At 32.1% G+C, this 57671-nt stretch carries 53 protein-coding genes, 1 tRNA gene and 1 pseudogene (1 of these 55 running past the window's edge); 36 read left to right on the top strand and 19 right to left on the bottom strand.

The window, feature by feature from the left end; all coding sequences use genetic code 11:
* The 11 genes and pseudogenes from cas1 to cas10 form a co-directional block, all read right to left on the bottom strand.
* Positions 1–549, bottom strand: the 5' portion of a protein-coding gene (gene cas1, locus EV697_RS03230; protein ID WP_132022574.1) for a CRISPR-associated endonuclease Cas1. 525 nt of this gene lie to the left of the window's left edge; 549 of the gene's 1074 nt are visible here — the first part of the coding sequence; it begins with the start codon at positions 547–549; the stop codon falls past the left edge of the window.
* A gap of 9 nt (positions 550–558) precedes the next feature.
* Positions 559–840, bottom strand: coding sequence for a CRISPR-associated endonuclease Cas2 (gene cas2, locus EV697_RS03235; protein ID WP_132022576.1), 282 nt, complete (start codon positions 838–840; stop codon positions 559–561).
* Between the two features lie 185 nt (positions 841–1025).
* Entirely contained in the window at positions 1026–2216 is a 1191-nt protein-coding gene (locus tag EV697_RS03240; protein WP_132022578.1) for a Card1-like endonuclease domain-containing protein, read from the bottom strand.
* Positions 2217–2232: 16 nt separating this feature from the next.
* The gene (gene csx16, locus EV697_RS03245) at positions 2233–2430 is read right to left on the bottom strand and encodes a CRISPR-associated protein Csx16 (protein WP_424945010.1); all 198 of its coding nucleotides are present in this window, start codon (positions 2428–2430) and stop codon (positions 2233–2235) included.
* Positions 2427–2522, bottom strand: a complete 96-nt coding sequence (locus EV697_RS10060) for a CRISPR-associated protein Csx16 (RefSeq protein WP_250645947.1) — start codon at positions 2520–2522, stop codon at positions 2427–2429. Before EV697_RS10060 ends, csx16 begins: the two co-directional genes overlap by 4 nt.
* A gap of 59 nt (positions 2523–2581) precedes the next feature.
* Positions 2582–3505, bottom strand: a complete 924-nt coding sequence (cas6, locus tag EV697_RS03250) for a CRISPR system precrRNA processing endoribonuclease RAMP protein Cas6 (protein WP_132022581.1) — start codon at positions 3503–3505, stop codon at positions 2582–2584.
* A complete protein-coding gene (locus EV697_RS03255) occupies positions 3505–5142 on the bottom strand; it encodes an RAMP superfamily CRISPR-associated protein (RefSeq protein WP_132022583.1) in 1638 nt (545 codons plus the stop codon). The genes cas6 and EV697_RS03255 overlap by 1 nt, the downstream gene beginning before the upstream one ends.
* A gap of 8 nt (positions 5143–5150) precedes the next feature.
* Complete coding sequence (gene csm4, locus EV697_RS03260) at positions 5151–6077, bottom strand: type III-A CRISPR-associated RAMP protein Csm4 (RefSeq protein WP_132022586.1); 927 nt, start codon at positions 6075–6077, stop codon at positions 5151–5153.
* Positions 6078–6089: 12 nt separating this feature from the next.
* Positions 6090–6788, bottom strand: coding sequence for a type III-A CRISPR-associated RAMP protein Csm3 (gene csm3 / locus EV697_RS03265; RefSeq protein ID WP_132022589.1), 699 nt, complete (start codon positions 6786–6788; stop codon positions 6090–6092).
* Positions 6789–6806: 18 nt separating this feature from the next.
* Positions 6807–7214 (bottom strand): type III-A CRISPR-associated protein Csm2, encoded by a 408-nt coding sequence (gene csm2 / locus EV697_RS03270; protein ID WP_132022592.1) that lies wholly within the window; start codon positions 7212–7214, stop codon positions 6807–6809.
* A 10-nt stretch (positions 7215–7224) separates the two neighbouring features.
* Positions 7225–9540 (bottom strand): annotated as a pseudogene (gene cas10, locus EV697_RS03275) (type III-A CRISPR-associated protein Cas10/Csm1); the annotation flags it as partial.
* Positions 9541–9810: 270 nt separating this feature from the next.
* Between cas10 and EV697_RS03280 the strand changes: the two are divergent.
* On the top strand, positions 9811–10116 hold the full coding sequence (locus EV697_RS03280) for a hypothetical protein (protein WP_132022598.1): 306 nt from the start codon (positions 9811–9813) through the stop codon (positions 10114–10116).
* A 167-nt stretch (positions 10117–10283) separates the two neighbouring features.
* Here the strand turns inward: EV697_RS03280 and EV697_RS03285 are convergent.
* Positions 10284–10360: transfer RNA gene (locus EV697_RS03285), tRNA-Val, on the bottom strand.
* Positions 10361–10702: 342 nt separating this feature from the next.
* On the opposite strand from EV697_RS03285, the gene pyk reads away from it, so the two are divergent.
* The gene (pyk, locus tag EV697_RS03290) at positions 10703–12142 is read left to right on the top strand and encodes a pyruvate kinase (RefSeq protein ID WP_132022601.1); all 1440 of its coding nucleotides are present in this window, start codon (positions 10703–10705) and stop codon (positions 12140–12142) included.
* A gap of 60 nt (positions 12143–12202) precedes the next feature.
* Here the strand turns inward: pyk and EV697_RS03295 are convergent, their stop codons facing one another.
* Positions 12203–12952, bottom strand: a complete 750-nt coding sequence (locus EV697_RS03295) for a YdcF family protein (RefSeq protein WP_132022604.1) — start codon at positions 12950–12952, stop codon at positions 12203–12205.
* A gap of 155 nt (positions 12953–13107) precedes the next feature.
* Here EV697_RS03295 and EV697_RS03300 point away from each other — a divergent pair, with 155 nt between their 5' ends.
* Genes EV697_RS03300 through EV697_RS03325 form a run of 6 tightly spaced genes read left to right on the top strand, consistent with a single transcriptional unit; the run spans position 13108 to position 18971 of the window.
* Positions 13108–14088, top strand: coding sequence for a polysaccharide pyruvyl transferase family protein (locus EV697_RS03300; RefSeq protein ID WP_132022607.1), 981 nt, complete (start codon positions 13108–13110; stop codon positions 14086–14088).
* Positions 14069–15265 carry a lipopolysaccharide biosynthesis protein gene (locus tag EV697_RS03305; RefSeq protein WP_418883940.1) on the top strand — a complete coding sequence of 399 codons (1197 nt, stop codon included), beginning with the start codon at positions 14069–14071 and terminating at the stop codon, positions 15263–15265. The genes EV697_RS03300 and EV697_RS03305 overlap by 20 nt, the downstream gene beginning before the upstream one ends.
* A 56-nt stretch (positions 15266–15321) precedes the next feature.
* On the top strand, positions 15322–16089 hold the full coding sequence (locus EV697_RS03310) for a glycosyltransferase family 25 protein (RefSeq protein WP_132022612.1): 768 nt from the start codon (positions 15322–15324) through the stop codon (positions 16087–16089).
* A 13-nt stretch (positions 16090–16102) separates the two neighbouring features.
* Positions 16103–17284 (top strand): hypothetical protein, encoded by a 1182-nt coding sequence (locus EV697_RS03315; protein ID WP_132022614.1) that lies wholly within the window; start codon positions 16103–16105, stop codon positions 17282–17284.
* Positions 17284–18168, top strand: a complete 885-nt coding sequence (locus tag EV697_RS03320; protein WP_132022617.1) for a glycosyltransferase family 2 protein — start codon at positions 17284–17286, stop codon at positions 18166–18168. Before EV697_RS03315 ends, EV697_RS03320 begins: the two co-directional genes overlap by 1 nt.
* A complete protein-coding gene (locus EV697_RS03325) occupies positions 18168–18971 on the top strand; it encodes a glycosyltransferase (protein WP_132022620.1) in 804 nt (267 codons plus the stop codon). Before EV697_RS03320 ends, EV697_RS03325 begins: the two co-directional genes overlap by 1 nt.
* A gap of 105 nt (positions 18972–19076) precedes the next feature.
* On the opposite strand, the gene EV697_RS03330 is transcribed toward EV697_RS03325, so the two are convergent.
* Positions 19077–20474 (bottom strand): cytochrome c peroxidase, encoded by a 1398-nt coding sequence (locus EV697_RS03330; protein ID WP_132022623.1) that lies wholly within the window; start codon positions 20472–20474, stop codon positions 19077–19079.
* A 274-nt stretch (positions 20475–20748) separates the two neighbouring features.
* Between EV697_RS03330 and EV697_RS03335 the strand changes: the two genes are divergently transcribed.
* A complete protein-coding gene (locus EV697_RS03335; protein WP_132022626.1) occupies positions 20749–21834 on the top strand; it encodes a lytic murein transglycosylase in 1086 nt (361 codons plus the stop codon).
* Positions 21835–21886: 52 nt separating this feature from the next.
* On the opposite strand, the gene EV697_RS03340 is transcribed toward EV697_RS03335, so the two are convergent.
* Entirely contained in the window at positions 21887–22702 is an 816-nt protein-coding gene (locus EV697_RS03340; protein WP_132022629.1) for a D-hexose-6-phosphate mutarotase, read from the bottom strand.
* Positions 22703–22878: 176 nt separating this feature from the next.
* On the opposite strand from EV697_RS03340, the gene yoaA reads away from it, so the two are divergent.
* The 5 genes from yoaA (at position 22879) to rnd (ending at position 29093) form a co-directional block, all read left to right on the top strand.
* Positions 22879–24819 (top strand): DNA repair helicase YoaA, encoded by a 1941-nt coding sequence (gene yoaA / locus EV697_RS03345; protein ID WP_132022632.1) that lies wholly within the window; start codon positions 22879–22881, stop codon positions 24817–24819.
* Between the two features lies 1 nt (position 24820).
* Positions 24821–25534: a tRNA (adenosine(37)-N6)-threonylcarbamoyltransferase complex dimerization subunit type 1 TsaB gene (gene tsaB / locus EV697_RS03350; RefSeq protein WP_132022634.1), complete on the top strand. Its 714-nt coding sequence runs from the start codon at positions 24821–24823 to the stop codon at positions 25532–25534.
* A gap of 31 nt (positions 25535–25565) precedes the next feature.
* Positions 25566–26111, top strand: coding sequence for a Slp family lipoprotein (locus EV697_RS03355; RefSeq protein ID WP_132022636.1), 546 nt, complete (start codon positions 25566–25568; stop codon positions 26109–26111).
* A gap of 57 nt (positions 26112–26168) precedes the next feature.
* Complete coding sequence (gene fadD / locus EV697_RS03360) at positions 26169–27863, top strand: long-chain-fatty-acid--CoA ligase FadD (protein WP_132022638.1); 1695 nt, start codon at positions 26169–26171, stop codon at positions 27861–27863.
* 78 nt (positions 27864–27941) lie between these two features.
* Entirely contained in the window at positions 27942–29093 is a 1152-nt protein-coding gene (gene rnd / locus EV697_RS03365; protein ID WP_132022640.1) for a ribonuclease D, read from the top strand.
* A gap of 55 nt (positions 29094–29148) precedes the next feature.
* Here the strand turns inward: rnd and pta are convergent, their stop codons facing one another.
* Together pta and EV697_RS03375 are read right to left on the bottom strand one after the other, a co-directional pair.
* Complete coding sequence (gene pta, locus EV697_RS03370; protein ID WP_132022642.1) at positions 29149–31287, bottom strand: phosphate acetyltransferase; 2139 nt, start codon at positions 31285–31287, stop codon at positions 29149–29151.
* A 63-nt stretch (positions 31288–31350) separates the two neighbouring features.
* A complete protein-coding gene (locus tag EV697_RS03375) occupies positions 31351–32547 on the bottom strand; it encodes an acetate kinase (protein WP_132022644.1) in 1197 nt (398 codons plus the stop codon).
* A 212-nt stretch (positions 32548–32759) separates the two neighbouring features.
* Between EV697_RS03375 and yfbV the strand changes: the two genes are divergently transcribed.
* From yfbV to EV697_RS03405, 6 genes are all read left to right on the top strand, one after another.
* Positions 32760–33194, top strand: coding sequence for a terminus macrodomain insulation protein YfbV (gene yfbV, locus EV697_RS03380; protein ID WP_132022646.1), 435 nt, complete (start codon positions 32760–32762; stop codon positions 33192–33194).
* Between the two features lie 212 nt (positions 33195–33406).
* A complete protein-coding gene (locus EV697_RS03385; RefSeq protein ID WP_132022648.1) occupies positions 33407–33904 on the top strand; it encodes a CvpA family protein in 498 nt (165 codons plus the stop codon).
* Positions 33905–33919: 15 nt separating this feature from the next.
* Positions 33920–35431 (top strand): amidophosphoribosyltransferase, encoded by a 1512-nt coding sequence (gene purF, locus EV697_RS03390; protein ID WP_132022650.1) that lies wholly within the window; start codon positions 33920–33922, stop codon positions 35429–35431.
* Positions 35431–36000, top strand: coding sequence for a UbiX family flavin prenyltransferase (locus EV697_RS03395; RefSeq protein WP_132022652.1), 570 nt, complete (start codon positions 35431–35433; stop codon positions 35998–36000). The genes purF and EV697_RS03395 overlap by 1 nt, the downstream gene beginning before the upstream one ends.
* Positions 36001–36212: 212 nt before the next feature.
* The gene (gene topA / locus EV697_RS03400; RefSeq protein ID WP_132022654.1) at positions 36213–38825 is read left to right on the top strand and encodes a type I DNA topoisomerase; all 2613 of its coding nucleotides are present in this window, start codon (positions 36213–36215) and stop codon (positions 38823–38825) included.
* A 166-nt stretch (positions 38826–38991) separates the two neighbouring features.
* The gene (locus EV697_RS03405) at positions 38992–40302 is read left to right on the top strand and encodes an NCS2 family permease (RefSeq protein WP_132022656.1); all 1311 of its coding nucleotides are present in this window, start codon (positions 38992–38994) and stop codon (positions 40300–40302) included.
* Positions 40303–40631: 329 nt separating this feature from the next.
* Here EV697_RS03405 and EV697_RS03410 read toward each other — a convergent pair whose 3' ends face one another.
* A complete protein-coding gene (locus tag EV697_RS03410; RefSeq protein WP_132022658.1) occupies positions 40632–41456 on the bottom strand; it encodes a glycerophosphodiester phosphodiesterase in 825 nt (274 codons plus the stop codon).
* Between the two features lie 232 nt (positions 41457–41688).
* Between EV697_RS03410 and EV697_RS03415 the strand changes: the two genes are divergently transcribed.
* The 10 genes from EV697_RS03415 (at position 41689) to cobB (ending at position 53251) form a co-directional block, all read left to right on the top strand.
* Positions 41689–42756, top strand: coding sequence for an ABC transporter ATP-binding protein (locus EV697_RS03415; RefSeq protein ID WP_132022660.1), 1068 nt, complete (start codon positions 41689–41691; stop codon positions 42754–42756).
* A complete protein-coding gene (locus EV697_RS03420; RefSeq protein WP_132022662.1) occupies positions 42753–43622 on the top strand; it encodes an ABC transporter permease in 870 nt (289 codons plus the stop codon). Before EV697_RS03415 ends, EV697_RS03420 begins: the two co-directional genes overlap by 4 nt.
* Positions 43619–44476, top strand: coding sequence for an ABC transporter permease (locus EV697_RS03425; protein WP_132022664.1), 858 nt, complete (start codon positions 43619–43621; stop codon positions 44474–44476). Before EV697_RS03420 ends, EV697_RS03425 begins: the two co-directional genes overlap by 4 nt.
* Positions 44477–44493: 17 nt before the next feature.
* Positions 44494–45582 carry an ABC transporter substrate-binding protein gene (locus EV697_RS03430; protein ID WP_176672810.1) on the top strand — a complete coding sequence of 363 codons (1089 nt, stop codon included), beginning with the start codon at positions 44494–44496 and terminating at the stop codon, positions 45580–45582.
* A 176-nt stretch (positions 45583–45758) separates the two neighbouring features.
* A complete protein-coding gene (locus tag EV697_RS10065; RefSeq protein WP_481748681.1) occupies positions 45759–45971 on the top strand; it encodes a DUF1016 N-terminal domain-containing protein in 213 nt (70 codons plus the stop codon).
* Between the two features lie 48 nt (positions 45972–46019).
* On the top strand, positions 46020–46322 hold the full coding sequence (locus EV697_RS10025) for a PDDEXK nuclease domain-containing protein (protein ID WP_207904087.1): 303 nt from the start codon (positions 46020–46022) through the stop codon (positions 46320–46322).
* A gap of 61 nt (positions 46323–46383) precedes the next feature.
* Positions 46384–46608, top strand: a complete 225-nt coding sequence (locus EV697_RS10030; protein ID WP_481748682.1) for a PDDEXK nuclease domain-containing protein — start codon at positions 46384–46386, stop codon at positions 46606–46608.
* Between the two features lie 193 nt (positions 46609–46801).
* On the top strand, positions 46802–50452 hold the full coding sequence (recB, locus tag EV697_RS03440; protein WP_236824052.1) for an exodeoxyribonuclease V subunit beta: 3651 nt from the start codon (positions 46802–46804) through the stop codon (positions 50450–50452).
* On the top strand, positions 50452–52494 hold the full coding sequence (recD, locus tag EV697_RS03445; protein ID WP_132022668.1) for an exodeoxyribonuclease V subunit alpha: 2043 nt from the start codon (positions 50452–50454) through the stop codon (positions 52492–52494). The genes recB and recD overlap by 1 nt, the downstream gene beginning before the upstream one ends.
* 34 nt (positions 52495–52528) lie before the next feature.
* On the top strand, positions 52529–53251 hold the full coding sequence (cobB, locus tag EV697_RS03450; protein ID WP_132022670.1) for a Sir2 family NAD+-dependent deacetylase: 723 nt from the start codon (positions 52529–52531) through the stop codon (positions 53249–53251).
* Between the two features lie 38 nt (positions 53252–53289).
* Here cobB and EV697_RS03455 read toward each other — a convergent pair whose 3' ends face one another.
* Complete coding sequence (locus tag EV697_RS03455; RefSeq protein WP_132022687.1) at positions 53290–54090, bottom strand: class II glutamine amidotransferase; 801 nt, start codon at positions 54088–54090, stop codon at positions 53290–53292.
* Between the two features lie 260 nt (positions 54091–54350).
* On the opposite strand from EV697_RS03455, the gene EV697_RS03460 reads away from it, so the two are divergent.
* From EV697_RS03460 to EV697_RS03485, 6 genes are all read left to right on the top strand, one after another.
* Positions 54351–54947, top strand: a complete 597-nt coding sequence (locus EV697_RS03460; RefSeq protein ID WP_132022689.1) for a class I SAM-dependent methyltransferase — start codon at positions 54351–54353, stop codon at positions 54945–54947.
* Positions 54948–55000: 53 nt separating this feature from the next.
* Positions 55001–55222: an excalibur calcium-binding domain-containing protein gene (locus EV697_RS03465; protein ID WP_132022691.1), complete on the top strand. Its 222-nt coding sequence runs from the start codon at positions 55001–55003 to the stop codon at positions 55220–55222.
* 256 nt (positions 55223–55478) lie between these two features.
* Positions 55479–55907 (top strand): 50S ribosomal protein L13, encoded by a 429-nt coding sequence (gene rplM / locus EV697_RS03470; RefSeq protein ID WP_132022693.1) that lies wholly within the window; start codon positions 55479–55481, stop codon positions 55905–55907.
* Positions 55908–55923: 16 nt separating this feature from the next.
* Complete coding sequence (rpsI, locus tag EV697_RS03475; RefSeq protein WP_132022695.1) at positions 55924–56316, top strand: 30S ribosomal protein S9; 393 nt, start codon at positions 55924–55926, stop codon at positions 56314–56316.
* A gap of 152 nt (positions 56317–56468) precedes the next feature.
* Positions 56469–57107, top strand: coding sequence for a stringent starvation protein SspA (gene sspA / locus EV697_RS03480; protein ID WP_132022697.1), 639 nt, complete (start codon positions 56469–56471; stop codon positions 57105–57107).
* Between the two features lie 9 nt (positions 57108–57116).
* The gene (locus EV697_RS03485; RefSeq protein ID WP_132022699.1) at positions 57117–57575 is read left to right on the top strand and encodes a ClpXP protease specificity-enhancing factor; all 459 of its coding nucleotides are present in this window, start codon (positions 57117–57119) and stop codon (positions 57573–57575) included.
* Positions 57576–57671: the final 96 nt, after the last annotated feature.

The following is a 57671-nucleotide window of genomic DNA, read 5'->3' on the forward strand; positions in this document are numbered from 1 at the left end:
TCCTTCAAATCCAAGAGATGGTGGCAAGTAGCTGCTTAACGCAGAAAAATAAACAGCTGCTGCTTTTCCTTCTATACCCCTTAACTCAGCAAGAGTATTTTGGGTGGCAATTTTTTCCATTAATGCTTTCAATTCAGTCGCTTTCATTGTGAGAATATATCTTTTTTCTGGTTTATGTTCTGCTGCTTGATATAACCAAATTTTTTGTGTGTTTATTTTTAGATTAATTAAACTTTTTGCAAAGTTTAAGCAAAATATTTCATTGTAAGCTAGATCATATTGAGTAAAGCGACGTATTACATCGTTGTGAGGCTGGCTTAAAAAAAGTGTCGGTGTATTTTTTCTACCTTTTAGAAAAATAATTCCGATATTTTTTTCACCCAATTTGGCTAGGAGTGAAGCTTTCAAGGTTACATCTCCCCTAAGATAAATATGATCAATTGGAGCTAAGGGGATCGTACCTACTCGCTCATTATTTTCGTAGCAAACTAAAGTTTCACCACTTAGTCTTAATTCTATTCCTTTGCGATCGATATATAAACTAGACATATTTTACCTCTAAATTATTAAAAAAGGTTGTGTTGATTGTAGTTTAGCCTTTCCATATAAAATGGGGGTTGTGTCCTTATTTAATTGAAAAATAAATATCTTATCATCGGCTTCTTCAATAAGTGCGGTAATATTTTCTTTAAGTTCTTTAAATTCTCGTTCATTTAACCAACATTCATAAAAGGATTTTTGTCCTCCTATTGCATAAGCATTCACTTTTTTATGTATTTTATATAGCCGTTTAGGATCGGATATATCGTATGTAATAAGGTAACGAGTTCTATATTTCATAAACATTATTGGAATATAAAGTGTGATTAAGTTTTTTATATTAGCTTTTTTAAGATAATTCGTATTAATATCTTATAGACTCTAATTTGTAGATATAAAAGATCACTATGAACTGTTCATAATTAAAATATATATTTATTTTATAAGCAGTGCTTAAGATAGAATGGAGAAAAATTTAATGTTGTTTATTTTAGTCCAATCCATTTCTGTAGTTCATTTTCTAAATTATTTATTTCATTTCCTTGGATAATTTTAATCCTTAAATGGTCAGCTTTATTTTTTACTACTTGTGATACTTCAGAATAGGTTACTAAACAAGTTTTAGTCATTAATCCCCCATAATTTTTTAGTGCATGTAGCTTATAAAGAATTTTATCTGCTGTATCTCCTTTAATCTTCCCCGTTTTACATTCAATAATATGTAGGCAGTTTTTGGTAATAAATACAATATCAAATTCATTTTTCTTTCCTAGATTATCTGAATGATCTTCTTCTTCGTCTTTGTTATATTCAGGGTATTTTATGGTGATATTACAATCAATGATTTTTTCTATTTCTTCTATGTTGTCACTATTTAAAAGACTTTTTGTTTTATCATAGATATAGAGCTCTAACCAACCACCTTTTATAAAGCTTATTATTTGGTCATTTTTAAAATTTATTATTTTATCTTGATTATATTCTATCAAATTATTTTTATTTAACTTTACTAGTAATTTTTCAATATCATTTATTTTTTCATCTTGTTCATTTATTTTTACTTTATATTTATTTTCTTTTTTATTATTTTTTACCTTAGAAGCATAAGAATTTAATTTGGGAATTAATTCCTTGTATTTTTTATATTCTTGAATAAAACATTCAATTTCAGGAATATTTATTTGTACTTTTTCCTTTGAAGTGCTTCTATTAATCTTAAAACCATAAGAGGAAAAATAAATTTCAAGATCATTTCTAGTTTGTAATTTTTCAGATCGATATTGGTTATTTTCTTTAGAAACAAAAATAATTTCATTATTACTTGTATTAAGATAAAAGATAGGTTTCTTTATGGCATCAAATATTTTAACACCTATAATAGACATTAATTTGGTACCACCAGTTGCATTTAAAGCAATATTTTTTTCCTTATATTTTTCTATTATTGTTAAAAAATTTTTTTCTAATAAGTCTAAGTTAAACTCATTCTCTAAATATTCAATAATGACCGTAATGCCTTTATCCTTAAAAGCACTTTTGAGATATTCAGCTTTTTTTTCTCTTGATTTAGAAACTAAAAAAATAGCTTCTTTAGGTTTAAAATTATTATCCAAAATAGGTAGTAAATTAGCAGCTGCTTGATCAGATACAAGGCAAAAGTGAATGTCAAATTTCATAATTCTCTCCTTGAGATTAAAGTTTTTGAATATAATATGGTTGAATACTACAACCTTGTTGTACAAGTTGTTCGCTCGTTAGCTCTTGACCACGTTGTTCTTGCGATACATTAACAGAGAGAAAATAAAATGTTGCTTTCTTGGCACAAACTTGTTCTGCAATATGAATAGGCAGTGTGCCTATGACAATATCTCCAGCTTGAATGTCATTTATATCAAGATGTTTTTCAAAAGATCTATTTGGATATTTTGTTGTTTTATCCAGTCGATAGCTCCTTGATGTCTTGATATAAACCACACAGTCATTTTTTTCTCCTATAAATAAGTGCGGTTATTTTACTAATGATTTTTTATATAAATTATTTTTACAAATTTGTAATTCTGTATTTTCCTAGCCCAAAGGTTGCATTTTTTCCACAATGTAGCCATTGACCGATATAGAGTAATGTTACCCATTGTGTTGGTACATTATCTAATTCCCATTGACCGACTACGCCACCAAGAGTCATTTTTTGATTTTGCCTTGAGGAATATCTTGTCCAATCTTGCCAGCTTAATGATTTTTTATCTTTAATTTCAGATATTGAAGCAATCAAATCCTCAAAATTGAGATTGAGTGGTTGATGATGAAATTCACTAACAAGCGAAATTCTTTTCGCTAAACTAATTAAAAAGCGTGGTAGTGTAATTGTATTTGGTCTTAAAGGCTTCCCATTTTCTTGTAATCGTAATGGTGTTTCAATGTTTAAAATAAGTTTTGTTGGTAATATTGTAGGTAATGTAATTTGTGATGAATGATCTTGTATATTGCCATTAATTAAAATACCTTGGTAAGTATTAGTATTTTGTAAATTCACTGCAATATCCATCAAATTCGCTTTTCCACCAGCTATGTTGTATTCAAAGGCACGTTTGAAAGCAAAGGCAATTAAAGGCAGTTGTTCGATTAATTTACCAAATAATACTAAATTAAATGATATCATCTCGTTTATTTGATATTGTTTATGTCCCCAATCTGGCGGTTCAATAATATAGCCATTAGGTACTTGGTTAAATTGCTGTATTTGATGTGTTTCAGGTGCAGGAGTTTCAAATATATTTGTATAAGGACAAGTGCGATATAATGCACATTCCTTACAATTATCTTCCTTTGTCATACAACTAATTTTACGCAATGCACGACCAAATACACCACGGATTGTAGAACCTGAATATTCAGGCAACTCAAATGGTTGAGTTACCTGAAATGTTAATTGATAACGAGCGATTGGTAATGATGAAATATTCATTAAATACTATCCAATTTTGTAAGTAGTTTTTCTAGTTCTTTTTTATTTACTTTTATAGTGATATCAATTTTAGATTTTAATAATTCCATTGTAATATTTTCTTTTAAATAAGATTTATCAGCATTAGACCAAGAATGAATAGCATCTTTCATAATATTTAAACTTTCTTGTAATAATGGGGAACCATTTCTATCTATTTGACGTTCTTTTACTTTTTCAATTTTTTCTTTAAGATGAATAACCGTTTTTTGATTTTCAGTCGCTGAGTTTAATCGATCTTGCTTTTGTTGTTCTTCAACTTGGCGTTGCTTTTCTAATTCTAGACGTTTTTGTTCTTCTTGTTTTTGTGTTATGTATTGTTTTTGTAATTTTGTTTTAGGTTGTTTATCGCACCATTCTTTTAAAAGAATATTATCAGATGAATTATCATTATTATCCAACTCAAGTATAGCCCAGCCGAAAGGTTGAATATTAGAATTTTGCTTTTGGGATTCTGAGGCAAGCCAATATGTATTTGATTCGGTCTTAATTTCATCAATTCTTTTACCATTTTTATTGCTTATCATTACTGATATTTTACGTAATTTTTTATTTTGATAAACTTTAGATTCAGCACCATTTTTACCTAATCGGATTAGTGCTATATCATTATTTGAAAGTAATAGTTTTATACGTTCCATGTAGTCTTTAGAAATAATATTATTCTTAATTAAATGATCACATTCACTTTCAAATATAGGTTTATAAAAACTATTTAATAAATTAAAAAGCTTTGATATTTCTAATGAATTTTTCTCATTACCTTTTAATAAGGTTATACTACTAGAAAAAGCTCTATATTGCCCAGGAATAATTACTTCATAACGATTAGAAAGATTTTGAAAGAGAGATTTTTTATTTTCTTTTAACTCTTTTCTTACATTAATAGAGTATAAAATTTTTGAGAAAACTTTATCTATAGGAATAAAATCAGATATTTTGATATTTTGAGTGAGTATTTTTTCTGAATTATTTTCGAGATTATTGAAATCACCTATATAACTCTTCCAAAGTTCAGTGGATAAATCAAAATTATTCTCTTTCTCTTTCTCTTTCTCTTTCTCTTTCTCTTTCTCTTTCTCTTTCTCTAGTAATTCGGTGATATCAATGAGATTTGAAATATTTATTTCATTCAGAATTGTTGTTATCAATGAACCTTTTACGCTACTACCTGGAATATAAGTTTGTTTTTGATAAGGTAAATAGGCATGTTTAGATAGGAACATTTTGTTGAATACATTTCTATCCTTTTTAAGTACTTTCTCAATCCATTCTTTAGTTAGTATATCGCTTGCTTCAATTTTTAAATGTGCAATTTTTTTTATTTTTTGTACGATGGTATGATTTTGTGAAAAAAAATCATTTATTTTAAAAAGAATTTCATTATTTTTATTATATAAACTCTCATTATTGAGGATATCTAGTAAATCATTATTTTCTTTTTCAGAAAGATTTAATTTACTAGGATCAAAGTGATATAGCATATTTTCACTTGAATCTATAATATAATTTGTGGGTTCAAAATCTTCGCCACAACCAATATGAATTGGACTGAGTGGTGTTAAGAAAATTTTATAAGTCTGCATAAATTTTTGCATAAATAATCCTATTTATTTTCAAATTCAATAGTTAATGGAAGCACTGGTGCATATCCTTGATGTACGGCATCATTTTGTGAATAGGAAATATTTTTTAAGCCATTCCCTAAAAAAGTCTTATTTTCCCATTGTTTAGGTGTAAATACTGCTCCCGTTTTTGCAAGTAGAATTGGTTTTTTAAACGGGTTATTACTTAATGCCTTAATATCACCGTGTCGTCCAAATCGAGTAGTAATTTGATAAAAACTAAATTCTTTATTCAAATTTAGATTGGCAGGACTACAGTTCGCAAGAGTGAGATAAGCATTTTCCGTATTTTGATGATACTCAAAAGATTCTGTGTTTGTTACACTAAATTTACCTAGCCCAATAGAGGCATCTCTTCCAAAACCATATTTCCCAATATTTTCTAATAATGAGTTAATTTCTTCCGAACTTATACGATTTTCGTCAAAAACAATGTAAAGATCGAGAGTAGTATTTGGCTTATACCAAATTTCATCTTGACTATATGGTGCAAACATTCCAGTTCCAGTGGTATTGTTTTGTCGATCTAACGTATTATGAAGATGACTATGTATTTCTTTTTGCATTATTTCATTTTCAGCTTTAGCATTTTGTTGCCATAGCTCAATAGATTGTTTAGTACATTCAATTTCAATCCATTGTTTCTTTTTTAGTTTTTTTCTATCTTGTTCTTCTCCAACTTTCCAATATTTAGAAGGTAAAGTTGGTAGAGGAAGATAATTATGTGGCATTGCATCGGACACCACCATAAATGGCTGATTTGTATCATAGCCATTTAATAAATTATTTAAATGGCTTTCTCCTTTGGTATGTACAATAGCCCAACATAGTTGTCCAAATAAACTATCTCCAACTAGTGGTGTTCCAAAGGCAGTTAATGTTTGAATAGTGAAACGATGGGTTTTCATTCCGCCTTCTCCTTATTCAAATGGTTTAATTGTACTAATATCTTTATTTTCACCATTTATTGTTAAATTTTGGAATTCAACTTTACCATAACCACGAGAACCACTTCCGCCCAAACTATCAAGTTCAAGTAAACGTAATCCTTTTAGTGTGAGATCAAGTAATTCTGGCTTATCATTTTCAAATTGTCGTAATGTAAGTTTAAAATCAAATTTAGTTCCAGCTGGCACTCGTTCTGTTTGTCTTGGGTTTCCTGCAGTCGAAGTGATGCGATCGATAGTATTTTCACTTTTGGCTTCTGTTGCGGAAAGATTTTCATCTTCCAGTTGTTTTTTCCAATCTTCTGATAATTCACAATCCCAAAATGCAAGGCGAGAAACACCAATTTCAGTAACCTCTTCATCCTGATTTTTAGTATCACCACTGATTCCAAATAAACGTAGAATATCTTTAACTGATTCTGGATCTCTTGCTGTTTTGGCTTGTGCTAAACTAAGTGGTTCTTTTTTGACTTCGCCTGTTCGCCATTCTAATAAAGTTCTAATTTTTCCTTTCAAACTTGATCCGGGTATATAAGGTTGTTGTGTAATAGGATTTTTTATTACGCCATTATCAATACCACCAATGTGCATTTCACTGTCGCCAGCACCAATATGTAAACCTGTTTTTAATACCAATGTTGCTTTAATTTCTACAATATTTGTTAATTTCATTTTAAATTCTCCTTTATTCTATTTATTAGCTTCATAAAGTTTGCAATAACCCATTACAGCTTCCATAAAGAGTTTGGCATCTCTCAGTGTTTCTGGTGAATTGATTTGATCGATACATTTATTAAAAATTTGACGAAATTGCTCATCAACGTATTCTCTGCTTTCAGCATAAGCTACCTTTGCTTTTAACATTTTTATAAATGGAATTAATTCATTGTATTTATTCTCTTTACCTTTTTTATCTTTACTTTGTTGTACTTTTTCATTCCACATGGAAAGCTCATCATAAAACTTGCGTAATTGAGTTGTTTTATTATATTTTCCTTTACGCATCTTAATTTTTTCAGCTGATTTTTCTGCAATATCTGAAAAAATATTTTCAGATTTATTTGAACCAAATTTTATTTTTTCTATTATGTTATACATAGTTTTCCCCTTAATATTCACGTTTTTGATAAAAATAATTAAATAATGGAATAGTGAATTTACCTTTATATTTTTCAATACCAAGGTCACCAAATGATTTTATGATTTGTGTAAGAGCAAGATCCTTTTTCTCCTTTGGTAATTTATCCAATACATAGCGAGCGGTACGATAATAAAAACGGCTACGCCACATTGTATTTTCAATATTGTTATTGGTATTCTCTGCTTGTTTAGATAACCGAATTAAAGAATATAGGTATGACGTTGAGATATTGTAGTCATTTGCTAATCGGTTGATTTCTAGCTCTAATTCATTAAGTTTATGCCAATCAGCCCATTTAATTGATTGTTGATAAATAGTAACGGCGTTTTTTCCTTCTACTTTTTTTGCTTTTTCTAAAGCGTCTTCTGCTTGTTGACCTAGACGAGGGATAGGAATCCCTACTTTCGTCATTACCATTCCAATAGAAAAATGAATATCTGTATTATGAGCAACATAACGAGTAAATTCTTTTTGCATATCCGTAGCCAGTTTTTGGATTGAGTACCAAGGACCAATTAAAAAGAAATCATCTCCACCTGCGAATACAGTGTAAGTATTCGGAAAATTCTCAGCACAATAGGCAGGAAGCCATAAACTAAAAAAGAAATTCATTTGACGAGAAAGTGCGGTCGTTTTTGCAAGATTATTTTTCATTAATCCCTTTTGGAAAATTGTACCTAAATTATCAATATCACCTTTTAGAGTCATTAATGCTATTTGACCGATATAATTTTGATTGTTATCAGGTTTTCTATCCTCACAGGCTAGGTAATCGAAGGTTTTTATTTGATTCTCATTATAATTTTTATTTTCTTCTTCAATATTTTTGTATTTATTATCATCTGTAATACCATTTTCTTTAAATTTTGGAATGTAGGCGTTAATATAGCGTTTTGCATAGCCATTCCAATTTGGTTTATTTAAATTTTGTGGTATTGAAATATCCCAAAAACGATGAATTTGTTGGTATTCTGTGACTTTTCCAAAATTACTGGCCGATTCTTTTTTGTCTTTATCTTTTTCTGAGAAAGAAATACCAAAACCAAAAATATTCATTTCAAGCGATTGAGTTTGGTTATTTTTATAAATTTCACTATCATAGTCTGAAACAATAATGTAATCGTTTTTAACTAATAATTCACCGATTTTAATTTGATCATTCGATATTGATGAGCGATTATTTTTTACAGAAGGAAAGTAATGATTTAATTCACAAATACCTTTTGAATAATCAACATTTAATACAGTTTGTTCATTTTCTGTAAGGTATAAGCGTTGTAATTTTGTTTCTTCTAATTTTTCATATAAGGTGTTTAATAATTGATTAAATTTATTGCCATTCGAAAGTTGATCGTTTTGTACTACTTGCGTTGCGATGTCAATACCTGCTAATCCATAGGTATTGGTAATAAACCATTGGTTTAATTCTTTTTGTACGCTAGTTAGTTGTGAATGTATAAAATCATTATTGGGTGCAATGATTAAAAATTTACCAGCAGCATTCATTATTTGGCTTGTACTCGGTAAATTACAGGCTTCCAAAAGTTTTAAAGCTGCAAGTTCAGTAAATAGGGATACTTGGAATGAGCGTCCTCTTAATAATTTAGCTGAATTTTTATTGGTTTGGCTCCCCCCTGAAAAAATAAAATTTTGTATTCCAAAGAAATCACCTTGTATTAATAATATCTCTTTTTTTTCATTAGGATATGCTAAAGCTATAGCAATAGCGGTAATCGTTTTATAATGATCATAGAGTGAAATATCTTCGGCAAATTCACTAGGGAGTTGACTTGTGAAACATTGTAATGCGGTATCAAAATGATCCAACCATACTAATAAATTAGAACGATGTGAAGTTGGAATATCTTTTAATCCTTCTAAGAATGCTTCCCATAGCTTTAATTTTTCTTCTTTTATGTCGATATTTTGATTATTTATTGGAAAGATTGCTGTTGGCGTTGTTTGGTTTATTGGATAAAAATAGGAAGGTTTAGTTACTGAAGGTGTTTGTTTTAAGTGAATATTTTCAAACAAAGAAAAAAGTTCTGAACTTGAATGATTATTGTGTTGATTATTACCTAAAGCAATTTGATTAGCTTCAGTCAATATATCTTCTATATTTTTAGGATGTAAGGCTGTGTTTAATTCAGATGGCAAATAGTCATTAATTTTTTCTAATTCTTCTTTATCTGGGGCGAATATTTCAAGTCCTTTATAAAAACAAGCGAAGGCGATTTGATGAATTTCTTTTGTTGAGAAATGTTGAGTCATTAATTGATACCTCTTTAAAAATTTTGAGAAAGTATATCAAGGCAGTAAAAAATAAATAAAAATTACAAATTTGTAATTTTATTAGTTTTTTGATTATATCAATTAAAGAAAAAAGATAAATTAGTAATTTAATCTATTAACTAATTGAGTAGTTTTATATTGAAAAATGTGATGAAAATCATAAAAATAGAAGTGAATAATTGCATTGTTTGGATATTGACTAATTATTATGATGTTATCTTTTGATTGATATTAGATATAATAAATCAATGAGGGCAAAATATGTTTAAATTTATTATTGATGTTTTTATTACGGGGATAAAAATTGATCTAATAATTCTATTGTTTTTCTTATTTATTATTGGTTTAGGTATTAGTTTTTTTCTTATTCTAACAAATAGAAATGGTATTTATTATGTTTTAATTTGGTTGGTTTCAATTATTATTTATTCTGTTTACCTCATTATAAAGAAATCAAAGAAAATAAATTATGAAAAGAAATCAATGACAGAAACAGAATTATGGGTTGAGAAGGAATTACAAAGACCGATCATTCAAAAAATTTTAAATAAAAAAGAAGATAAATAGGGCATATTTGTTTGGAATATTTAAGTTATTTCTTTAAAAGCAGATATATGAAAATTTAGTTTATTTAGTATGATACAAAATGGCATAAGCCGAATGTTAAGTAATATTTTAATTGTATGTAAAAAAAGGGATATTGAGGTAATTTAACAGTGTTTGAAAGGATTAAATGGTGCGACCGGGTGGACTCGAACCACTGACCCCCACCATGTCAAGGTGGTGCTCTAACCAACTGAGCTACGGTCGCTAAGTGCGGTGCATAATATCTATTTTTTTTTATCAAGACAAGTTATTTTTTCCTGTTAAAATCTGTTTGTTATAAATTTAGACAGTCTATTGAATAATTTATAGTATTTTTAATCTTTTTTTATCATTTGTGATATCGATCTAATCCTATTTTCAGGTATAATACGCAAGATTTTCAAGGTTTTGGCATTTCTTTATCTTTATCGGTTTATTTTATCGTGTTTAATTACTCCTTTTAGGGTATGTTGTTGTATTTTTTTGTTGTGGATGAAAGTGGATAAGGATAAGTAAGTTTGAATTTTGAATGTGTTTATATATTTAAGTAATTGACGGAGTAAAAATAATGTCTACAAGACTAAGAAGAACTAAAATCGTTTGTACTATGGGGCCTTCTACGGATCGTGGTGATAACTTAGAAAAAATTATTGCTGCTGGTGCAAACGTTGTTCGTATGAACTTCTCGCATGGTACGCCTGAAGATCATATTGGTCGAGCAGCTCGTGTACGTGAAATTTCAAAAAAATTAGGTAAAACCGTTGCAATTCTTGGTGATTTGCAAGGTCCTAAGATACGCGTTTCGACGTTTAAAGATGGTAAGATATTTTTAAATATTGGTGATAAATTTGTATTAGATGCTAACTTACCTAGAGGTGAAGGAACAGAAGAAGCTGTTGGTTTAGATTATAAAACATTGCCACAAGATGTGGTACCTGGCGATATTTTATTGTTAGATGATGGTCGTGTTCAATTAAAAGTTTTATCAACAGATGGTGCGAAAGTATTAACTGAAGTAACAGTTGGCGGTCCTTTATCTAATAATAAAGGTATTAATAAATTAGGTGGAGGTTTATCTGCTGATGCGTTAACAGAGAAAGATAAAGCAGATATTTTAACTGCGGCTAAAATTGGTGTGGATTATTTAGCGGTGTCTTTCCCTCGTTCAAGTGCTGATTTAAATTATGCACGTGAATTAGCAAAAGAAGCTGGCTTAAATGCAAAAATTGTTGCTAAAGTAGAGCGTGCTGAAACTGTGGTTGATGATAAAGCTATGGATGACATCATTTTAGCTTCTGATGTGATTATGGTTGCACGTGGTGATTTAGGGGTGGAAATTGGCGATCCCGAATTAGTTGGAGTTCAAAAGAAATTAATTCGCCGTTCACGCCAATTAAATCGTGTGGTGATTACTGCAACACAAATGATGGAATCAATGATCAGCAATCCTATGCCGACTCGTGCAGAAGTAATGGATGTGGCAAATGCTGTATTAGATGGTACTGATGCGGTAATGCTTTCTGCGGAAACGGCAGCTGGTCAATATCCAGAAGAAACAGTAGCCTCAATGGCTAAAGTTTGTTTAGGGGCTGAAAAAATGCCAAGCCTAAATGTTTCCCGTCATCGTAACGATATTACATTTGAGACTATTGAAGAAAGTGTAGCAATGTCGGCAATGTATGCTGCAAACCATATGAAAGGCATTTCAGCTATCGTTTCAATGACAAATAGTGGACGTACGCCATTATTAATGTCACGTATCAGTTCTGGCTTACCAATTTTTGCATTATCTCGTCATGAAAAAACATTGAGTTTATGTGCTTTATACCGTGGTGTTACGCCAGTTCATAGCGAAACACTTGAAAGTACAGCAGAAGGCGCGAGAGAGGCAATTCGTCTATTAAAAGATAAAGGTCATTTAGAAGCTGGTGATCTTGTATTGGTAACTCAAGGTGAAGCTCATCAGGCGGGCGGGACAAATATTTGTCGTATGCTAGTTGTTGAATAATTTGACTTAACAATGAATAACAAAACGGTAAACTTTAAAGGTTTACCGTTTTTTTATAGGTTAAAAATATTTAATTTTCCAATAAGCAAGCCATTCTTTTATTAATTGTGCATTTTTAGCGATAGCAGCTGATTGAGGAATAAAATGCATTAAATTTAATGGATAGTAATCAGGTGTAATACCACTTCCAATACTTGCTGGTAATACTGTAAACCCTTGTTTTTCAAAAAGCAATTTTGCTCTTTGCATATGCCATTGATTAGTCACTAGAATAATTTTTTCAATTTTTTCTTGAGAAAGTATTTTGTAGCTAAAAATAGCATTTTCAATAGTATTTTTAGATTGTTCTTCTTGCCATTTGGTTGGTGTATTGAAAAAATATTGCAGTTCATTTGCCATAATGTTTGCTTCGGAATTACCATTTGGGGTACTTCCAGAAAGTAGTATTGGTAATTGAGTTTCTTTGTATAAATAGCTAGCGTAACGCAAGCGTTCTAATGCTATTTGTGGTACGGCAAGGCTTGAATATAATTCTTTGTTATCTCGCAATCCGCCCCCTAAAACAACAATAGCTTGAGCAGACTGATAGTCATTTAAGGTTAGGTTGTCTTCAATAACCAAACTATCTTCCAATTTTTGTGCTGTATAAGGTAGGCTAAAGGTATAAAGTAATCCTAATGCAAGTGCGGTCAAAAAATAACTTAATTTTTTATAATTAAACCAGCCTAGTAATAATGCAATTATCCAAATAAATATAATACTAAAAGGTGGAAGTATAATTGTCGAAATTAGTTTTGTTACTTCAAACATTCTTATCTATTTTATTGATTAAAAGGATAGTAAGCATAAATCCGTTGTAATCTTTTGTAAAGATAATAAGTTTTATTGAATGGATTATTCTTTAGTCTTACAATGCACCATTATTTTTCTCTAATTGATATAAATTATATTGAGATATTTTATTTATGAATCAGGTATTAGTTTCCTTAAAAAAACAATTACAACAAATAGCAGAAATTATTGTTGATAGAAATGACGTGATGTATTTTGATTATCCTTTACATTTAAATGTAGGGGATTTGTTGATTTATGTTGGTACAGAAACTTTTTGGAAAGATTATGGCATTAATATACGATTAAGACGTTGTTGGCAAAATTTTGATGTTAAGGAAATTACGAAATATATAACACCAAATACCACATTAGTTTGTCATGGCGGGGGAAATTTTGGCGATATTTATGAGGAAGAGCAACGTTTAAGAGAAACATTGATCAAATCCTTTCCAAATAATCGGATTATTGTTTTACCACAAACGGCTTATTTTTCTGATGAAAAAGCATTAGAAAAATCGGCGTCAATTTTTTTACAACATAACGATTGTCATTTATTTGCTAGGGATCTTAATAGCTTAACTATTATGCAAGCCTTTTCTAATAAAGTGACGTTGTCACCAGATATGGCACATCAGTTGTATGGTATGTTACATCGTCAATCTAAAAGTGCGGTAGAAAATAAACAAATGTCTGAAAAAAATACGTTATACTTTTTACGAAAAGATATTGAAGCAAGCCATATTGAAAAAAATATTCAAGTAAAGTTATCAGCGAATGCTCATATAAAAGACTGGGAAGATTTATTAATAGTAGCAGATGATAAAGTTGCTCGATTATGCAGTAAATTATCAAAAATAGCGAATATATTACATTTATCTTTCCTTAAAAATTGGGTGAGCAAAATTTGGTATCATCGAGCCTTATCAATTATTAAGAGAGTAAATATTGAATTTTTACGTTATGATTTCGTGGTAACAAGTCGTTTGCATGGGCATATTTTTTCTTGCTTGTTGGAGTTGCCTCACGCAGTTTGTGATAATTCTTATGGTAAGAATTTAGCTTATTATGAACAATGGACAAAAGAGATTACTTTTGCAAAAAAATATGAATAAACATCGTTCTTTGATTTATTTAATTTTTGTAACTGTGTTGAGTACAGGACTTACAATGATAAGTGCTTTTCTGCTTGCACACTTATTAAATGTAGAAGATCGAGGTACTTTTCAGTTATTTGTTACCTCCGTAACTTACCTTGTTACTATTGGTGCAGGTGGGGTTGGCTTTGCATTTGCATTGAGTATGCGTCAACGTCAGTATTTAGGGTGGGCTTATTATTTTGTTAGCTTTCTTGTTGTTAGTGCATTGGTAGCAATTATTGCATTATGTTTTTTTAAATTAACCACATTTCCTGTGCTATTTATCATTAATGTTGTTTTAACTGCAGTTCTGACTATTACTTTAGAAAAAAGTAAAATTGATGCGAATTTAAGGTTTTATAAAGCCATATCATTGCAACAACCAATCCTTGCAGTATTACTCTATGGTATTTGTTATTGGGTTTTCGGAGAACAAAAATTACCGATAGTATTATATTTATTAACTGGGCTAACTTGTATTCAAGCATTATTGTGCCTTTATTATTTAAGATGTATTAATAAAAATTTTGTTACAGAGCAAAGTCAGGGATTATCGAAGATTGATCATCATTTTTTTAGAAAAACTTGGCTAAAACAAAATTTACTACAAACTTTTGGGGCGACAACAGTTAATTTAGATAAGTTTTTAATTGTTTCTTTAATGGGAAATTATACCTTAGGGCTTTATACCGTTTGTATCGCATTTGATGCGTTATTAACTAAATTTATTAATATGCTTGCAGATTATTATTATTCAGGGTTACTCAACAAGATGAACCGTATTAAGCCTGTTTTGGTGTTAGTGGGTATTATGGGTATAAGTGCGATTGTGATTGTGCCACTTTTATCTGAACCAATAGTGAGATTCTTTTTTACTGAAAAATACCTTGAAGTTGCACCAATATTAGTATGGTTTATTGTTAATTCAATTATTGCTGGGTTATCTTGGGTACTTTCTCAAAATATGTTGATTTTGGGAAAACAGATTTTACTATTTACTCGACAAGTGATTTCTATTTTAGTGTTAGTTGGATTATTTTATTATTTTAGTGAATTAGGGCTATATGGTGTCGCTTATGCGTTAATCGGTGCAAGTTTAACAAGATTAGTTATTTCGATTGTGTACTATTTTAAATACCCTATACTTAATTGAAATATTTTCTCTACAAAAATGCGTAATAATAAAATAAATAAAATGAAGTCAATAAAATGAAAAAATATTTAATTTCTTTAGCTAAAGATATTCAACGTCGAGAACTTTTTTTCCAACAGGCAGATACGCAAGATTTTCAGGTTTTTGATGCGATTAATACGATGCAAAAAACACCTGAAAATTTGACCGCACTTTTTGATTATAAAAAATTTGAAACACATTATTCTCGTCCTGTTACAACAGGTGAAATTGGTTGTACATTAAGCCATTTAGCCGTTTATCAGTTAATTAAAGACGATGATAATGTGGCAGATAATGAATATTGCTTGATTTGTGAAGATGACGCGTTGTTTAATGATAATTTCCAGTATCATTTAGATTGTCTTTTAAAACAAAAAAATAAAGCCGACATTATTTTAATTGGACAATCAAAAATTGACCGTTTTAATGATATTGAATTGGAAATAACTTATCCGAGTACGTTCTCTTTTTTACAAAATAAGATTAAAGGTTCACATTTCAAATATGCTTATACCTATCGACCTTATTTTGCTGGAACAGTGGCTTATTTGATTAAGAAATCCGCGGTAAATGTTTTTCTTGAAAAACAGCAAAAACGCCCATTTTGGTTGGCTGATGATTATATTTTATTTGAACGAGAATTTAAATTAGCGATTTGTACGGTTCGTCCATTAATGGTGATCGAGAATCCGAAGTTACAAAGTAATTTAGCAATGCTTCGAGGTGCTTTACAACATAAATTATGGCAAAAATTAATCAAGTATCCATTTAAAAAATTATTAGCCATCAAACGTAATTTATAACTTAGGAAAGTTTATGTCTGCTATTTTTAATTTATTTTATCTCTATGATCCTTGGTTATTCCATTTTTTCCGAATGGCATTTTTTGTTGGTTTTATAGCAATCAGTTATTTGACCTATAAATTATACAAAAAAGAGTATTCACAAGGCGTGATTATTCCTTTAGATAGTTTAGCGGTAATCGGTATTTTAATTGTATTTACCTTATTACCTTTGTTGATACATAGCAGTCGTGATTTTTCAGTATTATTTCAATATATTAAGACCTTGATTTTATTTGTTTTTGCTATTGGTATTTATAATCTATTTTATTTTCAACATAATGGAAAAGTACGTTTTATAAATGATTTGAAAATAGGGATTGGCATACAATTTGTTATTGGTTTTTTAGCGTTGCTCGGTATTACTTTTATCATCAATTTCGCACTATCAACACATATTGTATTACCGACTTTTTATGGTTCAGAACAAGAATATCGTTTATATAATTTTACCTCATCAGCATTTTTCCAGTTGAGTGCTTTCTATGTTGTGTTATTGCATTTTTTATTAGCTTATAACAAACAACATAATTCCATAAGTGCGGTTTATTTATTTTTAATTTTATGTATTGGATTAATTTCTGGGCGGACTTTTTTATTATTATCAATTATCAGTATTGCTGCCTATTTTAAACTTCGCTATTTACCTGCATTATTGTTATTTGCTGGGTTATGTTTAATGTTAGCTATGAATTTTGCGGATCATAAATACGTTGCTCATGCCCTAGAGCCATTAATTAATTTATTAGGGCATAAAGGCTTGGTTAGCTCTTCTACGGATACGTTAATCGAAAAGCATTTGTTTATTCCGACATTAAAACAAATAATGATTGGAGAAGGCTATTATATGACAGTTGATGGGCATTATTATGGTGGTACCGATAGTGGCTTTTTACGGCAAATTCTTTATGGCGGTATTGTAAATGTAATAGTTTGTTTATTATTTACAGCATATTTTGTACGAAAAATTGCATTACATTGGTTTCAAGGGAGTTGGTATTTTAGTTTATCAACCTTAGCTATTTTATCTATTTTAAATATTAAAGCGGATACTTATGCTTTTCCGGGATTGATGCTGATGTTACTAATGCTGTTATCTCTTTTTGGGGAAAAAGGTAATAATCTCATTTTATTCAAAAATATTAAGGACGAATAATGTTTAGTATTATTGTGCCATCCTATAATCGTAAGATAGAAATAATCAATTTATTAGAGAGTTTAGTTCAGCAAACTTGTTATGATTTTGAGGTGGTTATCGTTGATGATCATTCAATTGAACCAATACAATTAAATAAAGATTATCCATTTGTAGTACAACTGATTCGAAATGAAAAAAACAAAGGGGCGGCAGAAAGTCGTAATATAGGGGCATTATACGCTAAGTATGATTGGTTACTTTTTTTAGATGATGATGATCGCTTTATGAATAATAAGTGTGAAGTATTAATGCAATGTATTAAAAGTAAATCAGACATCAATTTTATTTATCATCCAGCAAAATGTTTGATGGTTAACGAAAAATTTACTTATGTTACTCACCCTTATAGTGATATCGCAAATTTAACTTTAGAAAATATTTTACTTGCTAATAAAATTGGTGGAATGCCGATGATTGCGATTAAAAAATCACTTTTTAAGCAAGTCGGAGGATTATCAACGGCATTAATGGCATTGGAAGATTATGAGTTTTTACTTAAACTTTTATCACATAATGAATTTAAACCAGCCTATATTTCTGAAGCATTAACGCAATGTACTTTTCATACTAAAAGGCAAAGTGTCTCCACCAATATACAACGTACAGAAGAGGCAATTACTAAAATCGAACAATCTTATGTCAAAACAGCGGTACAAAAGAAGAATTTTGATATTAATAAGCAATATATGTTGGCTTATCCCTATATTATGAATTTATCTCGTCAAGCCGCAAAATATTATTGGGCAATATTTAAATTAAATAAGCATTTTAAATCGTTACTGATTGCTTTAATTACATTTATATCGCCTCAATTAGCGATTAATTTAAAAAGGTTTATATAATGAAGTTTTCTGTATTAATGTCTTTATATATTAAAGAAAATCCAGATTTTTTAATTGAGTGTTTGGAAAGTTTAAAACAACAAACTTATCCTGCTGATGAAATCGTTTTAGTTTTTGATGGAGCTATTACCGAAGAATTAGAAAGTGCGGTGCAAAAATACAAGGATTTTTTACCGATTAAAGCAGTACGTTTAGCGAATAATATTGGATTGGGTAAAGCATTAAATGAAGGTTTGAAACATTGTTCAAATAACTGGGTATTTCGTATGGATACTGATGATATTTGTGCGAAAGATCGTTTTGAAAAACAAATTAAATTTATAGAGCAAAACCCTGATACGATTATTTTCAGTGGGCAAATAGCTGAATTTGGTCAAAATATTGATGATATTATGAGCTACCGTAAAGTACCATTATCAGCAGAGGATATTGTTGAGTTTACTAAAAAACGTTGTCCTTTTAATCATATGGCGGTGGCATATCAAAAGCAAGCTGTACAATCAGTTGGTGGTTATCAAGACTTACAAGAAGATTATTATTTATGGATTAATTTAGTTGCCAAATACCCAAAACAAGTTGCTAATTTGGCAGATATTTTAGTCTATGCACGAGTTGGCAATGGAATGGTGAGTCGTCGTAGAGGATTGGCTCAAGCAAAATGTGAATGGCGATTATTTTTATTAAAACATCGTTTAGCTATGCAAAGTTTACCTAGTGGTTTTATGGTATTTATAATGCGAGTTATTCCTCGTTTATTGCCGTTATCTATGCTAAAAGTAATTTATTCTATATTAAGAAAGTAATGTATTTTGTTATTTTATTCTGATATATAAAATAATCTATCTAAAATAAATAAAGCTCAACATAGATAAGTTGAGCTTTAGTTTTTTAGTTAAGATAAAAGATTATTACTTTTCTAAAGTTAACGGCTTGCCGTCAAGTTCACCAGTTAGTGATTTTAAGAATGCTGTAATTTCATCTAATTCTTGTTCAGATAAATCTTTACCACTTTGATATACAGCCATAATACGAACGGCTTCTTTAAGATCTTTTACTGAACCATCATGCATATAAGGTGCGGTTAAAGCAACATTACGTAATGTTGGCACTTTAAAGCGGTGCATATCATAAGGATCTTTTGTTTGAGCAAAACGACCTTGGTCTGCATCAGTCATTGGGATACCACGATCTTTGAAGTAATCGCCATACAATCCCATATATTCAAAGGATTGACCGCCCATTGCAATACCTGTGTGGCAAGTATCACATTTTGCTGATTTGAAGTGTTGATAACCTCGTTTTTCTACTTCAGTTAAGGCATTTTCATCGCCTTTTAAGTATTTATCAAAAGGACTATTTGGGGTAATTAATGTTTTTTCAAATTCACCAATTGCGTGTGTTAATGTTTTTTCATTAAATTCTGGATACACTGCAAGGAATTCTTTCATAAATTCATCATCTGATTTAAATCTAGCAAGAATTTCTTCCCAGTTTTTTGAACCCATTTCAATTGGATTTAGAGGTGGTCCACCTGCTTGATCAGCAAGATCTTTTGCTCGTCCATCCCAGAATTGTAAAAAGTTAAATGCTGCGTTATATACCGTTGGGGCATTAATTCCGCCGACTTGCCCATCAATTCCTTTAGAGAATTGTAATCCATCAACGCCACCTTTTGCTAATTGGTGGCAAGTATGACATTGAATTGTGCCGTCGCCAGATAGACGTCCATCATGATAAAGTTTATTACCTAATGCTACTTGAGCCGGATTTGTTTCTAGTTTATCAGGAATCGGTTGAACTAAACGCGTTGCATCTACACCGTCAGTATTTTTTGGTAAAAAATATTGATTACGTTGTTGATGTATCCAATCAAGAATTGTTTTTCTCTCTTCATCATTAGGTTTTGTACCCCAATGCAAATGAGTAAATGAGGTAATTGGCATAGTTTGATTTTGAATAACATATTCTAATTTAGCTAAATCAGCTTCTGATAGGTTTTCTGGATGATCAATACTATCAACTAAGCGATCTAAACGAAATGCTCGAGTACCTTTTAGGATATCTTGTTCCATTATTGTACCTACAACTGGTAATTTTGCATAGAAAGGAAGATCTGCATTTGGGCTATGGCAGTATTGGCAACCATTATCAAAAAATGGTTTAGCAATCACTTTACCTGTATTAGATAAATTTGCTTGAGCAAGCCTTGTTTCCGCTCGCTCTTTGTCAAAGAAATGAACATAAGCTACTATCGCAAGAAAGCAACTTAAGCCTACAATAAATATTGTAGCTAATAGTTTTTTCATAGAACACTCCAAGTTATATTAGTGGGTAAGAATAAAATAATGGGGATTATCTATGATTGTCATAACAGATATATTGATCTAGATTAATAGTCTTAATTTATTAAATCTATCGATTTAATTTGTAAAACCGATGAAATTATCTTTAATATTAAAAATAATGTAATATAGATAAACAAAATGTTATTTAAATGATATAAATATTAATCAATTTTATTCAAATATAGAATAACTGTACTTACTTTTAAGCGTTATATTAAAACCAAAAGGAACCGAAATGTTAAAATTAAAATTATCGCTATTTATTGCGAGCTTTATTCTTGGTGCTTGTTCAAGTAATAGTTATTCCATTAAACCTATCGATAATGATACAACATATAATAAACCGAGAACTTTACTAAACTTTGATGATTATGTTGTATTTTTAAAACAAAAGGCGGTTGCTCAAGGCGTATCGGCTAAATTATTAAATTCTCAAAATAATATTAATTATATCCAGAAAGCGGTTGATTTAGATCGTAAACAAGCTGGACGTTCGATAAAAAGCACGGCAACTAAGCCTATTGCTAATCCTCATGGTGTCAGTCGTTATTTAAAAAGAGTATTAACGGATAATAAAGTCAATGTAGCAGAACGTCGTTATTGGGAAAGATTACCTGAATTAACCAAAGCAAGTGAACGTTTTGGTGTTCAAAAAGAATATTTAATGGCGCTTTGGGGAATGGAAAGTAGTTTTGGTTATTATCAAGGGAATTATGATGTACTTTCTGTTCTTGCTACCTTAGCTTTTGATGGACGTCGAGAGGATCTATTTAGTAAAGAATTTATATCCGCAATGAAATTATTGGAAAGAGATCATATTGATCGTAATAAAATGTTAGGCTCTTGGGCTGGTGCAATGGGACAAACACAATTTATGCCTAGTTCTTATTTAAGCTATGCTGCCGATGGCGATAAAGATGGGAATAAAGATATTTGGAAAAACCATTATGATGTATTTTCTTCTATTGCTAACTATTTACATACAGTAGGGTGGAATAATGAGTTACCTTGGGGTGTAGAAGTAAATCTAACACAATATATGGATCTTGATTTATCTGGGATAGAAAATGAAAAAGCAGGTTCATTACAAGAATGGCAAAACAAAGGTGTGAGCTTAAAGTCATTTAGCACTGTTGAGCAAGATAAATTAAATTCACTTTCTCGCGAAAAACTTTGGTTAGTTCGACCTGATAAAGAACTTGGACGAGCATTTTTAGTTTCTAATAACTTTCGTACCTTATTAAATTGGAATCGTTCGAATTATTTTGCGGTAAGTATTGGTATGTTTGCAGATAGAATTAACCAAAGAGTTTCTAATTAAACTGATTGATAATAGCTAATCCCTCTGCATTACCAGAGGGATTTTTTTATTGTTATTTTACGCTAATAATAGTTGAGACTTTCTCACCTTGAGATAGTTTTTGTGAAATTCGAGCCGTTTCAACACAGACCATTGTTTTATAACTTTCTTTATTCATACTGCTAGTTTCTTTATGCCAAGGATTCCATAATACTGTTTCTGTTGCATTTTTATGCGTAATTTCAATACAACGATTTAAAATGGCGTCATTAATTTGATGTGTTTCTAAGGTGGCTATTTTATAAATACAATCTACATTCTCTGCAATTTTACGCGTAGAAGGAACGGTTTCTTGTTGTTGGATTAAAGAATTAAAACAGCTAGTAGGTAAACCTGATACCTCAATGTTTTCTATATCAGCAATATTGAAATAACTATGTAGTGCTATTTCTGCGGGATCTTGACCATAATGAGTAAAGGTTAATTTACAATCTTCATAAAATTCCATATTGATTTTGGCTTCAATAAGATGGTTCTCGGAAAATAAACAAAATTCTAACTGCACTTTTTGAGTTTCGATTTGGTAATCAGTGAGTTTCCATAAAGTATTGCGAGCATAGCCGTGAGCTGGATTTTGTTTGCCCCCAAACCAAGGATAGCAAAGAGGAACTCCACCACGAATAGGGTTACCTAGTGTAAAAGGTTCAATTTCACTGAGCCAAAGTACATCTTTTTGTTGTGCTTTAGGCTGCCAGCTAAATAAATGTGCACCTTGTAATGAAATGAATGCTTTACCAATATGGTGATCTAAAGCGATAACAGGAATTTCATTATATTGTTGCAGACTTAGCTCTGGTGTAATTTGTTTTAGAAAGGTAATAGTTGTCATTTTAATGCCCTCATTTTTTAGTATTAAGATATTTTATCACTAGAGATAAACAAAAGTCATATATTAAAATCATCTGTTAAAACTTAAGTTGAATACTATTTTGGACGATGGGGAATAAGCCTTTTTGATAGTTATCTGTTACAATAATATTAATTTAATACAACATAGATAGTTTAATGGATCAATCATCTAAAATTATTCACGTTTTTTCCGAAAAAGGTGAGTTAAGTCAGAATATTAAAGGATTTAAGCCTAGAGCAGAGCAACTAGAAATGGCTGTTTCAGTTGACAAGGCGATCACGTACAAAAAGCCATTAGTCGTTGAGGCGGGTACGGGTACGGGAAAAACTTTTGCTTATCTGGCACCAGCCCTATTAGCGAAGAAAAAAACAATTATCTCGACAGGATCGAAAAATTTACAAGATCAGTTGTTTAATCGAGATCTTCCCGCAATAAAAAAAGCACTAAATTACACAGGAAAAATCGCTTTATTAAAAGGTCGATCTAATTATCTTTGTTTGGAGCGTTTGGATCAAGTTATTGCACAAGGTGTATTAGGGGATCGAACGGTATTGGCGGATTTATCCAAAGTTAGAAAATGGCATACTTCCACAAAAACAGGGGATTTTTCTGAATGTGTTGAAGTAGCAGAAGATAGTGGTATTTTTTCGCAACTTACCAGTACCGCAGATAGTTGTTTAGGTTCTGACTGTCCTAGTTATGGGGATTGTTATGTGGCTAAGGCAAGAAAAAAAGCATTAAATGCAGATTTAGTGGTGATTAATCATCATTTATTTTTTGCAGATATGGTGGTAAAAGAAAGTGGTTTTGGTGAGTTAATACCTAATGCAGAAGTAGTTGTTTTCGATGAAGCACATCAGTTAGCAGACATCGCAAGTCAATATTTTGGGCAATCTGTTACTGCACGTCAATTTTTTGATTTATGTAAAGATATTAATATTGTTTATCGTACTGAAGTAAAAGATATGGCACAACTTGGCGTTGCCTCGGATAATTTACAAAAAGTGGTGCAAGATTTTCGTTTATTACTGGGTGATGGAAATGTAAAAGGGAATTGGCGAGAATTATATACTAAAAGTGCGGTACAAAAAGGCTTTAGTTTATTACAAGAAAAATTAAATTTTTTATCTGAGGTGGTAAAAAGCGGTTTAGGGCGATCACAGACGCTAGATAGTATTTTTGAGCGTATTGCGGTACTTAAAAATATGCTAGCACGTTTACAAGACACGAGTATCACGGGCTATTGCTATTGGTATGAAGCGATAGGACGACAATTTGGTTTAAATATTACGCCATTAACTGTTGCCGATAAATTTGGCAATGAGATGAAAAATCGTGAAATTGCTTGGATTTTTACTTCTGCTACCCTTGAAGTTGGTGGTAACTTTGATCATTTTTGTCAACGGTTAGGCATTCAAAATGGGGAGCAAAAGATTTTACAAAGTCCATTTAATTATGCTGAGCAAGCGATGTTATGTGTACCAAGATATTTGCCAGCAAGTAATCAAAAACAAACATTGTCAACTTTAGCAGAAATGTTATTGCCTGTAATTAAAGCGAATAATGGACGTTGTTTTGTATTATGTACTTCTTATTTTATGATGCGAGGTTTAGCTGAATATTTTCGTGAAAATAGTGAACTTGCGGTTTTATTACAAGGTGAAACGTCAAAAGGAAAGTTACTTGAGCATTTTATTCAAGAAGATCATTCGGTGTTGGTGGCGACATCAAGTTTTTGGGAAGGTATTGATGTACGAGGTGATGCCTTATCTTTAGTAATTATTGATAAATTACCTTTTACTGCTCCAGATGAGCCTTTACTGAAAGCTCGAATTGAAGATTGTCGATTGCAAGGTGGCGATCCTTTTAAAGATATTCAAATTCCAGAAGCGGTGATAGCCTTAAAGCAAGGTGTTGGTCGCTTGATTCGCGATGTTACCGATCGTGGTGTGGTAATGATTTGCGATAGTCGTTTAGTTATGCGATCTTATGGTGAAACTTTTTTAAAGAGTTTACCTGATGCAAAACGTACCAGAGATTTAAACAAAGTGATACAATTTCTAAAAGAAATTCAAAATAAAGAGAATAAAAAATAAAATGACAACATTATTAGCAATTGATACCTCTACTGAGGCTTGCTCAGTGGCTTTATTATATAAAGGCGAAAAAACACATTTATTTGAAATTGCACAGCGAACTCATACTAAACGTATTTTACCTATGGTGGACGATATTTTAACAAATTCAGGTATTCGTATTGCTCAAATTGATGCGTTGGTCTTTGGTCGTGGACCTGGAAGTTTTACGGGGGTTCGGGTGGCAGCAGGAATTGCACAAGGGTTAGCATTAGGTACTGATATTCCAGCTATCGGGATTTCTAATTTAACCGCAATGGCACAACAAGCTTATGAACAAAATGGTTCCATCAACGTATTATCTGCTATTGATGCGAGAATGAATGAAGTTTATTTTAGTCATTTAATGGCAGAAAAAGTGCGGTTAGATTCTGATGAATTTATTCAATGGAAGGAAATTATTAAAGAACAAGTTTCTAGTCCTGAAAAGGTGATTCAACAATTATCTGCTTGTGATAAAGATTGGACAACAGTGGGAACAGGCTGGTCAGCTTATTCGCAATTTGCTTTGGCAGATCTTACTTTAAATTCTAATATTACTTTACCTTCTGCTCAATATATGCTGTCTATTGCATTACCGCTTTATAAGCAAAAGCAATGGATAAGTGCGTTGGAAATAGAGCCAGTTTATTTACGCAATGAAGTAACTTGGAAAAAACTTCCAGGTAGAGAGTAATAGTACAATTTATGATGGAGACATCAAATAGATGAAAAAAATAATTATTCTATGTTTATTATCTTTGGGAATAACAGGTTGTATTTCAGCACCTAAAGGATTAGAAAGAGAGCAATTTCAAATACAGGATATCCAAGAGATACAAAATGATGATTACCTTTGCCAATGCAAAAAAGCAAGATTAGCTGGAAAGGTGCTTAATGCTATTGCGTTGAAAGATAAAATGAAAATTGAAATATTGAGTTATCCAGTTTCAAGGTTTTCAGCTAAACCAGCTATTTATTCTGTACCAAATGGACGATTTATTGCTTATATTAATGGATTTGTTGATCCAGAAATATTAAAAGATCAGTATATGTCATTTTCAGGTGTATTAGTTAAAACAGAACAAGGGAAAATAGATCAAGCGAACTACTTATACCCAGTATTAAAAGTTGATAATTATAAACGTTGGAAACTGGTTGAAGAGTATTATTATGATCCTGAAGATTTAGCTGATTATCGAGAACAACGTCTTCGTTGGGGATTTGGGGCTTTTTGGCGACCTGAGCCTAAGCTACGTTGGAATCTGTATTAATAATAAGAAAAGTGATAAAATTCAATAAATTTATAAGATAAAAATAAAGGTAAAAATATGGTAAAGCCATGGTTTAAAAATTATCCTGAAGGCAGTAGCGTTGAAATTGATTCATCAAAATATGAAAATCTTTTAGATATGTTTGATAAAGCGGTAAGAGAGCACCCAGATCGTGCTGCTTACATTAATATGGGACAAGTGTTAACATTTCGTAAACTTGAAGAACGTAGTCGAGCATTTGCCGCTTATTTACAAAATGAATTGAAATTACAACGAGGTGAGCGAGTAGCATTAATGATGCCAAATTTATTGCAGTATCCTATTGCTTTATTTGGTATTTTAAGAGCGGGGTTAGTTGTTGTTAATGTTAATCCACTCTACACACCGAGAGAGTTAGAACATCAATTACAGGATAGCGGTGCGACAACGATTGTTGTTGTTTCTAATTTTGCTTCAACATTAGAGAAAGTAGTTTTTAATACTAATGTTAAGCATGTTATTTTGACGAGAATGGGAGATCAGCTTTCCTTTGGAAAACGGACATTAGTGAATTTTGTCGTCAAATATGTTAAAAAATTAGTACCAAAATATAAATTACCACATGCAGTTACTTTCCGTGAGGTGCTGTCTATCGGTAAAAGTCGTCAATATGTTAGACCAAATATAAAACGAGATGATCTTGCTTTTTTACAATATACTGGTGGTACAACAGGTGTTGCTAAAGGTGCGATGTTATCTCATGGAAATATTATTGCTAATGTTTTTCAAGCTGCTTGGATTGCAGAGCCTTTTGTTGGTAATTCAAAAAAAGAACGTTCTGCTATTTTAGCGTTACCGCTTTATCATATTTTTGCACTTACTGTGAATTGTTTGCTTTTTATTGAGCTTGGTATTACCTCAATATTAATTACTAATCCCCGTGATATTAATGGTTTTGTGAAAGAGCTAAAAAAATATTCTTTCTCTGCTATTACAGGTGTGAACACATTGTTTAATGCTTTATTAAACAATGAAAACTTTAAAGAAGTTGATTTTTCTAATTTAAAACTTGCTGTTGGTGGCGGAATGGCAATTCATCAATCTGTTGCTACTCGTTGGGAAGAATTAACAGGCAATACAATTATCGAAGGTTATGGAATGACGGAGTGCTCGCCACTCATTGCCGCTTGTCCTATTACTGTAACTAAACATAATGGCACAATTGGTGTTCCTGTACCTAATACGGATATTAAGATTATCAAAGATGATGGATCAGAAGCTGGATTAGGTGAGCCAGGGGAATTATGGGTTAAAGGTGAACAAGTTATGCAAGGTTATTGGCAACGTCCAGAAGCTACTGCAGAAGTGTTAAAAGACGGCTGGATGGCGACCGGTGATATTGTGGTTATGGATGACAGTTATAGTTTAAGAATTGTTGATCGTAAAAAAGATCTAATTATTGTTTCTGGCTTTAATGTTTATCCTAATGAAATAGAAGATGTGGTAATGCTTAATTATAAAGTCTTGGAAGCGGTTGCGATTGGCGTTCCACATGAAGTATCTGGTGAAACAATTAAAGTGTTTGTTGTAAAAAAAGATGAGAGTTTGACGAAAGATGAAATTCGTCAGCATTGTCGTCAACACCTCACTGGATATAAAGTACCAAAAGAAATAGAGTTTCGCGATGAGTTACCTAAAACAAATGTAGGTAAGATATTAAGACGAGTTTTGCGGGAAGAAGAAATTGCAAAACGTCAAAATAATCATCAATAAAAGCAATAAAATTAAGTGATAAAGACGCCTTTATGGCGTCTTTATATTTGTATATTGAATTAATTAAAATAGTAAATTATGACTTCAGAAATAAAAGAATTGTTATCTTTACCTGATTTTAAGGTAGTTAAGGATAATATCGCATTACTACAAGTATGTGAGCAGGCGGAGCAAAAAAAATTTGTTGCCCTTGATACTGAATTTGTTCGAGTTAGAACCTTTTTTCCAAAATTAGGGCTTATTCAACTTTATGATGGTGAGAATATTAGTTTAATTGATCCTTTAGAAATTACCGATTTTACTCCTTTTATCAAATTATTGGCAAATCAAAATATTCTTAAAATATTACATGCTTGTAGTGAGGATTTAGAAGTTTTTCAACATTATTTCAAGCAGTTACCTAGTCCAATGATAGATACTCAAATTATGGCAAATTTCCTTAAATTTGGTAATTCAACAGGATTAGCGAAATTACTGCAACATTATTTTGGTTTAGAAATGGATAAAAGCTCATCAAGAACGGATTGGTTAGCAAGACCATTATCAGCTCAGCAATTGGCTTATGCTGCAGCAGATGTATGGTATTTATTGCCTCTATATCAGAAAATGCAAGTTGATTTAGCTAAAGTAGGTTGGGAAAGTGCAGCACAAGAGGATAGTCATTATCTACTTAATAAATGTTTAAAAATTAAAGATACTAATTATGTTTATTTTAATATCCCAAATGCTTGGCAATTAGAGTCGATAGAATTAATGCGGTTACAATTACTGGCGAAATGGCGTTATGAAGAAGCGATTAAGCGAGATAAAGCAATCAATTTTGTTGTAAAGGGAGAGAATCTTTGGCGAGTAGCGAAAGAAAATCCTAAACATACTTCTCAATTATTAGCTATAGGATTATCTGTTTCAGAAGTGCGTATTCATGGTAAAAAAATATTACAAATACTTGATCAATGTAAACGCATTGATCCTACTGATTATCCTCCTAAAATTGAGAGAATATCAACAGATCCAGATTATCGTAAGATATTAAAATTATTACAAAAGGCATTAAAAGAGATCACGCCTGAAACTTTATTGCCAGAAGTAATCACAAGTAAAAAATTTTTGGAACATTTAATAAAGTGGTGTTGGTTAAAAAATGAAGATTCCGATAATTTACCTGAATTGCTGAGTGGATGGCGTCGAGAATTTGGCTTACAATTATTGGAAATAATAAAAAAGTATTAAAAAAATACCGCACTTTATAAATATTGTTATTAAAGTGCGGTAAGATTTTTTAGATTTATTGTGTTGCTTGAATTGCAGTTAATGCGATTGTATAAACAATATCATCAACTAATGCTCCACGAGATAAATCATTCACTGGCTTACGCATACCTTGTAGCATCGGTCCGATAGATACAAGATCTGCAGAACGTTGTACCGCTTTATAAGTCGTATTACCTGTATTTAAATCAGGGAATACAAATACGGTTGCTTTACCTGCTACTGGTGAGTTTGGTGCTTTAGAGCGAGCTACATCTTCCATTACAGCCGCATCGTATTGTAATGGACCGTCAATAATTAAATCAGGACGTTTTTCTTTAGCAATACGTGTTGCTTCTTTTACTTTCTCTACATCAGCACCGCTACCAGACGTACCAGTAGAATAAGAGATCATTGCTACTTTTGGTTCAATACCAAAGGCTTTCGCAGAATCAGCTGATTGAATAGCGATCTCTGCTAATTGCTCTGCATTTGGATCTGGGTTAACCGCACAGTCACCATAAACAAGCACTTGATCTGGTAGTAACATAAAGAAAATTGACGAAACAATAGAGTTACCCGGTGCAGTTTTAATAATCTGCATAGGTGGGCGAATAGTATTTGCGGTAGTATGTACTGCACCAGAGACTAAACCATCAACTTCATTTGCTTCAAGCATCATCGTACCTAAGACAACGGTATCTTTAAGTTGTTCGCGAGCAGAATCTTCAGTCATACCTTTGTTTTTACGTAACTCAACCAAACGAGCAACATAATTTTCACTAACTGTTTTTGGATCAATTACGGAAATACCAGCCCCAAGCGTTACGCCTTGAGAATCAGCAACGCGTTTAACATCTTCTGGATTAGCTAATAATACACATTCAGCAATTCCTTTTTCCGCACAAAGTACAGCAGCTTTAATTGTACGAGGTTCATCTCCTTCTGGTAATACAATGCGTTTTTTCGCACTACGAGCTAATTCTGTTAATTGGAAACGGAATGCTGGTGGTGATAAACGACGTAAACGAGAAGAATCAGCTACTAATGAGTCAATAAAGTCGCTAGAGAATTGTTCACAAGTATATTGTTTAATATTTTCAATGCGTTCTTTATCATCAACTGGTACTTCAAGATTGAAATTTTGTAATGTTAATGAAGTTTGCCAAGTATTACCTTCGATACGGAAAATAGGTAATTTAGATTTTTCAAATGCAGGTTGGCATAATTTATTAATTTGGTTATCTATTTTATAGCCACCAGTTAATAAGATTCCCCCTAGTTCAATACCATTAAGAGAAGCAAGTGCCGCTGCTGTTAATACAGCTGGTCGATCTGCTGAAGTAACCAGTAAGGTACCCGCTTTAAAATGATCGACCATATTTTGTAGTGATCTTGCACAGAAAGTGATACTACGAATACGGCGAGTTTGAATATCACCTTCATTAATAATTGTCGCACCTAAATGATTAACTAAATCAATCGCACGCGTTGCGATTAATTCTGCACTCCAGGGTACACAAGCAAGCAATTTAATTGGTGATTTTTCAAAAAGTTTATAAACCTCAGAAATATTATTATGGCTGTGTTGATAAGCATCAAAAATTTCGCTTAAGTCTGGACGAGTACGACCACTTTCATCAATTGGTGCATTAAATTTATTAATAACCACACCTAATAAATTAGGGTTATTCTTTCCACCAAATTCTGAAGCTGAAGCTTCGATACGTTCTTTTAGCTCTTCTGATGTTTCAGTAGTTGGTGCTGCAACTAGTATTATTTCTGCATCAAGTGCCTGAGCAACATCATAGTTAATGCTATTTGCATAGCTATGTTTTCTTGTTGGTACAAGACCTTCTACAATAATTAATTCATTATTTTTTGCAAGATTTTGATGTTTCTCTACTATTTTTTCGAGTAGCAGATCAGATTGATTTTGACCAATAAGATTTTCAGCAACACTTAACATAAAAGGGTCTGCTGTTTCAAGTGCGGTACTTTTACGAATAATAGAGGTTGTACGATCAATTTTATCTTCATCAGTAATAGGTTGAGAAATAGGTTTCATGAAGCCTATCTTTGCACCTTTTTGTTCCAAAGCATGAATTAAACCTAAACTAATGCTGGTTAAACCCACGCCAGCACTAATAGGTATAAGAATAATTGTACGAGACATAATAAACCTTATTCATTTTGTTAGTTAAAAGAAAACTGCCGAACATTCGGCAGCTTATTTATACTAGAAAGTAAGACGAGCAGTATCTTGTGCGATAACTAATTCTTCGTTAGTAGGAAGAACCATTGCAAGTGGTGTATTATCTTTTGTTATTACACCTTCTTTGCCAAAGCGAGCGGCTAAATTTTTCTCTGAATCAATATCATAACCAAATAATTTTAAGTGGTTCAATGTTAATTCACGAACAAGGGCAGAGTTTTCACCAATACCACCAGTAAATACGATGGCATCTAAGCGTTCACCAATTACTGCCATATAAGAGCCGATATATTTTGCTAAACGATAGCAATAAACATCTAAAGCACGTTTTGCTGGTGCTTCTTTATCGTAATTATCTTCAGCATAACGACAATCGCTAGTAACCTCAGTTAAACCTAATAAACCTGATTTTTTCACTAAAGTTTCTTCAATTTCAGCAACAGACATACCGAGAGAATTATGTAAATAGAACATAATTGCAGGATCAAGATCGCCAGAACGTGTTCCCATTACAAGACCTTCTAATGGTGTAAAGCCCATTGAAGTATCAATACATTTACCATGACGAATAGCAGAAACAGAACCACCATTACCTAAATGGCAAGTAATAACATTGATTTTATCTTCAGCGATATTTAAACGTTTTGCCGTTTCTTTACTCACAAAATAATGGCTTGTGCCATGCATACCGTAACGACGAACACCATGTTCTTTATAAAGTGAATATGGTAATGCATATAGATAAGCTTCTTCTGGCATTGTTTGATGGAATGCAGTATCAAAAACAACAACATTTTTTTCTTTTAAATGTGGGAATGCTTTAAATGCTTCTTTGATTCCAATTAAATGTGCTGGGTTATGAAGTGGTGCAAATTCCGCTGCATCTTCAATCCCTTTGATAACTTCATCTGTTACTATAACTGAACTGGTATATTTTTCTCCACCATGAACAATACGGTGTCCAATAGAAACAATACTATCTTTTATTTCTTGAGTTAAGATGTTTGATACAATAAAGTTCAATGCTTCACTATGTGCTGCACCATTACCTAAATCAGCTGTACCTTTCTCACCATTTAATTTCCATTTAATACGAGCTTCTGGAAGGAAAAATGCTTCTGCAAGACCAGACAATTTTTCATCGCCATTTTCTGGATCAAGAATTGCGAATTTTAAAGATGAACTACCGCAGTTAAGGATTAGTACTAATTTTTGAGTCATATGTAACCTATTCTTTGATTAGTTAAAAGAAATTTGTTTGAAAATCAAACAAACAGACGTAAAAGTCATTAATACCATATAGGATACACTTTTCAGCCTGTAAAATAAATTCTCTTTATAAAAAATATTGTAATTTTAAAAAATATATTTTCATTGTAAGATTTCTTCTAATTTATGAATTATCTTTAATGCAGTAGAGGATAGTAAGCTGAATGTTTAAAATTTTTAAGTTAGGGCAAAATTATTTAAATACATGGCCTAAAGTGAATCGTTTAGGTGGTATTTTTCCTGAAAATAGAATAATACAAGCAACAGTTTTTTCACAAAAATTTATGCCTTTTATCGCTGTATTTTCTGTTTTTTGGCAACAGATATATTTACCTTCAAGTTTATCTGCATTAGCAATAGCTGTAATGACTGCTATTTTTGCGTTATTTTTACCTCTTCAAGGGTTATATTGGTTGGGTAAACGTTCTAAAACAAAATTACCAGCGAAAAGTGCGGTTAGTTTTTATAAAATTTCTAAAAAATTACAAGAAAAAAATATTGTAGTAATGACCGTTGATGAACCTACTTATCAAGATTTGGCTAATTTACTCAATAAAGCAGAAAAACATTTTTCAAAAGAATTTTGGGATGATATTTAAAATAATTATTAGATTTTTAAAATTCTAATTATTTTTAGTAATTGTATATAATTAGATAATATGAGTTATATTTAATGTATCTCTACTAAAGAGTATAAAATTATTTTTATTTTAAAATTTACCAAAACTCTCATATAATAGTTACGCAAACGTTTTCTTTTTTTGTTACAATATAGCAACTGTAAATTGGTATATCTTTTAGAGACGATTTTATGAATAATTATATTGATTTTATTATTATTGGCATTGTGGCATTTTCTGTGATTATCAGTTTACTTAGAGGGTTTATTCGTGAGGTAATGTCTCTTGTTAGTTGGGTCGTTGCTTTTTTTGTTGCCAATAGATTTTATCCCTATTTAGCGCAGTATTTGACACAAATTGAATCCGAAACTATTCGCTATGGCGTGGCAATAGCTATTTTATTTATTGCTACACTAATCGTTGGCTCAATAGTCAATTATATTCTAGGTCAGTTAGTTGATAAGACTGGCTTAACTGGCACTGATCGTGTTCTTGGCGCTTGTTTTGGATTATTGCGAGGGGTATTGATTGTCGCTGCATTATTATTTTTTGTGGATACTTTCACAAACTTTAGTCAAAGTGAGTGGTGGAAAGAGTCTAAATTAATACCGCACTTTGGATTTGTTGTCGAATGGTTTTTTCAACAAATACAAGAAAGTTCAAGTTTACTCAATTCAAAATTTAATTAATAAAAGGATCATTATATGTGTGGTATTGTTGGTATAGTTAGCCAAAGTCCCGTTAATCAATCTATTTATAATGCATTAACTCTATTACAACATAGAGGGCAAGATGCCGCAGGTATCGTTACTGTTGATGATGAAAATCGTTTTAGATTGCGTAAAGCTAATGGTTTAGTTAGCGATATTTTTCAACAAGTTCATATGCTAAGATTACAAGGTAATGTTGGTATGGGGCATGTTCGTTATCCTACGGCGGGTAGTTCAAGTGTTTCAGAAGCACAGCCTTTTTATGTTAATTCGCCTTATGGATTATCTCTTGTCCATAATGGCAATTTAACTAATTCAGAAGAGCTTAAAGAAAAAGTATTTATTGAAGCAAGACGTCATATAAATACCAATTCAGACTCAGAAATTTTACTTAATATTTTAGCTTATCATCTTGATCCTATTGATAAACATAATCTTGAACCTAGTGATATTTTTAAGGCCGTTTATGAAACCAATAAGGATATAAAAGGTGCTTATGCTTGTATCGCATTAATTATTGGTCACGGAATGGTTGCTTTTCGTGATCCTCATGGTATTCGCCCTCTAGTTTTAGGAAAAAGAGAATGTAATGGGCATACCGAATATATGTTTGCTTCAGAAAGTATCGCTTTGGACGTTGTTGGTTTTGAGTTCGTAAGAGATGTTGAACCTGGCGAAGCAATTTATGTCACTTTTGATGGAAAACTGTATTCTGCACAATGTCATGATAAAGCGACTTTAGCACCATGTATTTTTGAATATGTCTATTTTGCTAGACCTGATTCTTATATAAATAACGTATCTGTTTATGCTGCTCGAGTTCATATGGGCGAATATTTGGGGCAAAAAATAGCAAAAGAATGGCAAAATGAAGATATTGATGTGGTTATTCCTGTGCCTGAGACTTCTAACGATATCGCACTTCGTATCGCACATGTGTTAAATAAACCTTATCGTCAAGGTTTTGTAAAAAATCGTTATGTTGGGCGTACTTTTATTATGCCAGGTCAAACGCAACGAGTTAGTGCAGTTCGCCGTAAATTAAATACGATTTCATCAGAATTTAAAGATAAAAATGTGTTGTTGGTAGATGATTCTATTGTACGTGGAACGACATCAAAACAAATTGTTGAAATGGCAAGAGCCGCGGGAGCAAAGAAAATTTATTTTGCCTCAGCAGCACCTGAGATTCGTTTCCCTAATGTTTATGGTATAGATATGCCAACATCAGAAGAGCTTGTTGCATACGGTCGTAATGTAGATGAAATCGCTGAATTTATAGGGGTTGATGGGCTTGTGTTCCAAAATTTAGAAGATCTCGTTGCCTCAGTACAACAAGAGAATCCAGATATTAAAGACTTTGATTGCTCGGTATTTACTGGTAATTATATTACTGGTGATGTAACTGAAGAGTATTTAAGACATATTGCTTCATTGAGAAATGATTTAGCAAAAACAAAGTATGAAAAGAATGCAACTAATCTTGAAATTCATAATGAGAATTAATGGATAAACAACGTCTAATTATTGGCATAAGTGGTGCTTCTGGTGCGATTTATGCCATTCGTCTTTTACAAATATTAAAAGAGGTTTCTAATATAGAAACCCATCTTGTTATTAGTAATGCTGCAAAATTAACTATTACGGCAGAAACTGATTTTTCCATACAGCAAGTTAAAGCATTAGCAGATTATACGTATGATATTCGTGATCTTGCCGCGGCTATTTCTTCTGGCTCATATCGTACGTTAGGTATGATCGTGTTACCTTGTTCTATGAAAACTTTGTCAGGTATTGCACATAGTTATACCGATGATCTCATTACTAGAGCGGCAGATGTGTGTTTAAAAGAACGGAAACCTCTCTTGTTATGTGTTCGGGAAACGCCTCTTCATTTAGGGCATTTACGTTTAATGACTCAAATTGCTGAGATTGGAGGGCAAATTATTCCCCTAATGCCAGCTTTTTATCATAAGCCAAAATCAATTAATGATATTATTGATCAGAGTGTTAATCGTTTATGTGATCAACTTGGAATTATCTTGGAAAAAGATTTATTTCAACGTTGGGAATAGTAAAAATTCATAAAATTGTTCAATAATATAAATACTTTTTATTTTTTATTCATTATGCTTTTTATGCTTAGTTTTAATCATAAATTCAAATTTTTTAGTGTATTTATACTGTAAAAAGCAAATAAAAAGTAAAAAAAGGTTGACCTATCTAGAGATAGTTAGCAATATATCGGCAATTTTTTACAAAAATAATAAATTAGGTATTTAAAAATATGACCAAATCTTTAGTGATTGTAGAGTCGCCAGCTAAGGCAAAAACCATAAATAAGTATTTAGGCAGTAATTACATTGTTAAGTCTAGTGTTGGACATATTCGAGATTTACCCACTTCTGGTTCTTCAACGGGTGAAAAGGCAAAACCTGTTTCAACAAAAGGATTAACAGCCGAAGAAAAGAAAAAAATTAAAGCTGAGAAAGATCGTGTTGCACTTGTAAAAAGAATGGGTATTGATCCTTATCATAGCTGGAAAGCGAATTATCAAATTTTGCCAGGTAAAGAAAAAGTTGTTTCTGAATTAAAGTCTTTGGCTAAAAAAGCAGATCATATTTATCTTGCTACCGATTTGGATAGAGAAGGGGAAGCAATCGCTTGGCATTTAAAAGAAGTGATTGGTGGTGAAGATTCACGCTTTAGTCGAGTAGTTTTTAATGAAATTACTAAAAATGCCATTACTCAAGCCTTTGAGAAACCAGAACATTTAAATTTAGATCGTGTTAATGCTCAACAAACACGCCGTTTTTTAGATCGTGTGGTTGGCTTTATGGTTTCGCCATTACTTTGGAAAAAAGTAGCACGAGGTTTATCTGCTGGGCGTGTTCAGTCGGTTGCCGTAAAGTTACTAGTGGAACGTGAACATGATATTAAGTCTTTTAAACCAGAAGAATATTGGGAAGTTTCGGTTGTTACTCAAAATACCAAGAAACAAAAAATCGAGTTAGAAGTAACAGATTTTAATGGCAAGAAATTTTTACCAAAAAATGAAGAACAAGCTCAAAGTGCGGTTCAATTTTTAGAAAATTCTCATTATGTTGTTTCTAATGTGGAAACAAAGCCCACTAGCTCCAGAGCAAAACCGCCTTTTATTACGTCAACATTACAGCAAACAGCAAGTACCAGATTAAATTTTGGTGTAAAGAAAACGATGATGTTGGCACAACGTTTATATGAAGCGGGTTATATTACTTATATGCGTACCGATAGTATGAATCTAAGCCAAGATGCGTTATCAATGGTGCGTGATTATATTGGTAAAAATTATGGTCAACCTTATTTACCAGAAAAACCTAATTTTTATGCAAGTAAACAGAATGCACAAGAGGCTCACGAGGCGATTCGACCTTCTGATGTATTAGTTAAAAGTAGTGATTTAGTTGGAATGGATAAAGATGCGGTACGTCTTTATGATTTAATTTGGTGTCAATTTGTCGCTTGTCAAATGCCTGCTGCGCAATATGACAGTACCACGTTAACAGTAGCTGCGGGTGATTATGTTCTAAAAACAAGGGGACGTATTTTACGTTTTGATGGTTGGACGAAAGTACTTGGCTTATCAGGTAAAAGTGGTGAAGATCAAGTTTTACCAGAAGTGACTATTGGTGAAAATTTAAAATTAAATGATGTATTGCCACAACAATTCTTTACTAAACCACCCGCTCGATTTACAGAAGCGGCATTAGTCAAAGAATTAGAAAAACGAGGAATTGGCAGACCTTCTACCTATGCTTCCATTATTTCTACTATTCAAGAACGAGGTTATGTAAGAACAGAAAATCGTCGTTTTTATGCAGAGAAAATGGGCGAGATAGTAATTGATCGCTTAAATCAATCTTTCCCAGCATTAATGAACTATGATTTTACCGCTAATATGGAAGATGTATTAGATGAAATCGCTACGGGTAAAAAAGACTGGAAAACTGAGTTAAATCAGTTTTTTACTGATTTCTCTAAACAACTGACTCAAGCTGAACTTGATGAGCTTGAAGGGGGAATGAAACCGAATAATCTAGTGTTAACGGATATAAAATGCCCTACTTGTGATAGAAATATGGCAATTAGAACAGCGAGTACAGGCGTTTTCTTAGGTTGTTCTGGTTATGCTTTGCCTCCAAAAGAGCGGTGTAAAACAACCATTAATTTAATACCCGAGTCTGAAGTATTAAATGTATTAGATGAATTATCCGAAGCTAAAGCCTTAATGGTTCGTAAGCGTTGTCCGAAATGTAATACGGCAATGGATAGTTATTTAATTGATGCCAATCGTAAGTTACATATTTGTGGCAATAACCCAAATTGTGATGGTTATTTAATCGAAGAGGGTGAGTATAAGATCAAAGGTTATGATGGCCCTGTTGTTGAATGTGATAAATGTGGCGAGGATATGCATTTAAAACTTGGTCGTTTTGGTAAATATATGGCTTGTACTAATTGTGATAATACACGTAAGTTACTCAAAAATGGCGAAGTTGCACCACCAAAAGAAGATCCTGTTCACTTCCCTGAATTAAAATGTGAAAAATCAGATGCTTATCTTGTATTAAGAGATGGTGCAAGTGGTGTATTTATGTCAGCACATAATTTCCCAAAATCAAGAGAAACGAGAGCAGCTAAAGTGGCTGAATTAGCTAAATATCGAGATCGTTTACCTGAAAAGTTACAATATTTAGCTGATGCACCATTAAAAGATCCTGAGGGAAATGAAGCAATTATTCGTTTCTCAAGAAAAGAAAAACGTCAGTATGTAACCTCTGAAAAAGAGGGAAAAGCAACAAAATGGCTTGTTGATTATACTGACGGGAAATGGATTGAACGTAAAAAAGCTAAATAGTTTTAGTCGCTAGCAAAAAACGGTAATAAGTAATTATTACCGTTTTTTTATGTATTTTGCATAACATTTGTTGTTAAATTTTGCTAAAATTCTTGCGGTTAAATAACTTGTTATTTATTCAGCAATATTCATTTATTTTATTTACTTTTACTAGGCTAAATTAATTATGTCAAATCAATCTTTTTTACAGCGTTTTTTTAAATTAGAGCAAAAAAATACTACTGCAAAAACAGAGATTATAGCGGGCATTACTACTTTTTTTACAATGGTGTACATTGTTTTTGTTAATCCGTCTATTCTTGGTGATGCAGGAATGGATAAACAAGTAGTTTTTGTTACCACCTGCCTAATTGCTGCTCTTGGTACAATAGCAATGGGATTATTCAGTAATTTACCTATTGCTCTTGCTCCAGCGATGGGATTAAATGCTTTCTTTGCCTATGTCGTGGTTGGGAAATTAGGCTATTCTTGGCAAATTGGTATGGGAACTATCTTTTGGGGATCTATTGGATTATTCGTATTAACCTTATTTCAAATCCGTTATTGGTTAATGGCATCAATTCCATTAGGTTTAAGGGTTGGTATTGGTGCTGGAATAGGGCTATTTATTTCCCTAATTGGCTTTAAAAATATGGGATTGGTTGTTGCGAACCCAGCAACATTAGTTGCATTAGGTGATCTACACAATCCACAAGTATTAATGGGGATCTTAGGCTTTTTTATTATCGTTATTTTAGCTGCTCGCCGAATCCATTCTGGTGTTTTAGTATCTATTGCAACGGTTACCACTTTAGCCTTATTATTTGATGATTCCGTCGTATTCAACGGCATTATGTCTGTTCCGCCAAGTCTAGGAACCGTTGTTGGACAAGTTGATATTGCTGGTGCATTAGATACCGCATTATTAGGTATTATTTTCTCTTTCTTATTGGTTAATTTATTTGACTCATCTGGAACATTGCTTGGCGTTACCGACAAAGCGGGAATTAGTGACGAAAAAGGGCGTTTCCCAAAAATGAAGCAAGCCTTATATGTGGATAGTGTCAGTGCCGTAGCGGGATCTTATATCGGTACATCAGCCATTAGTACCTACATTGAAAGTGGTGCTGGCGTATCCGTTGGTGGTAGAACTGGAATGACGGCTGTTGTGGTTGGTATCCTTTTCTTAATTACCATTTTCTTCTCGCCATTAGCAGGTTTAGTGCCAGCTTATGCTACTGCTGGAGCGTTAGTTTATGTGGGTATTTTGATGGCGTCCAGCTTAGTTAGAGTACAATGGGACGATTTAACAGAAGCTACACCAGCCTTCATTACTGCCGCAATGATGCCTTTTACTTATACAATTACTGAAGGTATAGCCTTTGGTTTTATCAGTTATTGCTTAATGAAAGTAGGTACAGGTCGTTGGAAAGAAGTGAATGCACCAGTATGGGTAGTTTCACTTCTTTTTATTGCCAAATTTGTTTGGGTCGGTTGATGTTATAATCCGTAATTAGATCTTTATATAAAGACTGAATTTAATATTGTATTAATTTCAGTCTTTTTGTATAAAAAACTTATCAAAAAACTACCGCACTTTTTAACTACCTTGAAAGGTAAATATAATCAACTTAATTAAATAAGCTTAAGGAAAAAAGAAATAAGTCATAATAGAAAAAAATCGAAAGGAAACCTTATTTTTAGGTTAATTATGATAGTTCTTAATATTGAAAAGTTAGCATTAGGTGTTAAGGTTTTATCGGAAAATCAGGAGATCGTTTAAACGATCTCCTGATTTATGTTTATATGAAACGGAGGCGTTTATTTTTAATAAGATTTTTTGCCAGCTTTATTAATAAGCTCTTTCAAATATGGAATATCATCGTGACTTAACATATCAATTAATCCTTCTTGTAACCAACTGATAATTTCACTTTCTGCATCATAACCATATTTTCTGTTGTAAACTTTTAATATAGGTTCGTTTTTTGACTCATGTAAATACAAACGAACGGATAATCCTGCTTTTTTATAAGCGATTAGATCTTCTTTGCCAACATAATGGTACTCTACACAAACACTACTTGCGTTTGAACCAAGTACTGCTGATAATTGATCGTTGTAACGAGCAAGTGTAACAACTTGAAGTTTTATTTCTGGCAATAATGCTTTTACTTTATTAATTAGAACATGATCAAAACCAAGTAGAAGAATATTATCAACTGATTTGGTTTCCTGTAATAACGAAACTAATACTTCAGCAAAACGTTGATGGTTTCTACGTTGTTTTGCTTCAACAATTAATCCTAATTGATTTTCAACAGCCCAGTTTAAAACATCACGCAACTCTAAAATTTGAGTATTTTTAAATTCAGGTGAAAATTTAACACCAAAATCATATTGTCTAAGCTCTGCTAATGTCATTTGTTCGACATAGCCTTCGCCGTTGGAAACACGTTCAATAGAAAAGTCGTGGATAACCACCATTTTTTCATCTTTTGTCATTGCTACATCTAATTCAATACTGTGTGTACCTTCCTTAAATGCCCCAAGAAATGCATGCATTGTATTTTCAGGATATTTGATACTATAACCACGATGACTATTTGCTAAAACAATCCCTTGTTCACTCACATTAAAATTAAATCCCATTTTCTAACCCCTTTATTTTTACATTTGAATTGAAAATGGCGGCTATTTTGCACCAAATAAAAAAATACTCAATAGCTAATTAATGAATTAAAAAATAAAAAAATTTTAATGTGATCTGGTTCACAATTCAAAGATATTATAATGGTAATTAATTAATTAATTAATTATACTTGTAAATTCAATTAGTTAAAAGAAAAAACAACAAGTTTTTATTGAATGTAAAGAGGACATAATGGCAAAACTAGAAATAAAAAATGTAACAAAAAAATTTGGAGATTTTTATGCTGCAAAAGATATTACTTTTACAGCAGAAGAAGGGGAATTTGTTACATTACTTGGTCCGAGTGGCTGTGGAAAAACATCTTTATTAAAATTGATTGCAGGTTTTTATCAAGCAGATGAAGGTGAAGTGGTTATTGGTGGTAATAATGTCAATTTTGTACCGCCCGAAAAAAGGAATACTGCAATGTGTTTCCAATCTTATGCCCTTTTCCCACATCTTAATGTATCTCATAATATTTGTTATGGTTTACAGCAAAAGAATATTGCAAAAGATGAGCAAGTTAATCGCTTAAATGTTGCATTAAAACAAATGGATTTGGAAATGCACAAACTAAAAATGCCAAACCAACTTTCTGGTGGACAACAACAGCGTGTTGCTTTGGCTCGTGCAATGGTTACTCGTCCTGATGTTATTTTATTTGATGAACCTTTATCTAACTTAGATGCTAAATTGAGAGAAACCGTACGTTTTGAAATTAAACAATTATCACACCAATATAATTTAACTAGTATCTATGTTACTCATGATCAGGCAGAAGCATTAGCGATGTCAGATAAAATTATTGTTCTTAACAAAGGTAGTATTGAACAAATCGGTACGCCATTAGAAATTTATCATCAACCTGTTAGCCGTTTTGTGGCTGATTTTATTGGTGTAGCGAATATCGTTGAAGCTGAAGTCAATAGTTTAGGAAATGATCTTTATCAAGTGCGGTCAATTTTTGGCGATTTTGTTGCAAAATCAAATAAAAAACCTGCAGCAAATCGTGTTTACATCTGTTTCCGTCCAGAAGATGCCGTACTCTGTGAGGCTAATTCATCTGAAGAGAACCAATTTACAGTTGAAGTTGTGCAAACTGCATTTATGGGAAATTTAACAGAAGTACAAGCTATTTTACCTAATCACTCAGACCAAAAAATTCGTTTACAATTAACTAAATATCCAAATATTCCAGCGGATAAACGTTTACGCTTTAGTTTACCAAGCTCTGCTATTCATTTTTTGGAGGCTGTATGAATAAATTCAGAAATGATATAAAAGCGTGGCTTTTGCTTATGTCAGGATTAGGGACAATCTTACTTCTGATGGGATCAACATTTTATATTGTAGTGCTACAAAGTTTTGGATTACATAATGTTTTTGGAGAAGAAGCAATATTTACGTTAACTCATTGGCAGTCTGTGCTTACAAATGATGTATTCCAAAGAGCATTAATGTATTCAATTAAAGTTTCATTACTTGGTGCTATTTTTTCCATTATTGTTGCTTATCCTATTGCGATGTGGTTGCGTAAACCTATGGCTGGAAAAGTGGCAATAATTACCACTTTAAGAGCTCCAATGTTAGTACCTGGTCTAGTTGCTGCATTTTTATTCGTTAATATGATTTCTTATCATGGTATTTTAAATGAAACCTTGGTTTTCTTAGGTATTTGGGATAGTCCTCGTACTTTGCAAAATGATGAGTTTGGTTGGGGGATAGTTATTCTACAAATGTGGAAAAATATTCCATTTGCATTAATTCTAATCGGTGGAGCGGTAAACTCGTTAAAATCAGATTTACTTGATGCAGCCGCTAATCTAGGTTCTGGTCCTTGGCAACGTTTTAAATATGTGGTTTTTCCTTTAAGTTTAGGTGCTGTGCAAGTTTCTTTTATTTTAATATTTATTGGTGCTTTGGGGGACTTTGCTTTTTACAGTATAGCAGGACCGAGAGATACCTATTCTCTTGCTCGCTTAATGCAAATGACAGCTTATCAATTTGAAGAATGGAATCAAAGTGCTGTTATGGCAATGATGATAATGTTAACTTCTGCATTCTTTACGATATTAATTTCTATCATTATTCGTCCATTAAGCCATAAGAAAGGAGAAATAAAATGAGCCAAACTTCGCAACAACCAGTTAGAACTAAAAATGGTCGATTAATTGCCAAAATATCTTTAACTTTCTTTATCGTGGCAAATTCTATTTGGTTATTTATTCCATTCTTAATGGCTGGATTATGGTCATTAGTGGATCCCAAACAGCCTTGGAGTTATCCGGATATTTTACCGCCATCTCTTTCCTTTGAGCGTTGGGTAAATGTGTGGCAACAAACCTCTTTACCTGAAGCAATGTTCAATAGTTATACAATAGCACCAACCGTTGCCTTAATTGCTATTTTATTAGCCATTCCAACCTCTTACGCCTTTGGTAGAATGGAGTTTCGAGGTAAAAAATTGGCTGAACTTTTAACGTTGATTCCACTTGTTATTCCTGGAATGATCATTGCGTTATTTTTTAGTCAAATGTTATTAGCACTAAATATAACAACCCCTTTTGTTGGTATTGTTATTGGTCATACAGTAATGACATTACCTTATGCTATTCGTATTTTATCTTCTGGTTTTTCATCTGTACCACAGGATTTAATTGATGCTAGCCGTGATCTTGGTGCATCTAAATTAACAACTTTTAAAGATGTTTATTTACCAATGCTAAAACCAAGTTTCTTGGCGGCTATTATTTTCTGTTTAGTAAAAAGTATCGAAGAGTTTTCAATATCATTTATTATCGGATCACCTGATTTTATTACTGTACCAACGATTTTATATTCGTTTTTAGGATATTCATTTATTCGTCCAAATGCGGCAGTTGTATCATTAATCTTATTAGTACCAAATATTATCCTAATGATGATTATTGAAAAATTATTAAAAGGGAATTATCTCTCACAATCCACAGGCAAAGCCTAACCACTTTATAGGAGTACATTATGAGTAAATTAACAAAATTTCTTTCTGTTGGCTTAACTTGCACAGCAATAGCACTTGCTAGTTCAGTTTCCGCTAAAGATCTTAGCCAAAAATCTTGGAAAGAAATTGAGGATCAAGCTAGAAAAGAAGGACAGGTAGTCGTTAGTATTTGGTATTTACAACCGCAATTCCGTATTTTTGTAAAATCTTTTGAAGAACAATATGGCGTTAAAGTACGTATTCCTGAAGGAACACCAGATGGAAATATCAATAAACTATTAGCAGAGAAAAACTTAGAGAAAGGTAAAATGGATGTTGTTGCTGTGGGTGCAGATACTTATACAACAGTACTAAAATCTGATGTTTTAGCTGATTTAACGAAAATGCCAAGTTTTGATAATGCAAACCATTTTTTACAAGGGGTTGATTTAGGTAATTATGGCGTGGGCTTTTGGGGGAATCAAACTGGTTTTGCTTATGATCCATTGCGTTTAAGTGAAGATAAGTTACCGCAAACTTGGGAAGATCTCCAAGCTTATTTACAAGCTAATCCTAAGAAATTTGGTTATGCTGATCCAAATGGTGGTGCTTCAGGTAAAGCATTTATTGAGCGTGCTTTAATTTATGTTGGCGGCGACTACAATTATCAAACTCAGGATATTAATGAAAAACAAGTTAATTCTTGGAAAACAACTTGGGATTGGTTTGCAAAAAATAAAGAAAATATGACCCGCACTTCTTCTAATGCAGATAGTTTAACTCGTTTAAATGATGGTGAATTAGATTTAGTTTCTGCTTGGCAAGATCACTTATTTAGCTTACAAAAACAAGGTGCTATTACACCTCGTTTAAAATTCTATATCCCTAAATTTGGTATGCCAGGTGGTGGTAATGTAATTACTGTTGCAAAAAATAGTCGTCATCCTGCGGCGTCTTTATTATTTGTTAATTGGATAAGTTCTGCTGAAGTACAACAAAAACTTAACCAAGAATTTGGTGTACGACCTTTAAATAACAATGTAGGAAAAGCTGATATTCTATTCTTCCCATCAACTTGGGGTAAAGAAGCAATGGCAGACTTTACCAAAGAAGTTATTTCAAAATAATATTGATAAATACGTAATAATATAAATCGATTATTAAAACATTAATCTGCATTCTAAAGTTGACTTGTTCAATATTATTAGAGTGCAGATTTTTTATACTTTCAACGTACGATGATATTTTTAAACGTTCTAAAACTCAAAGAAAAAACACCGCACTTTTATATGCCATCCAAAAGTTGTGTCCAACTTTTTGGGGACATATCAAATTCGGTAAAGGCTTTTCTGTTACAAATTTAAAGCAAATGAGAAAGTTCTATAATGTTTATACTCAAGATGTAATTGGTCAGACGGTATCTGACCAATTAGATAGATTTCCTATTACCGTTACAGGAAGGAAGTTTTTCCTAAGTTGGTCACATTATTTACAGTTAATGAGAATAGACAATTAAGCGGAAAGATATTTTTATGAGATAGAGTCTTATAAAAATGATTGGAGTTTGAGTGAGCTTAAAAGGCAATTTGATAGTGCTTTATATGAACGTTTATTGTTAAGTACCAACAAAGAACAAATTAAAAGATTATCAATGGAAGGGCAGGTAATATCGACTCCAAAAGATTTAGTAAAAGATCCTTATATTTTGGAATTTTTAGGAATACCTGAGCTTGCCGTATACTCTGAAGCTGAGCTTGAAGCTAGAATTATTGATAATTTACAAAAATTTTTACTTGAACTTGGAAAAGGGTTTACTTTTGTTGGCAGACAAGTTCGGTTTACTTATGATGAAGAACATTTTTTGTAGATTTAGTATTCTATAATAGGTTATTAAAATGTTTTGTTCTTTTTGATTTAAAATAGGAGAAATTAAACATCAAGATCTTGGTCAAATGCAGATGTATGTTAATTATTATGATAGAGAAGTTAAGCTAGATGATGAAAATTCAACAATAGGTATCGTTTTATACAAAGATAAAAAACAATCCATGGTAGAAATGACTTTACCTCAAAATAATAGTCAAATATTTGCGAGTAAATACACTACAGTTTTACCAAGTAAAGATGAATTAAGAAAGCTACTAGATAAATGAAGTGAGTAGCGAGTTTCTTTAAAATTTTATAGGAAATTTACTGTTTTTAGTCTTTGGTGGAAGATATCTCATCGTTTAAGTAACAAGAATAGGGAAGTGGAAAATAAGTTATAAATCAAGATAATTCCTCTTTTTATTTTATGATATAGTAATCACTAAATTTTATGTTTATATGATTTAGATAACTCAAACTATGACAACGATAAAGTCGCTCAACCCTGTCACAATTCCCTTAAAGGCGATTAATTTAATTGAAGCTTCAGCAGGAACGGGGAAAACCTATGCTATTACTTCTCTTTATATTCGACTTTTGTTACAAAGTGGCCGAGATAATTTTTCTCAACCTTTAACTGTTGAGCAAATTCTTGTGGTTACCTTTACTGAAATGGCAACGCAAGAATTAAAAGAACGTATTCGAACAAGAATTTATGAAACACGAGAGTTATTAATTGAATACCGAGATAAAAAAGAGAAAAGTATTTTTGAAAAAGATGATTTTTTATATGAACTGGTTGAGTATATTGATGATATTGATTTGGCGATACATCGTTTAAATCTTGCGGAGCAAAATTTTGATCTTGCCGCTATTTATACCATTCACAGTTTTTGCCGAAAAGTATTAATGCAATATGCGTTTAATTCGGGTATTCATTTTAATTTAGAATTAGTTACAGATGAAAGCGAGTTATTACAACAATTAACGAATGAATTTTGGCGAAAACATTTTTATCATCAGCCACTTGAAATTACTTCATTTATTTATAAAGAATTAGTTTCTCCTGCACAATTATTGAATAAAATAAGGCATTATCTTTCTAAGCAATCCTTAATACTTCCAAAGCAAGAAAGAGAACATATTAATTTGTCTTTTGCGGAGTTTCTGTCGAAAGATTTACAAACGACATTAAATGCGGTCAAAAATTTCAAAGAAAATTGGTTAAATAATGAAGTTGAGCTAAGGGCATTATTTGATAAAAATAAAGCGAATATCAGTCGTTATCGTGATGATTGGATTGACGGACGCTTTAATAAAATTCGTAGCTGGGCTTTAGATAAAAATAATGCCTCGTATCCTGATGAATTACAAAAATATTTTTCATCTGAAGGGATTCAAAAACAGATGAAAAAAAATCAATCGCCCTTTGAATACAGTATTTTTTCGCAAGTAGATGAATTTGTAGATAATCTTATTCCTACATTTACGAAGAATAAGTCATTATTTTTATATTATTGTATTCAAGAGATTAAACAAACCTTATTTAATTACAAATTAACCCATTCTCAAAAAGGTTTTGATGATTTATTACATTTAGTTCAACAAGCACTTTATCAAGAACAAGGTGAGGCACTTGCACAGCTTATTCGTGATCAATATCCTTTTGCAATGATCGATGAGTTTCAAGATACGGATATTACGCAATACGCTATTTTTTCAAAAATTTATATTCAAGCACCAAAACAAGAAAGTGGATTTGTGATGATCGGTGATCCCAAACAATCTATTTATAAATTTCGTGGTGCGGATATTTTTACTTATTTAAAAGCAGCGGAAGAAGCGACTAATCAATTTACTTTAGAAAAAAACTGGCGTTCTAGTCAAGAATTAATTGATTGTGTAAATGGATTATTTGATTTTAAAGAGAATGCACCATTTATTTATGAAGAAATTCAATTTTTACCTGTAACAGCAGGGCGTGAGCAACCAAAATTTATTTATCAAGATAATCCAGAACCTGCTTTTCGTTTTTATCTTTCTGAACAACCAAAAGAGAGTCAATTTGCTGAAATTTGTGCAAACTCAATCAAAAATTGGTTAGAAAATGCGGGGGAAAATCGGGCGATAATTGGCGATAAGCCTATTCAAGCAAAAAATATAGCTATTTTAGTGTGTAATGCACATCAAGCCGAATTAGTAAAAAATGCGTTAATGGCTCGAGGTATTGCCTCTGTTTATTTATCTGATCGTAGCAATGTCTTTGATAGTAAAACCGCACAAGAATTAGCATTAATATTACGAGCTTGTTTAAATCCATTTAATGAGCGAAATATTCTTAATGCGGTTGCCACAAGTCTATTTAATTTAACGACACAAGCTATTTATTCTATTAAAGAAAATGAGAGTAAATGGGAACTTTGGGTTGAGAAATTTACGGAATATCAAAAGAAATGGCAACATAAGGGTATTCTAGTTATGCTTCATCATTTGTTAGATAACGAAAATATCAGTAGAACATTATTAGCAACCAAAAATGGCGAGCGTAAATTAACTGATTTTCTGCATTTAACGGAGGTATTACAACAAGCTAGCCGATTAAATGAAACAGATGCCGCATTGTTGCATTGGTTTGAAAAACAAATTAGTGGAGAGGCAAGGTTAGAAGAACAAATTCGTTTAGAAAGCGATAGATCCTTAGTTAAAGTGGTAACTTATCATAAATCTAAAGGGTTAGCTTATGATCTTGTTTGGCTACCTTTTATTGGATTACCGAGTAAGCGTAGCAGAGGGACTATTAATACCTATTATGATAAAGATGAACAAAAAGTTTTATGGGATTTTAATGATCAGCATAGTGATTTAATTGATAAAGAAAATTATGCAGAAGAAATGCGTTTGTTGTATGTCGCTTTAACAAGGGCGAAATATCAAGTCTTAATGATTCTTCCTAAAACCTTTGAAAAATGGAATGCTTTATTATATACCTTAACCAATGGTCATATTGGTTTATCAGAAAAACTAAATGATAAACAAGATTCACAATCTCTAATTAACCAATTACAAGATAGCGTAGGACATCATCAAATTTTATGTGAAACTATTGATCCCCTAGCGTTACTTCAAGAAAATTCAAAAATAACGGAAAAAACAACCGCACTTGAAACATTATCGACGGCTGATTTTAATGGGGAAATTGAGCGAGATTGGACAGTAACCAGTTTTACGGAAATGACTTACATTGATAGCAGAAAAAAAGCCTATTATGTCTCTAAAAGTGCGGTTGAAAATCAATCAATTTTAGATGAGGCGAAAGATTATGATACCGCCAATTTTCTTAGTGCTGATAAAAGTGCCAATAAAATAGTTTTAACAGAATTTAATGAGAATAATGCCGAGCGAAATACTGTTTTATTCGATTATCCAGAAGGGTATTCACCTTTTGATTTTCCGTATGGTACACAGATTGGCTCAATATTACATCACTATTTAGAAAATTTACATTTTAGTCAAGAAATTACTAATCAGAGTGTCGAAAAATTGTGTGAGCAGTTACAACTTAATGCAGATTGGGTTGAGCCAACGAAACAATGGATAAACAATATTTTAAACACGCCATTAATAGATGATAACAATCATTTTTGTTTTGCGGATCTTTTAGAAAAATATTGCCTTAAAGAGTTGCAATTTTATTTAAAAATACGTGATCATTTTGATGTATCCACTTTTAATCGTTTATTAAAACAATATCATCATTTACCAAGTGATATATTGATGATTGATGAGATAAAAGGAATGTTAAGGGGCTTTATTGATTTAGTATTTATGCAAAATGGGCAATATTATATTGTTGATTACAAATCAAATTTTTTAGGCGACAAAATGGAAGATTATCAGATAGATAATTTAAAGAAAGTGATGACTAATCAACATTATGACTGGCAATATTTACTTTACACCGTTGCCCTACATCGTTATTTACAGCAACGTGATCCTAATTATCAATATGAAACCCATTTTGGTGGTGTGATTTATACTTTTTTAAGAGGAATGAATGGGATCGATACTACTGGCATTTACTTTGATAAACCTGATGTTGCACTAATTAATGAATTGGAGAAATTATTCTGATGTTATCCATTTTAAAATTATTAAAAAATGAGCGAATTATTACCGAAGCAGATTATTACTTTGCAAAATTCATTGATGAAAAGCAACAGTCAGAAAATTATTCGGCAGAAATAAAAAATCTAGCCGTTTTTTTAGCCGCACTTTGTCATTTTAACTATCAACAAGGGCATACTTGTTTGAAGTTGAATAATTCAGTTTTATATTCTGCCTTTGGCTTACTAAAAAATAACAACAAAATTATTACCGATATTCAAGAAAAAATTAATTATCTAGCAGTAACTGAATGGGAAACAGCCTTAAGTCAGCATATCGCCTTTAGTTCTACACCATTAACAAAAATTGCCCCTTTTGTTTTTCAATTTAACACACTTTATTTTTATCGTACTTGGCAAGATGAATATCGAGTGGCAAGTTATTTTATACAAAATTTTTCAGAGAATAATAACGAAAGTATCGAAAAACTATCAAAAAAACTACCGCACTTTAATCAATATAACGAGAAAGATATTGCGGAAAAATTAGCTATTTATTTCCCTCAATCTTATTCTTCTTTAGCTGAGGGAGAAACGCATCATTGGCAAAAAATTGCGGTAGCCGTGGCGGTACGTCAGCCATTTTGCTTAATTACTGGTGGACCGGGAACGGGTAAAACAACCACCGTAGCAAAATTATTGTTGGTATTACAATCTTTGCATCAAAATCAACTACAAATAAAACTGGTTGCACCTACTGGTAAAGCGTCAGCACGTTTAACAGAAAGTATTGAAAATTCATTGGTGGATCTTCAAAAACGAGAAAATATTGTCATTGATCCCGAATTAAAAACCAGTATTCCAACAAAAGCAGAAACGATTCATCGCTTACTTGGTGTGAGGTATTTTGAAGATAGCACAAAATATAACGCTCAAAATCCATTGCAAATTGATGTATTAGTGGTCGATGAAGCCTCAATGATTGATTTATCGTTAATGGCAAAATTATTGCAAGCCTTAAAACCTAATACTAAATTGATTTTATTGGGTGATAAAGATCAGTTATCTTCCGTTGAAGCTGGGGCAGTTTTAGCCGAAATGGGCTATTTTAGTCTACAAGGTTACAGTAATGATTTAGTCAATTATATTCAATATACAACGGGTGAAATATTAATGGCAACAGCAGAAGGCAATCCAATTCGAGATTGTTTATGCAATTTAGTGGTAAGCCGCCGTTTTGGTAATAAACCTTATATTGGGAAATTGGCGAATGCAATTAACCAATGCCAAGCAAAAGAAAGCTGGCATTTATTTTCAGAACATCTTAGCCAAGTTACTTCAGATAAGGCATTAGAAATAGAATTAAAAAACTTCGATAATCTTTATGATAAACGATCACAAGAAAAGCAATATCACAAAAAATGCCTTGAATGGATCGTAAAAAGTGCGGTAGAAAATTATCAAGAATATTTACGATTAATTCAGCATATTCAAGAAAATAAACTTCCTATTCAAGATAATATTCAACAAATTTTTAAGGCATTTAATAAAGTAAGATTTTTAACTGCGCTTAGAGTAGGCGAATTTGGTAGCGAAAATCTCAATCAATTAATTGCAGAAAGGCTACGTCAAAAAGGCTTAGTAACCTTTAACCAAACAAGAGATTGGTATGTAGGTAAGCCAATTATTATTAATCAAAATGATAGTTCCGTTGGATTATATAATGGCGATATTGGCTTATATTTAACGGAAGTTGATATATCAGGAAAAGTTAAAGGGCGATTTTGGTTTGAAAATGGTAAATCAGAATTGGCTAGTCGTCTTCCGAGTAATGATCCCGCTTTTGCTATGACCGTTCATAAATCGCAAGGATCAGAATTTGCCCATACGTTTTTGATTTTGCCTTTAGAGCCTAATCCTGTACTAACAAAAGAATTAGTTTATACAGGGGTAACTCGAGCAAAAGAGAAAATTACTATTTTTAGTAAACAGTCCATTTGGGAAAGTGCGGTAAGAAAACAAACAGAAAGACAAAGTGGACTAGGCGCGTTATTGGATCGATTATATTGATTTTCAATAATTACTTAAACATTAGGAGATGGAAATGTTACCTAGATTACCGAAAGTGGTGGTGCTTACAGGGGCTGGGATTTCAGCAGAATCAGGTATTGCAACCTTTAGAGCGGGAGATGGTTTGTGGGAAAATCATCGAGTGGAAGAGGTGGCAACACCAGAGGGATTTCAACGTAATCCTCAACTGGTGCAAGAATTTTATAACCAAAGACGGCAAAAATTATTTGATCCCAATGTAAAGCCAAATGCAGCACATTTTGCATTGGCAAAATTAGAAGAAAATCTTGGAAAGAATTTTTTATTGGTTACTCAAAATGTAGATAATTTACACGAAAGGGCTGGATCAAAAAATTTAATTCATATGCACGGAGAATTACTAAAAGTGCGTTGTAATTGCTCGGGAAAAATCTATGATTGGCAAGGCAATGTAACAGAGGAAGATCGTTGTCAATGTTGTCAACCACCTAGACGGTTACGTCCACATATTGTGTGGTTCGGCGAAATTCCTTTAGAAATGGAAAAAATTTATACCGCACTTCAAGAATGTGATTATTTTATTTCAATCGGTACATCAGGTAATGTATATCCTGCCGCGGGATTTGTTAAAGAAGCAGCTTTGTCTGGTGCTGAAACCATAGAGTTAAACCTTGAACCCAGTTTAGTTCGTTCCGCTTTTGATAAAAGGATTTATGGTAAAGCGAGTGAAGTTGTGCCAGAGTATATTGAAAACTTTTTAAAGAAAATAGATGGGTGAAAATTGACCGTATTTTTATACGGTCAATTTAAGTTTATTTATACGTGGGCTTCACACTCTGGTAAATCACCTTCAATTTCATAAATTACATCGCCTTCTTTAAAAAAGGCGTAGCCACCATTTTTCATTTTTACCCAATTTTCATTTTTAGTGAGTGGTTGGGTGGTGATAACTGTTACTTTATCCGATTCTGAGGTATATTTTCGAAAATCAATCATTACATCATCTTCCCTTAATGCAGTTCCAAAAGGGGCTTTGCGACAGACATAATGTAAATTCGTGGAGCAACGAGCGATCATCCATTCGCCATTAGATAAAATAAAATTAAATACGCCAAGTTGAGCAATTTCACTGGTAATTTCTACCACCGCATCAAAAATTTCTTTTTCTGTAGGTTTTTTAGAAAAACGTTCTTTTAATTTAGCGACCATACAGCAAAAGGCAATCTCGGAATCCGTTGTTCCAATAGGTTGGCAATGACTATTGGGGCAAATTTCAATATTTTCCACCGTGCCATTATGAGCAAATACCCAGTTTTCGCCCCATAATTCTCGAATAAAAGGGTGGGTATTTTCTAAATTAACAGTACCTTTTGTGGCTTTGCGAATGTGGGCAATTACATTGTATGATTTGATACGATATTGCCCGACTAAATCCGCCATTGGTGATAACGCACCAGGGTGATTATCTCGAAAAATACGCACACCTTTTCCTTCAAAAAAAGCGATACCAAAACCATCAGTATGATGATCGGTTAAACCTGCTCGGCGACGAAATCCCTCAAAGGAAAAGGTAATATCTGTTGGTGTGTTACAGTTCATTCCTAATAATTGACACATATTTACATCTTCTTGTTTTATATTTTGTTATGCTAAGGTAATTATACTGCTAATATTTGTAAGGTTAAATCTAATTTTATTAAATTTATTAAATTATTTCTTTTTAAAAGTAGATTATTTATAACAAGTAATCATCAGGTTAAATTTGAGTATCTTATGGTATTTATTTTGTTATTTATAGCGAAATAAAATTGATTATGATAATGCTACAATAGGATAATAAATATTAATTTTAAAATGGAATTAATTTAGGGATTATTATGGTGAAATGGGACGATAGATACAATACAGAAGAATATGTTTTTGGTACAGAATCAAATGAATTTATTGCAAGAATACAACCTTATTTACCTAAATCGGGTAAAGCATTGGATTTAGCAACAGGTGAAGGACGAAATGGTATTTTCTTAGCTCAAAATGGATTGGAAACAGAAGGTGTTGATATTTCAAAAGTTGGTTTGGAAAAAGCAGAAAAATTAGCAAGACAAAAAAATGTGTCTTTTACAACAAGGTTAGATAATATTCTCGAAATGGATATGAAAGAGAATTACTATTCTGTGATTACGTCTGTTTTTTGTCATTTTGCAGAACCAGAAAGAACCAAAGTGATGCAAAAAATTGTTAATGCTTTAATACCAAATGGTTTATTTGCAGGAGTCTTTTATCACCCTGAGCAGATTCATTATGGAACGGGAGGACCTAAAGATCCCGCTATGTTAGGTACATTATCAGAAATGCAACAGGCATTATCAGGACTCGAGTGGGTTATAGCGGAAGAAACGCTAAGAGAGATAAATGAGGGATTTTTACATAATGGGACGAGTTCGGTTATTTACTTATTAGGTAGGAAATTATAAGTATAAATAAGAGTAAAGTGCGGTTATAAAATAAATAATTTTAGGGGGCGGTGATGAATCAATATTTATCTGTGTTTGTCTGTATTTTAGCATTGACTATTAGCTCAAGTATTTTTGCCAAGCGCGTTAAGTGTAAAGATTTTTCTAACCAAGCTGAAGCCCAATTTTATATGAATAAATTTGGAGCTTACTATTTGGATAGAGATAAAGACGGAGAAGCTTGTGAATGTTTATTAGGTGGAAGTAAGTATGGTTCTAAGCTTTGTAAACGATGAATGATCTACTTTATTGAGAAATAGTGAGTTAATGATTAACTTAATCAAAACTACGATTGTAAAACAAATAATTTTATAAATGATTAGATTTTTATCATAATTTTTTGTATAATCACGCGACCCTGTAAATGTGTTGGATTCCCACCACGCATTATTTTATTGATATTACACTCGAAGGGGTGATGATAGCGATTAATGGTTGTGTTTATGAAAATGTAAACACTGGGTATTAATATTAAAAATTGGTAATTAATTAATGAAAACTTTTGTAGCAAAACCAGAAACGGTTAAACGCGACTGGTATGTAGTAGATGCGACAGGTAAAACTTTAGGTCGTTTAGCTACTGAATTAGCGCGCCGCTTACGTGGTAAACATAAAGCTGAGTACACTCCACACGTGGATACTGGTGATTATATTATTGTAATCAACGCAGATAAAGTTGCTGTAACAGGTAACAAACAAAGCGATAAAATTTACTATTGGCACACTGGCTATGTAGGTGGTATCAAACAAGCGACTTTCGCAGAGATGATTCAACGCCGTCCAGAAGCAGTGATTGAGATTGCGGTTAAAGGTATGTTGCCAAAAGGTCCATTAGGACGTGCAATGTATCGTAAATTAAAAGTGTATGCAGGTTCAGAACATGATCACGCAGCACAACAACCACAAGTTTTAGATATTTAATCACGAGGTTAGGAAAATGGCAGAGAATCAAAACTACGGCACAGGTCGCCGCAAAAGCTCTTCAGCTCGTGTATTTATCAAACCGGGCAGTGGTAAAATCACTATCAACAAACGTGAGTTAGACGTGTATTTCGGTCGTGAAACTTCACGTATGGTTGTTCGTCAACCATTAGAATTGGTTGATTTATTAGATAAATTAGACTTATACATTACTGTAACTGGTGGTGGTATTTCAGGTCAAGCGGGTGCAATTCGTCATGGTATCACTCGTGCTTTAATGGAATATGATGAGACTTTACGTCCAGCTTTACGTGCAGCAGGTTTTGTTACCCGTGATGCTCGTTGTGTTGAACGTAAAAAAGTGGGTTTACGCAAAGCACGTCGTCGTCCACAATTCTCAAAACGTTAATTTTATATTTACGTTGTATTTCAAAAATTGCAAGTCATTCGGCTTGCAATTTTTTATTTTCTAAAAAAAATTATTTTTCATTCAATAAATTATTATAGGATTTATGGTAGAATAAACCTTTATTATATTCAATTTTGTCGTCGGAGGAATAGATGACCAGTGCTGCAAATAAACGTTCAATAATGACACTCTTTTCAGATAATACCAATATTTATTGTCATCAAGTTAAGATTGTGCTTGCAGAAAAAGGTGTTGTTTATGAAACAGAACTTGTCGATTCACAATCTTTATCAGAAGATTTGATGGAATTAAATCCTTATGGAACATTACCGACATTAGTCGATAGAGATCTTGTGGTATTTAATTCAAGAATTATTATGGAATATCTTGATGAAAGATTTCCACACCCTCCTTTAATGCCTGTTTATCCTGTTGCCAGAGCTCAAACTCGCTTATTGATGATGAGAATAGAACAAGACTGGTATCCTGTATTAGCTAAAGCAGAAAATGCCACAGATGAAGAAAGAGATGTAGCATTAACACAGCTTAAAGAAGAAATTTTAGCTATCTCTTCTATTTTTACTCAAATGCCATATTTTATGAGTGAAGAATTTAGTTTAGTTGATTGCTATATGGCACCATTACTTTGGAAAATGCAAAAGTTAGGCGTTGAATTTAAAGGTGCTGGAAGTAAAGCAATTAGATCTTATATGGAACGTATTTATCAAAGAGAATCTTTTTTACATTCAATAGGTGAAACTTTACCTAAAAATTTGATTGATGACAAATAGAGCTTATATATGAGTAATAAATTATTACCTAAACGTCCTTATTTATTAAGAGCTTATTATGATTGGTTAATTGATAGTGAGCTAACGCCTTATTTAGTTGTAGATGCGACTTACTTCGGTGTTAATGTACCTATTGAATATGTTAAAGATGGGCAGATTGTTTTAAATCTTTCCCCTAATGCGACAGGAAATTTCTTAATGAATAATCAAGCCATTCAATTTTCGGCTCGATTTCAAGGCGTTTCTCGAGATATTTATATTCCAATGGGGGCGGCACTTGCTATTTATGCAAGAGAAAATGGCGATGGGGTGATGTTTGAACCTGAAAGTATCTATGAGATACAACGAGATGAACAACCACTTAGTTTTGCAGAAGCCACAGATAAAAAAGAAAAGCCATTAAAATCTAAGCAATCGGAAACAAATAAGAATAAAAAATCTCCATCACATTTACGTATAATTAAGTAATTGTTATAGATTGGTTATTAGATTAAGTTTATCAAAAGACTGATTTGGGTTATATCTAATTCAGTCTTTTTGTTTGGGCATAATATATAAAGGCTG

Source organism: Bisgaardia hudsonensis (genome assembly GCF_004345785.1).
Taxonomy (GTDB): Bacteria; Pseudomonadota; Gammaproteobacteria; order Enterobacterales; family Pasteurellaceae; genus Bisgaardia; species Bisgaardia hudsonensis.

What these genes read in the sequence shown, in the direction of transcription:
- cas2 (WP_132022576.1), bottom strand. Translation starts at nt 840, where the DNA reads ATGAAATATAGAACTCGTTACCTTATTACATACGATATATCCGATCCT.
- EV697_RS03240 (WP_132022578.1), bottom strand. Translation starts at nt 2,216, where the DNA reads ATGAAATTTGACATTCACTTTTGCCTTGTATCTGATCAAGCAGCTGCT.
- EV697_RS10060 (WP_250645947.1), bottom strand. Translation starts at nt 2,522, where the DNA reads ATGACTGTGTGGTTTATATCAAGACATCAAGGAGCTATCGACTGGATA.
- cas6 (WP_132022581.1), bottom strand. Translation starts at nt 3,505, where the DNA reads ATGAATATTTCATCATTACCAATCGCTCGTTATCAATTAACATTTCAG.
- EV697_RS03255 (WP_132022583.1), bottom strand. Translation starts at nt 5,142, where the DNA reads ATGCAAAAATTTATGCAGACTTATAAAATTTTCTTAACACCACTCAGT.
- csm4 (WP_132022586.1), bottom strand. Translation starts at nt 6,077, where the DNA reads ATGAAAACCCATCGTTTCACTATTCAAACATTAACTGCCTTTGGAACA.
- csm3 (WP_132022589.1), bottom strand. Translation starts at nt 6,788, where the DNA reads ATGAAATTAACAAATATTGTAGAAATTAAAGCAACATTGGTATTAAAA.
- csm2 (WP_132022592.1), bottom strand. Translation starts at nt 7,214, where the DNA reads ATGTATAACATAATAGAAAAAATAAAATTTGGTTCAAATAAATCTGAA.
- EV697_RS03280 (WP_132022598.1), top strand. Translation starts at nt 9,811, where the DNA reads ATGTTTAAATTTATTATTGATGTTTTTATTACGGGGATAAAAATTGAT.
- pyk (WP_132022601.1), top strand. Translation starts at nt 10,703, where the DNA reads ATGTCTACAAGACTAAGAAGAACTAAAATCGTTTGTACTATGGGGCCT.
- EV697_RS03295 (WP_132022604.1), bottom strand. Translation starts at nt 12,952, where the DNA reads ATGTTTGAAGTAACAAAACTAATTTCGACAATTATACTTCCACCTTTT.
- EV697_RS03300 (WP_132022607.1), top strand. Translation starts at nt 13,108, where the DNA reads ATGAATCAGGTATTAGTTTCCTTAAAAAAACAATTACAACAAATAGCA.
- EV697_RS03310 (WP_132022612.1), top strand. Translation starts at nt 15,322, where the DNA reads ATGAAAAAATATTTAATTTCTTTAGCTAAAGATATTCAACGTCGAGAA.
- EV697_RS03315 (WP_132022614.1), top strand. Translation starts at nt 16,103, where the DNA reads ATGTCTGCTATTTTTAATTTATTTTATCTCTATGATCCTTGGTTATTC.
- EV697_RS03320 (WP_132022617.1), top strand. Translation starts at nt 17,284, where the DNA reads ATGTTTAGTATTATTGTGCCATCCTATAATCGTAAGATAGAAATAATC.
- EV697_RS03325 (WP_132022620.1), top strand. Translation starts at nt 18,168, where the DNA reads ATGAAGTTTTCTGTATTAATGTCTTTATATATTAAAGAAAATCCAGAT.
- EV697_RS03330 (WP_132022623.1), bottom strand. Translation starts at nt 20,474, where the DNA reads ATGAAAAAACTATTAGCTACAATATTTATTGTAGGCTTAAGTTGCTTT.
- EV697_RS03335 (WP_132022626.1), top strand. Translation starts at nt 20,749, where the DNA reads ATGTTAAAATTAAAATTATCGCTATTTATTGCGAGCTTTATTCTTGGT.
- EV697_RS03340 (WP_132022629.1), bottom strand. Translation starts at nt 22,702, where the DNA reads ATGACAACTATTACCTTTCTAAAACAAATTACACCAGAGCTAAGTCTG.
- yoaA (WP_132022632.1), top strand. Translation starts at nt 22,879, where the DNA reads ATGGATCAATCATCTAAAATTATTCACGTTTTTTCCGAAAAAGGTGAG.
- tsaB (WP_132022634.1), top strand. Translation starts at nt 24,821, where the DNA reads ATGACAACATTATTAGCAATTGATACCTCTACTGAGGCTTGCTCAGTG.
- EV697_RS03355 (WP_132022636.1), top strand. Translation starts at nt 25,566, where the DNA reads ATGAAAAAAATAATTATTCTATGTTTATTATCTTTGGGAATAACAGGT.
- fadD (WP_132022638.1), top strand. Translation starts at nt 26,169, where the DNA reads ATGGTAAAGCCATGGTTTAAAAATTATCCTGAAGGCAGTAGCGTTGAA.
- rnd (WP_132022640.1), top strand. Translation starts at nt 27,942, where the DNA reads ATGACTTCAGAAATAAAAGAATTGTTATCTTTACCTGATTTTAAGGTA.
- pta (WP_132022642.1), bottom strand. Translation starts at nt 31,287, where the DNA reads ATGTCTCGTACAATTATTCTTATACCTATTAGTGCTGGCGTGGGTTTA.
- EV697_RS03375 (WP_132022644.1), bottom strand. Translation starts at nt 32,547, where the DNA reads ATGACTCAAAAATTAGTACTAATCCTTAACTGCGGTAGTTCATCTTTA.
- yfbV (WP_132022646.1), top strand. Translation starts at nt 32,760, where the DNA reads ATGTTTAAAATTTTTAAGTTAGGGCAAAATTATTTAAATACATGGCCT.
- EV697_RS03385 (WP_132022648.1), top strand. Translation starts at nt 33,407, where the DNA reads ATGAATAATTATATTGATTTTATTATTATTGGCATTGTGGCATTTTCT.
- purF (WP_132022650.1), top strand. Translation starts at nt 33,920, where the DNA reads ATGTGTGGTATTGTTGGTATAGTTAGCCAAAGTCCCGTTAATCAATCT.
- EV697_RS03395 (WP_132022652.1), top strand. Translation starts at nt 35,431, where the DNA reads ATGGATAAACAACGTCTAATTATTGGCATAAGTGGTGCTTCTGGTGCG.
- topA (WP_132022654.1), top strand. Translation starts at nt 36,213, where the DNA reads ATGACCAAATCTTTAGTGATTGTAGAGTCGCCAGCTAAGGCAAAAACC.
- EV697_RS03405 (WP_132022656.1), top strand. Translation starts at nt 38,992, where the DNA reads ATGTCAAATCAATCTTTTTTACAGCGTTTTTTTAAATTAGAGCAAAAA.
- EV697_RS03410 (WP_132022658.1), bottom strand. Translation starts at nt 41,456, where the DNA reads ATGGGATTTAATTTTAATGTGAGTGAACAAGGGATTGTTTTAGCAAAT.
- EV697_RS03415 (WP_132022660.1), top strand. Translation starts at nt 41,689, where the DNA reads ATGGCAAAACTAGAAATAAAAAATGTAACAAAAAAATTTGGAGATTTT.
- EV697_RS03420 (WP_132022662.1), top strand. Translation starts at nt 42,753, where the DNA reads ATGAATAAATTCAGAAATGATATAAAAGCGTGGCTTTTGCTTATGTCA.
- EV697_RS03425 (WP_132022664.1), top strand. Translation starts at nt 43,619, where the DNA reads ATGAGCCAAACTTCGCAACAACCAGTTAGAACTAAAAATGGTCGATTA.
- recB (WP_236824052.1), top strand. Translation starts at nt 46,802, where the DNA reads ATGACAACGATAAAGTCGCTCAACCCTGTCACAATTCCCTTAAAGGCG.
- recD (WP_132022668.1), top strand. Translation starts at nt 50,452, where the DNA reads ATGTTATCCATTTTAAAATTATTAAAAAATGAGCGAATTATTACCGAA.
- cobB (WP_132022670.1), top strand. Translation starts at nt 52,529, where the DNA reads ATGTTACCTAGATTACCGAAAGTGGTGGTGCTTACAGGGGCTGGGATT.
- EV697_RS03455 (WP_132022687.1), bottom strand. Translation starts at nt 54,090, where the DNA reads ATGTGTCAATTATTAGGAATGAACTGTAACACACCAACAGATATTACC.
- EV697_RS03460 (WP_132022689.1), top strand. Translation starts at nt 54,351, where the DNA reads ATGGTGAAATGGGACGATAGATACAATACAGAAGAATATGTTTTTGGT.
- EV697_RS03465 (WP_132022691.1), top strand. Translation starts at nt 55,001, where the DNA reads ATGAATCAATATTTATCTGTGTTTGTCTGTATTTTAGCATTGACTATT.
- rplM (WP_132022693.1), top strand. Translation starts at nt 55,479, where the DNA reads ATGAAAACTTTTGTAGCAAAACCAGAAACGGTTAAACGCGACTGGTAT.
- rpsI (WP_132022695.1), top strand. Translation starts at nt 55,924, where the DNA reads ATGGCAGAGAATCAAAACTACGGCACAGGTCGCCGCAAAAGCTCTTCA.
- sspA (WP_132022697.1), top strand. Translation starts at nt 56,469, where the DNA reads ATGACCAGTGCTGCAAATAAACGTTCAATAATGACACTCTTTTCAGAT.
- EV697_RS03485 (WP_132022699.1), top strand. Translation starts at nt 57,117, where the DNA reads ATGAGTAATAAATTATTACCTAAACGTCCTTATTTATTAAGAGCTTAT.